This window comes from Dorea chungnamensis, from assembly GCF_039832125.1.
Taxonomy (GTDB): Bacteria; Bacillota; Clostridia; order Lachnospirales; family Lachnospiraceae; genus JAFBIX01.
On the sequence record NZ_JBDOHT010000003.1, the window covers coordinates 171,774 to 229,444 of the forward strand.

Annotated in this window: 56 protein-coding genes, 1 pseudogene and 1 riboswitch (2 of these 58 cut by a window edge); of the genes and pseudogenes, 49 read left to right on the forward strand and 8 right to left on the reverse strand. The window is 40.1% G+C overall.

Features of this window, described 5'->3' with window-relative positions; all coding sequences use genetic code 11:
* From ABE613_RS04135 to ABE613_RS04190, 12 genes are all read left to right on the forward strand, one after another.
* A protein-coding gene (locus ABE613_RS04135; RefSeq protein WP_328282621.1) for an amino acid ABC transporter ATP-binding protein crosses the window boundary here: on the forward strand, positions 1 to 410 show its 3' portion. 337 nt of this gene lie to the left of the window's left edge; the window shows 410 of its 747 coding nt (coding positions 338–747); the start codon falls outside the window, past its left edge; the stop codon is at positions 408 to 410.
* A 195-nt stretch (positions 411 to 605) separates the two neighbouring features.
* On the forward strand, positions 606 to 1,829 hold the full coding sequence (locus ABE613_RS04140) for a PucR family transcriptional regulator (RefSeq protein WP_347375749.1): 1,224 nt from the start codon (positions 606 to 608) through the stop codon (positions 1,827 to 1,829).
* 105 nt (positions 1,830 to 1,934) lie between these two features.
* Entirely contained in the window at positions 1,935 to 3,095 is a 1,161-nt protein-coding gene (locus ABE613_RS04145; RefSeq protein WP_347375750.1) for a double-cubane-cluster-containing anaerobic reductase, read from the forward strand.
* Between the two features lie 244 nt (positions 3,096 to 3,339).
* Positions 3,340 to 4,341, forward strand: coding sequence for a methionine ABC transporter ATP-binding protein (locus tag ABE613_RS04150; RefSeq protein ID WP_347375751.1), 1,002 nt, complete (start codon positions 3,340 to 3,342; stop codon positions 4,339 to 4,341).
* Complete coding sequence (locus ABE613_RS04155; RefSeq protein ID WP_235233243.1) at positions 4,341 to 5,009, forward strand: methionine ABC transporter permease; 669 nt, start codon at positions 4,341 to 4,343, stop codon at positions 5,007 to 5,009. Before ABE613_RS04150 ends, ABE613_RS04155 begins: the two co-directional genes overlap by 1 nt.
* A 74-nt stretch (positions 5,010 to 5,083) precedes the next feature.
* Positions 5,084 to 5,917, forward strand: a complete 834-nt coding sequence (locus tag ABE613_RS04160) for a MetQ/NlpA family ABC transporter substrate-binding protein (protein ID WP_235233242.1) — start codon at positions 5,084 to 5,086, stop codon at positions 5,915 to 5,917.
* A 111-nt stretch (positions 5,918 to 6,028) separates the two neighbouring features.
* Positions 6,029 to 6,946 (forward strand): AEC family transporter, encoded by a 918-nt coding sequence (locus ABE613_RS04165; RefSeq protein ID WP_347375752.1) that lies wholly within the window; start codon positions 6,029 to 6,031, stop codon positions 6,944 to 6,946.
* 12 nt (positions 6,947 to 6,958) lie between these two features.
* On the forward strand, positions 6,959 to 8,044 hold the full coding sequence (locus ABE613_RS04170) for a uroporphyrinogen decarboxylase family protein (RefSeq protein WP_347375753.1): 1,086 nt from the start codon (positions 6,959 to 6,961) through the stop codon (positions 8,042 to 8,044).
* Positions 8,045 to 8,112: 68 nt separating this feature from the next.
* A riboswitch (cobalamin riboswitch) is annotated at positions 8,113 to 8,288 on the forward strand.
* An 83-nt stretch (positions 8,289 to 8,371) separates the two neighbouring features.
* Positions 8,372 to 9,307: a CobW family GTP-binding protein gene (locus tag ABE613_RS04175; protein WP_347375754.1), complete on the forward strand. Its 936-nt coding sequence runs from the start codon at positions 8,372 to 8,374 to the stop codon at positions 9,305 to 9,307.
* Between the two features lie 17 nt (positions 9,308 to 9,324).
* Complete coding sequence (locus ABE613_RS04180; RefSeq protein WP_235233238.1) at positions 9,325 to 9,975, forward strand: cobalamin B12-binding domain-containing protein; 651 nt, start codon at positions 9,325 to 9,327, stop codon at positions 9,973 to 9,975.
* 14 nt (positions 9,976 to 9,989) lie between these two features.
* Positions 9,990 to 11,015, forward strand: a complete 1,026-nt coding sequence (locus ABE613_RS04185) for a uroporphyrinogen decarboxylase family protein (protein WP_235233237.1) — start codon at positions 9,990 to 9,992, stop codon at positions 11,013 to 11,015.
* Positions 11,016 to 11,025: 10 nt separating this feature from the next.
* Entirely contained in the window at positions 11,026 to 11,895 is an 870-nt protein-coding gene (locus ABE613_RS04190; protein WP_235233236.1) for a uroporphyrinogen decarboxylase family protein, read from the forward strand.
* A gap of 94 nt (positions 11,896 to 11,989) precedes the next feature.
* Here ABE613_RS04190 and ABE613_RS04195 read toward each other — a convergent pair whose 3' ends face one another.
* On the reverse strand, positions 11,990 to 12,601 hold the full coding sequence (locus tag ABE613_RS04195; protein ID WP_347375755.1) for a peptidylprolyl isomerase: 612 nt from the start codon (positions 12,599 to 12,601) through the stop codon (positions 11,990 to 11,992).
* Between the two features lie 189 nt (positions 12,602 to 12,790).
* Here ABE613_RS04195 and ABE613_RS04200 point away from each other — a divergent pair, with 189 nt between their 5' ends.
* From ABE613_RS04200 to ABE613_RS04265, 14 genes are all read left to right on the forward strand, one after another.
* Positions 12,791 to 13,840, forward strand: coding sequence for a uroporphyrinogen decarboxylase family protein (locus ABE613_RS04200; RefSeq protein WP_347375756.1), 1,050 nt, complete (start codon positions 12,791 to 12,793; stop codon positions 13,838 to 13,840).
* Positions 13,841 to 13,944: 104 nt separating this feature from the next.
* Positions 13,945 to 15,246: an ABC transporter substrate-binding protein gene (locus ABE613_RS04205; RefSeq protein WP_235233233.1), complete on the forward strand. Its 1,302-nt coding sequence runs from the start codon at positions 13,945 to 13,947 to the stop codon at positions 15,244 to 15,246.
* 49 nt (positions 15,247 to 15,295) lie between these two features.
* A complete protein-coding gene (locus ABE613_RS04210; protein ID WP_235233232.1) occupies positions 15,296 to 16,183 on the forward strand; it encodes a carbohydrate ABC transporter permease in 888 nt (295 codons plus the stop codon).
* Between the two features lie 10 nt (positions 16,184 to 16,193).
* Positions 16,194 to 17,015, forward strand: a complete 822-nt coding sequence (locus tag ABE613_RS04215) for a carbohydrate ABC transporter permease (protein WP_235233231.1) — start codon at positions 16,194 to 16,196, stop codon at positions 17,013 to 17,015.
* Between the two features lie 23 nt (positions 17,016 to 17,038).
* Positions 17,039 to 18,706, forward strand: coding sequence for a DUF4091 domain-containing protein (locus tag ABE613_RS04220; RefSeq protein ID WP_347375757.1), 1,668 nt, complete (start codon positions 17,039 to 17,041; stop codon positions 18,704 to 18,706).
* A 15-nt stretch (positions 18,707 to 18,721) separates the two neighbouring features.
* Positions 18,722 to 20,794: a molybdopterin-containing oxidoreductase family protein gene (locus tag ABE613_RS04225; RefSeq protein WP_347375758.1), complete on the forward strand. Its 2,073-nt coding sequence runs from the start codon at positions 18,722 to 18,724 to the stop codon at positions 20,792 to 20,794.
* Positions 20,791 to 21,207: a 4Fe-4S dicluster domain-containing protein gene (locus tag ABE613_RS04230; protein WP_347375759.1), complete on the forward strand. Its 417-nt coding sequence runs from the start codon at positions 20,791 to 20,793 to the stop codon at positions 21,205 to 21,207. Before ABE613_RS04225 ends, ABE613_RS04230 begins: the two co-directional genes overlap by 4 nt.
* Before the next feature lie 60 nt (positions 21,208 to 21,267).
* Positions 21,268 to 21,855, forward strand: coding sequence for a molybdenum cofactor guanylyltransferase (gene mobA, locus ABE613_RS04235; RefSeq protein ID WP_347375760.1), 588 nt, complete (start codon positions 21,268 to 21,270; stop codon positions 21,853 to 21,855).
* Complete coding sequence (locus ABE613_RS04240) at positions 21,848 to 23,053, forward strand: molybdopterin molybdotransferase MoeA (RefSeq protein WP_347375761.1); 1,206 nt, start codon at positions 21,848 to 21,850, stop codon at positions 23,051 to 23,053. Before mobA ends, ABE613_RS04240 begins: the two co-directional genes overlap by 8 nt.
* Complete coding sequence (mobB, locus tag ABE613_RS04245; protein WP_347375762.1) at positions 23,035 to 23,562, forward strand: molybdopterin-guanine dinucleotide biosynthesis protein B; 528 nt, start codon at positions 23,035 to 23,037, stop codon at positions 23,560 to 23,562. Before ABE613_RS04240 ends, mobB begins: the two co-directional genes overlap by 19 nt.
* Positions 23,543 to 24,016 (forward strand): cyclic pyranopterin monophosphate synthase MoaC, encoded by a 474-nt coding sequence (moaC, locus tag ABE613_RS04250; RefSeq protein WP_347375763.1) that lies wholly within the window; start codon positions 23,543 to 23,545, stop codon positions 24,014 to 24,016. Before mobB ends, moaC begins: the two co-directional genes overlap by 20 nt.
* Before the next feature lie 36 nt (positions 24,017 to 24,052).
* Complete coding sequence (locus ABE613_RS04255; RefSeq protein ID WP_235233223.1) at positions 24,053 to 24,985, forward strand: molybdopterin-binding protein; 933 nt, start codon at positions 24,053 to 24,055, stop codon at positions 24,983 to 24,985.
* Between the two features lie 14 nt (positions 24,986 to 24,999).
* Positions 25,000 to 26,745, forward strand: a complete 1,746-nt coding sequence (mutY, locus tag ABE613_RS04260; protein ID WP_347375764.1) for an A/G-specific adenine glycosylase — start codon at positions 25,000 to 25,002, stop codon at positions 26,743 to 26,745.
* Positions 26,746 to 26,851: 106 nt separating this feature from the next.
* Complete coding sequence (locus tag ABE613_RS04265) at positions 26,852 to 28,003, forward strand: double-cubane-cluster-containing anaerobic reductase (protein WP_347375765.1); 1,152 nt, start codon at positions 26,852 to 26,854, stop codon at positions 28,001 to 28,003.
* Between the two features lie 58 nt (positions 28,004 to 28,061).
* Here ABE613_RS04265 and ABE613_RS04270 read toward each other — a convergent pair whose 3' ends face one another.
* From ABE613_RS04270 to ABE613_RS04285, 4 genes are all read right to left on the reverse strand, one after another.
* A complete protein-coding gene (locus tag ABE613_RS04270; protein ID WP_347375766.1) occupies positions 28,062 to 28,730 on the reverse strand; it encodes a phosphatase PAP2 family protein in 669 nt (222 codons plus the stop codon).
* A 99-nt stretch (positions 28,731 to 28,829) separates the two neighbouring features.
* A complete protein-coding gene (locus ABE613_RS04275; protein WP_427742651.1) occupies positions 28,830 to 29,654 on the reverse strand; it encodes a glycerophosphodiester phosphodiesterase in 825 nt (274 codons plus the stop codon).
* 15 nt (positions 29,655 to 29,669) lie between these two features.
* Positions 29,670 to 30,590 carry a diacylglycerol/lipid kinase family protein gene (locus ABE613_RS04280; protein WP_235233219.1) on the reverse strand — a complete coding sequence of 307 codons (921 nt, stop codon included), beginning with the start codon at positions 30,588 to 30,590 and terminating at the stop codon, positions 29,670 to 29,672.
* Between the two features lie 193 nt (positions 30,591 to 30,783).
* Positions 30,784 to 31,386: a TetR/AcrR family transcriptional regulator gene (locus ABE613_RS04285; protein WP_347375767.1), complete on the reverse strand. Its 603-nt coding sequence runs from the start codon at positions 31,384 to 31,386 to the stop codon at positions 30,784 to 30,786.
* Between the two features lie 179 nt (positions 31,387 to 31,565).
* Here ABE613_RS04285 and ABE613_RS04290 point away from each other — a divergent pair, with 179 nt between their 5' ends.
* The 8 genes and pseudogenes from ABE613_RS04290 to ABE613_RS15150 all read left to right on the forward strand — a co-directional run.
* Positions 31,566 to 33,722: a Tex family protein gene (locus ABE613_RS04290; protein ID WP_347375768.1), complete on the forward strand. Its 2,157-nt coding sequence runs from the start codon at positions 31,566 to 31,568 to the stop codon at positions 33,720 to 33,722.
* Between the two features lie 27 nt (positions 33,723 to 33,749).
* A complete protein-coding gene (locus ABE613_RS04295) occupies positions 33,750 to 34,631 on the forward strand; it encodes a YitT family protein (protein ID WP_347375769.1) in 882 nt (293 codons plus the stop codon).
* A 50-nt stretch (positions 34,632 to 34,681) separates the two neighbouring features.
* On the forward strand, positions 34,682 to 36,430 hold the full coding sequence (locus ABE613_RS04300) for an ABC transporter ATP-binding protein (protein ID WP_347375770.1): 1,749 nt from the start codon (positions 34,682 to 34,684) through the stop codon (positions 36,428 to 36,430).
* A 3-nt stretch (positions 36,431 to 36,433) separates the two neighbouring features.
* Positions 36,434 to 38,338 (forward strand): ABC transporter ATP-binding protein, encoded by a 1,905-nt coding sequence (locus ABE613_RS04305; protein ID WP_347375771.1) that lies wholly within the window; start codon positions 36,434 to 36,436, stop codon positions 38,336 to 38,338.
* 90 nt (positions 38,339 to 38,428) lie between these two features.
* On the forward strand, positions 38,429 to 39,706 hold the full coding sequence (locus ABE613_RS04310; RefSeq protein WP_235233213.1) for an L-cysteine desulfidase family protein: 1,278 nt from the start codon (positions 38,429 to 38,431) through the stop codon (positions 39,704 to 39,706).
* Between the two features lie 613 nt (positions 39,707 to 40,319).
* Positions 40,320 to 41,318, forward strand: a complete 999-nt coding sequence (locus tag ABE613_RS04315; protein WP_347375772.1) for a helix-turn-helix transcriptional regulator — start codon at positions 40,320 to 40,322, stop codon at positions 41,316 to 41,318.
* A gap of 310 nt (positions 41,319 to 41,628) precedes the next feature.
* Positions 41,629 to 42,840, forward strand: coding sequence for an ATP-binding protein (locus tag ABE613_RS04320; protein WP_347375773.1), 1,212 nt, complete (start codon positions 41,629 to 41,631; stop codon positions 42,838 to 42,840).
* A gap of 8 nt (positions 42,841 to 42,848) precedes the next feature.
* A pseudogene (locus tag ABE613_RS15150) lies at positions 42,849 to 42,956 on the forward strand (site-specific integrase); the annotation flags it as partial.
* Here the strand turns inward: ABE613_RS15150 and ABE613_RS04325 are convergent.
* Both ABE613_RS04325 and ABE613_RS04330 read right to left on the reverse strand, forming a co-directional pair.
* Positions 42,927 to 43,253, reverse strand: coding sequence for a transposase (locus ABE613_RS04325; RefSeq protein WP_510182345.1), 327 nt, complete (start codon positions 43,251 to 43,253; stop codon positions 42,927 to 42,929). The pseudogene ABE613_RS15150 and the gene ABE613_RS04325 sit on opposite strands and share 30 nt — an antisense overlap.
* On the reverse strand, positions 43,195 to 43,563 hold the full coding sequence (locus tag ABE613_RS04330; RefSeq protein ID WP_347375775.1) for a hypothetical protein: 369 nt from the start codon (positions 43,561 to 43,563) through the stop codon (positions 43,195 to 43,197). The genes ABE613_RS04325 and ABE613_RS04330 overlap by 59 nt, the downstream gene beginning before the upstream one ends.
* A 275-nt stretch (positions 43,564 to 43,838) precedes the next feature.
* Between ABE613_RS04330 and ABE613_RS04335 the strand changes: the two genes are divergently transcribed.
* The 5 genes from ABE613_RS04335 (at position 43,839) to ABE613_RS04355 (ending at position 46,391) form a co-directional block, all read left to right on the forward strand.
* Positions 43,839 to 44,747, forward strand: coding sequence for an Abi family protein (locus ABE613_RS04335; protein WP_347375776.1), 909 nt, complete (start codon positions 43,839 to 43,841; stop codon positions 44,745 to 44,747).
* A 152-nt stretch (positions 44,748 to 44,899) separates the two neighbouring features.
* On the forward strand, positions 44,900 to 45,115 hold the full coding sequence (locus ABE613_RS04340; protein ID WP_235233208.1) for an AAA family ATPase: 216 nt from the start codon (positions 44,900 to 44,902) through the stop codon (positions 45,113 to 45,115).
* 219 nt (positions 45,116 to 45,334) lie between these two features.
* A complete protein-coding gene (locus ABE613_RS04345) occupies positions 45,335 to 45,922 on the forward strand; it encodes a type IV toxin-antitoxin system AbiEi family antitoxin domain-containing protein (protein ID WP_347375777.1) in 588 nt (195 codons plus the stop codon).
* Entirely contained in the window at positions 45,919 to 46,158 is a 240-nt protein-coding gene (locus ABE613_RS04350) for an Abortive infection protein AbiEii (RefSeq protein ID WP_235233206.1), read from the forward strand. Before ABE613_RS04345 ends, ABE613_RS04350 begins: the two co-directional genes overlap by 4 nt.
* Positions 46,159 to 46,178: 20 nt before the next feature.
* Complete coding sequence (locus ABE613_RS04355; protein WP_235233205.1) at positions 46,179 to 46,391, forward strand: nucleotidyl transferase AbiEii/AbiGii toxin family protein; 213 nt, start codon at positions 46,179 to 46,181, stop codon at positions 46,389 to 46,391.
* Between the two features lie 813 nt (positions 46,392 to 47,204).
* Here the strand turns inward: ABE613_RS04355 and ABE613_RS04360 are convergent.
* Complete coding sequence (locus ABE613_RS04360; protein ID WP_347375778.1) at positions 47,205 to 47,495, reverse strand: XRE family transcriptional regulator; 291 nt, start codon at positions 47,493 to 47,495, stop codon at positions 47,205 to 47,207.
* A gap of 135 nt (positions 47,496 to 47,630) precedes the next feature.
* Between ABE613_RS04360 and ABE613_RS04365 the strand changes: the two genes are divergently transcribed.
* The 10 genes from ABE613_RS04365 to hsdR all read left to right on the forward strand — a co-directional run.
* A complete protein-coding gene (locus ABE613_RS04365) occupies positions 47,631 to 48,827 on the forward strand; it encodes an AIPR family protein (protein WP_347375779.1) in 1,197 nt (398 codons plus the stop codon).
* 252 nt (positions 48,828 to 49,079) lie between these two features.
* On the forward strand, positions 49,080 to 51,008 hold the full coding sequence (locus ABE613_RS04370) for a hypothetical protein (RefSeq protein WP_347375780.1): 1,929 nt from the start codon (positions 49,080 to 49,082) through the stop codon (positions 51,006 to 51,008).
* Positions 50,995 to 51,873, forward strand: a complete 879-nt coding sequence (locus ABE613_RS04375) for a hypothetical protein (protein WP_347375781.1) — start codon at positions 50,995 to 50,997, stop codon at positions 51,871 to 51,873. Before ABE613_RS04370 ends, ABE613_RS04375 begins: the two co-directional genes overlap by 14 nt.
* Complete coding sequence (locus ABE613_RS04380; RefSeq protein ID WP_347375782.1) at positions 51,873 to 52,928, forward strand: DUF6339 family protein; 1,056 nt, start codon at positions 51,873 to 51,875, stop codon at positions 52,926 to 52,928. The genes ABE613_RS04375 and ABE613_RS04380 overlap by 1 nt, the downstream gene beginning before the upstream one ends.
* 149 nt (positions 52,929 to 53,077) lie before the next feature.
* Positions 53,078 to 53,326, forward strand: a complete 249-nt coding sequence (locus ABE613_RS04385; RefSeq protein WP_347375783.1) for a multidrug transporter — start codon at positions 53,078 to 53,080, stop codon at positions 53,324 to 53,326.
* A 19-nt stretch (positions 53,327 to 53,345) separates the two neighbouring features.
* Positions 53,346 to 54,233 (forward strand): hypothetical protein, encoded by an 888-nt coding sequence (locus ABE613_RS04390; RefSeq protein ID WP_347375784.1) that lies wholly within the window; start codon positions 53,346 to 53,348, stop codon positions 54,231 to 54,233.
* Positions 54,234 to 54,751: 518 nt separating this feature from the next.
* Positions 54,752 to 55,819: a PDDEXK nuclease domain-containing protein gene (locus tag ABE613_RS04395; RefSeq protein WP_347375806.1), complete on the forward strand. Its 1,068-nt coding sequence runs from the start codon at positions 54,752 to 54,754 to the stop codon at positions 55,817 to 55,819.
* On the forward strand, positions 55,816 to 56,712 hold the full coding sequence (locus ABE613_RS04400; RefSeq protein WP_347375785.1) for a Fic family protein: 897 nt from the start codon (positions 55,816 to 55,818) through the stop codon (positions 56,710 to 56,712). Before ABE613_RS04395 ends, ABE613_RS04400 begins: the two co-directional genes overlap by 4 nt.
* Before the next feature lie 98 nt (positions 56,713 to 56,810).
* On the forward strand, positions 56,811 to 57,572 hold the full coding sequence (locus tag ABE613_RS04405; protein ID WP_347375786.1) for a DUF4145 domain-containing protein: 762 nt from the start codon (positions 56,811 to 56,813) through the stop codon (positions 57,570 to 57,572).
* Between the two features lie 20 nt (positions 57,573 to 57,592).
* Positions 57,593 to 57,671, forward strand: partial view of a type I restriction-modification system endonuclease gene (hsdR, locus tag ABE613_RS04410; RefSeq protein ID WP_347375807.1) — the 5' end (the start) only. 2,417 nt of this gene lie beyond the right edge of the window; 79 of the gene's 2,496 nt are visible here — the first part of the coding sequence; it begins with the start codon at positions 57,593 to 57,595; the stop codon falls past the right edge of the window.

Genomic DNA, 57,671 nt, shown 5'->3' on the forward strand with positions numbered 1-57,671 from the left:
TTCTCGGACAGAAGACAGAAGATGCGCAGAAGCGGGCAATGGAACTGTTGGAATTGGTTGGGCTGCAGGAAAAAGCAAATGCTTATCCATCTCAATTATCAGGCGGACAGAAGCAGCGCATTGCGATTATCCGTTCCCTGGCAATGGATCCAGATGTTATGCTTTTTGATGAGCCGACATCAGCCCTTGATCCAGAGATGGTCGGTGAAGTTCTGGAGTTGATGAAGCAGCTTGCGAAAGATGGAATGACGATGGTGGTAGTGACCCATGAGATGGGATTTGCCAAAGAAGTCGCTTCCAGAGTTATTTTTATGGATGAAGGACAGATCAAAGAACAGGGAACTCCGAAAGAGTTCTTTGAACATCCGAAGGATCCGAGACTTCAGGAGTTCTTATCGAAGATATTGTAATAGAATATGATGTGTTAAAAGGATATCTTACAAAATGAGATATCCTTTTTTATATAAAATTGACTATTACTATAAGTGAACCCGAATATAGACATTAACGATTGGACAGAGATTTTTATCTTTAATATAATAAAATCAATATTTAAAAGTGTTTTTAGAATGGTAAATGATGTCGCAAAATGGGGGCATATATACATGAAAGAGAATTTTGACTTAAATGTCTGTTACAGAAAAGTATTTGAAATATTAAGTACAGAATGTAATATGCAAAAAGTAATCAACAGTATTGCAGATTATGCGGAAGTATCTTTTTTGGTAGTGGATATCGGAGGAAAAGTACTGGCTGCTTCTGACAAAAAACTGGATATAGGATGTCTGTCAGAACAAGAGATTGCTTACAAGGAATCTATGATTAAAATTATCTCTAAATGTATAGAATGTCAAAATAAGAATGAACAAAAAACATCTACTTATATAGAAGATGATGGAGAGTATAAAGTAGTTAATTCTATAGAAGTCAAAGGAAATACGGAAGGCTTTTGCATCGAAATGATTTCTTCAGATGCGGAGATGTCAGAAGATGAAAAAGAGATGATTTGTCAGGTAAATGACATCACCTGTCAGGCGTTGGGAATGGTGCTTGAACGTTATGGAACACAGGTCCATTATCATTCGTCTACCCTTAGGCGTATGATTGCAAGGAGCTTGTTTGAAGGAGAAACTGAAGAACGGTTGAGACTTAAGGGTATGCAGGAAATGTATGATGCATATGTAAAAGCACCATTTATTGTTGCTACTCTGGAATTAAAAAAAGATAGCATGATCCAGCTTCAGAAAGCCGGAAATCAGATAATGGATGTATATCACAATTCATTTGTATATATTAAGGAACGTACATTGTGTGTATTATTTTGCGATATTCATCTGGAAGAAACAGAAGGAATTATACGACATATTTTGGATGAAATCTGCGAGAAGTATGATATGCTCTGTGGATTTAGTGATGTATTTGAAAAAAGTGAACTGATTGATAAAAAAAGTTTTATGGCGTTAAGAGCACTTGAGATTGGGCGAAAAGTGGAACCGGATAAGAGACTATATATGGAATATGATTACTATATTCAGATCGTTTGTTCCTGTGCAGCGCCTTATATTGGGAAAGCGAGATATCTGGAAGATAAGCTTTTACAATTAAAATACGAGGATGAAGCGAAAGGGACTGAATTTTATAATACATTAAAAGAATATTTGCTTCATGGCAATAATGTAAGCATGACATCAAAGAAGTTATATATTCATCGGAATACGATGATCTATAGGCTTGGGAAAATTAATGAAATATTGGATGTAGATATTAATGATCCGGTAGTTTCCAGGCGTTTAATGCTCAGTATTATGCTTCAGGAGCAGAGCATGTGATTGTGCAGTTTGCATAATTGAGGTAACAATGTTTGTATGGAGAACAATTGGAATTTTGGGAAGCGTATGCTAAGATAAAAATGATAATGTGTGAGGAGAGTTAATATGAATATTATTAAAGAGCTTCCTGAGATTTTTGAAGAATTTGCAGAGCAAAAAAAACAGTCTTTTTTAACTATAAAGGAATTTAAAGAAAAGGGAACTCCTATAATAGGAGCGTATTGCTCTTACTTTCCGCGTGAAATAGCAATTGCTATGGGAGCTGTGCCGGTAGGATTATGCTCGTCATCCGAAGAAACGGTTCAGATTGCAGAGAGTATATTGCCGAAAAATATTTGCCCCTTAATTAAATCTAGCTATGGATATGCAATTTCTGACAGATGTCCATATTTTCATTTTTCTGATCTTGTTGTTGGAGAGACGACATGCGACGGAAAGAAAAAGATGTATGAGATGATGGCGGAATTTAAGGATGTCTTTGTGATGGAACTTCCCAATATTCAGTCTGAAAAAGGACTTGAGTTGTGGAAGCAGGAGATTATCCGCCTGAGACATTATTTGGAAGAAAAATTTCAAGTTGTTATTACGGAAGATGATATAAAGCATGCAATTCAGATTGAAAATCGACGAAGGATAGCGTTGAAACGCTTGTATGAAGTCATGAAATTGGATCCAGTTCCAATTATGGGGATGGAATTGCTTGATGTATTATATGGAAGCAAGTATAAGTTGAATCTGGAGAAAGTTCCAAAAGAATTGGACGCTTTGACGAATCAGATCCTGGAAGAGTATGAAGAGAAACCAAAGAAGGAACATCGTCCAAGAATACTGATAACAGGATGCCCAATTGGTGGAGATTCGAAAAAAGTCGTGAAAGCAATTGAGGATAACGGCGGTGTAGTGGTTGCTTTTGAAAATTGTACAGGTGCAAAAGTAATAGATAAATTAGTAGATGAGAATAATCCGGATGTATATGATGCGATCGCAAAAAAGTATTTTTATATTGGGTGTGCGATTATGACGCCAAATGATAATCGTATTGAGTTGTTAGGCCGGATGATCGATGACTTTAAAGTCGATGGAGTTGTGGAGATGATTTTGTCGGGATGTCATTCTGTTCAGATGGAATCAATTAGTGTTCGTAACTTTGTCAATGAAGAAAAGCATATTCCATATCTTGATATTGTTACGGATTATTCGCAAGGGGATATTGGACAGTTGAACACAAGGATGGCGGCATTTATTGAAATGCTCCGTATGAAATAATAATATAATAGATTTGGATGCTCACCATTTCGGTGAGCATTTTTTTCTTTGGGAAATTGTAGCTTATATAGATGATAAAAATAAATAGAAGAATATATAGATTATATAAATAATATAACCAAATATTAATGCGTAAAATTGTGCGCAATGCACAATAGAATGACAAAATATTGGAATTGTAGATGATGAAACTAAAGGCTTATTTCAATAAAATAGTAAGAGTGTTGTACAAGGAGGAAGAAAATTGATTGAAATAAAGAATTTAAAAAAAGTATGGGAAGATGATGGTAGCAGCGTTCTAGAAGATATTAATCTGACAATTGAAGATGGTGATATCTATGCTTTGGTTGGTCGAAGTGGAGCGGGAAAGTCGACATTGTTGCGCTGTATTAATGGACTGACTTCCTATCAGGAAGGAAGCCTTGTAGTAAATGGATGTGAGATTAATCAATTAAAAGAGAAAGAATTGAGAGAATTCCGCAGACATGTAGGAATGATATTTCAGCATTTCTCCTTGTTGGAAAGAGAAACGGTATATCAGAATATAGCGCTTCCGATGCAATGCTGGAAATATTCAAAAGAGGAAATTGATAAAAAAGTAAAAGAATTATTAGAATTAGTTGGATTGACGGATAAGATGAATGCAAAGCCTAGAAACTTAAGTGGAGGTCAGAAGCAAAGGGTTGCTATCGCAAGAGCTTTGACGATGGATCCGCAGATTCTCCTTTGTGATGAAGCAACATCAGCATTAGATCCGAAGACAACCAATTCTATACTGGATCTTTTGATGGAAATTAATCAGAAAATTGGAATTACGATTGTTATTGTTACACATCAGATGGAAGTGGTTAGAAAGGCATGCAATAAGGCTTGTATTTTGGAACATGGTAAGATTGCAGATGAAGGAACAGTAAAAGATATATTTATTAAACAGCCAAAGTCACTTCGCAGACTGTTGGGTGAAGAAAAAGTAAATTTGCCGAAGACTGGGCATAACCTTCAGATTGCACATATGGTGAATGATCTTCATGACGGAGAATTGTTTGGAAAGATGTCTTCTGATCTAGGATATGTATTTCCAATCCTGAACGGTAAAATCCAGGAATATCAAAATGAAAGTATGGGAATCTTCGTTATCAATGTGGATAATGAGCACTTTGGGAAAGTCACTGAGTATTTAGATAAGAAACAGATTAATTGGCGTGAATTAGAAGTCGTTGATGAGGAAGAGGAGGAAGAGGAATAATGTCATTAAAAAATTTTACATTTGCACAGATTTGTCAGATGATTATTGTCCCGGCATTTTTTGATACTTTGAAAATGCTTTTGATTTCAGGCTTTATATCAACAATTTTAGGGTTTGTATTTGGGGTTATCTTGATTGTGACTGAAAAAGGCGGATTATATGAAAATGTTGTAATCAACAGGATCCTAGATTTTATCGTGAATACAATACGCTCTTTCCCATTTATTATATTGATGGTTTCTATCATTCCATTTACAAGACTGATTGTGGGAAGTTCTATAGGAGATACAGCAGCACTGGTTCCGCTTACCGTTGCATGTACACCATTTATGGCAAGAATTTTTCAAAATAGCTTTAAAGAAGTTGATCCTGCGTTAATTGAAGCAGCTCAGTCATTTGGAGCTTCAAAATGGCAGATTGTTATAAAAGTAATGTTAAAAGAATCAGTACCATCTATTATTTCTGGATTGTGTCTTGCGATTATTAATTTGCTTGGAGCAACAGCCATGGCAGGAGCCGTTGGAGCGGGCGGATTAGGAGCAGTGGCGCTTACTTATGGATATCAGAATTTTAATCAGCAGATTATGTATTCGATTTGTGCAATATTAATTGTTCTGGTTGCAATTATACAATATTTTGGTGACTGGATTTATAAAAAGTTAAAATAAAGATAATGGAATAAAAACAGAATAATAACAGAATAATTCTGTTTTTAGATATATTAATATTTTAGGAGGTAATTATGAAAAAAAGATTATTAAGTGCCATTCTTGTTATAGCTATGGCAGGAGTAATGCTTGCAGGATGCGGAAGCAAAGAGTCTTCAAGTGAAGACACAGCTGCTGAATCTACAGAAAAGAAAGAAGTTGTGAAAATTGGAATTCGTGCTGATATGGTAAATCAGCTGGAAGCTGTAAGAGATGAGATTGAAGCTCTTGGATATACAGTGGAAGAAAGTGTGTTTGATGACAGCATTCAGCCAGATGTAGCACTTGCAGAAGGAAGCCTTGATATGAACTGGTATCAGCATGGCCCTTATCTGGAAAGTTACAATGCAGAAAATGGAACAGATCTTGTTATGATTGAACCAAAAACTTTCTATCCTTTATTTGCAATGTATTCTAATAAATGGGATTCTGTGGAAGAGCTTCCAGATGGAGCAACTATTGGTCTTTGTAATGACGCAACAAATCAGGCACGTGGTCTGAATATGCTTCAAGCGCAAGGATTAATTACATTGGATGATTCTGTTGAAGTTCCTACAATGTACGATGTGAAAGAAAATCCTCATAACTTTAAGTTTATTGAAGCTGAGATGTCTGTGCTTCCACAGTCATTGGGAGATGCTGATGCAATCTGCCTTGCAGCTGGTCATATGGTAAATGCAGGACTTTCTGCAGAAGGATATCTTTGCCAGTCCGATGATAATGATACTTATGCTGTTGGATTTGCTGTAAGAAAAGAAGATAAAGATGCTGAATGGGCAAAAGAGATTGCAGAAGTTGTTCAGTGTGATGACCTGGCTGAGTATTTTAAAACAGAAAAACAGGGAACACAGATTCCATGCTGGGAATAATGAATTTAAATGATGGTAGGAGGAAAGGGGCAGACAGTTATTGGCTGTCCTTTTCGTCTTCCCAGTTAAATACAGGTGTGTTTGCCTGGGAAGGTGAAAAGGAGGAAGGTTGTGGGATTAGCATCGATTACATTATATAAGACATTGGTTATGGTATTTCTCGCATTAGTGGGGGTATTCGGCTATAAAACAGGAATTGTAGATGAAGAGATTAACAAAAAATTGTCGGATCTTGTACTGACACTTTTTACACCGATTCTGTTATTTACATCATTTCAAAAAGATTTTACGAAGGAATTATCATCAGGATTATGTATTTCTGTTTTGCTGTCGGTGATTGCATTTGGAATTATATGGTGTATATGTAAGGCAGTTGTATGCAAACAGGAGAAAAATTATGCAGCAGTGGAACACATTGCGCTTATGTATTCTAACTGCGGGTTTATTGGAATTCCGATGGCACAGGCCATTTTTGGCGAAGATGGAGTTTTTTATATGACAGCATATGTGGCATTGGCAAATTTCCTTTTGTGGTCGCATGGAATTATTGTGATGTCTGGGAAAATGAATCTCAAATCAGTGAAAAAGGTATTCACATCACCTACGATTATTGCGATTGTATTGGGCGTAATTTGTTTTGTTATACAGATCAGGATGCCGAAGATTATTGAGGAACCGTTAGAAATGATTGCAAATATGAATACGCCGATGGCTATGATGGTAGCGGGAATTAATATTGCACAGGCAGACTTAAAGCATACATTTCAAAAAAAAAGGTTGTATTGGCTGAGTTTTGTAAAATTAATCATTATGCCGATGTTATTAATTGGACTATTGAAAATGTTTTCGGTGGAAGATACGGTTAAGACGGTTATTGTATTGGCGACTGCCTGCCCAGTGGGAGTGACAGGAAGCCTGTTCGCACTTCGTTACGGAAAAGATGCCATATATGCATCAGAATTATTTGCAATGTCGACGATTATATCAATTGTAACAGTGCCGCTTATGATGCTGTTTTGTGGCGCGTAGGGAGGAATAAAAATGGAATTGATCAAATTAGAAATGACCCCAAAGGAACGTACAATTGCTTATGCACAAGGAGAGGAAGTAGATAGAATCCCGACCTCTCTTAGCGCAAGTGAGACTGTGCCGCCCTTATATGGAATTCCTATTAGTAAATATTATTTTTCGGCAGATTTGATGGTAGAGGTAGAGAGCCGTCTGGCGGAAGATTTCCATGCAGATAATATGGGAATTGGATTAGGACTAAGAACACTGGTAGAGGCATTAGGGACGAAACTAGAGTATCCAAAGCAAAATGTGTCTTATATTTTAGAACCGGCATTAAAAAGCTTTTCAGATGTGGAGAACATGGAGTTGGTGAATGTGGAAAAAGACGGAAGATTCCCCATTATTATTGAAGCGTTTGAACGGCTACAGGAAAGATTCGGATCAGAACGGGTTCTTGGCAGCGGTCTTGCAGGTCCACTTACAACAGCTGCCAGTCTGATTGGAACAGAAACGTTCTTAAAAGCAACAGTGAAAAATAAAGAAGGTGCACATCGACTTCTTCAATATAGCACAGATTGTATTGTGAAGTGCTGCAGAGATATGAATCAGAAACTGGGAATTAAGTTTATGTTATCAGAGCCAATGGCTTCTCGGGATCTTTTAAGTAAAAGACAGTTTAATGAATTCTTTGTGCCTTATCTGAAACAGGCTGTTAAAAGATTGAACGAATTTCAGGGAGCAACGTCTATTCATATTTGTGGACATACAAAAGACCGGTGGCAGGAAGTGGTTGATGCCGGTGTTTCAGGATTCTGGGTAGATAATTGTGAGAGCTTGAAAGAATTGAAAGAGGGTTATGGCAACAGAATTGCTATCAGCGGTAATCTAATGCCGGTAGATGTACTGAGAAATGGGACGGTTAAAGATATTGAAGAACATGTAAAAAAATGTATTGCAGATGCAGGCGATAATCCTTGTGGATATAATCTGTGCCCTGGATGTACAACCCCGGTAGGAACGCCGAAAGAGAATATGATTGCATTCATGAATGCGGCAGCAATCTACGGAAGAGGGGCGAAAAAAGGCTGTATGCCAAAAGGAATGATAGAAATATAATTCATAGGAATTGTCTATAAAACTATTGGAATTATCAATTGGGATGAAAAGATATTTTATGCTACCATATGAGTAGTAACATATATAGTGATGCATAGGCATTGAAAAGGAAATCTGGTGAGAGTCCAGAACAGCCCGCTCTACTGTATGACAGACGATAACCTGAATACCACTCTGGGATAGAGGAAGGCAGGATTAGAGGGAGAAGTTAAGTCAGGAGACCTGCTATATATGAACGAGCTTATCGGTGGGGAGAAAGCGGTGTGTTTACGCTGCTTTTTCTGCACCGTTTTTTTCTGCTATAAAGCATGTCTTAGGGGTGAGTGAATGGAAGTACAGATTGTATCAGGTTTTTTGGGAGCTGGAAAGACAACTTTTTTAAATAAATATCTACCACTTCTGAAGGGAAAAACGGTAGTCATAGAGAATGAGTTTGGGGATGTGGGACTTGATGGAGAATTGATTCAGGAGGATCTTCCGGTTAAAGAATTGTATGCAGGATGTATCTGCTGCAGTCTGGCGCTGGATTTCCAAAAAGGGATTAAAGAACTTGCAGAGCAGTTCCATCCGGATCGGATTGTTATTGAACCTTCTGGTGTGGGAAGACTTACAGATGTTGTAAAGGCCTGTGGCCGGGCAAAAGAAAAGGAAGGAATAGATCTTAGAATTACCAAATTGATTGTAATATTAGATATTACGGAGTTTGAAGATTATATAGATGGTTTCGGTGCGTTTTACCTGGATCAGATTCAAAATGCAGGACTTATATTATTGAGTAATCTGGAACAGGTGTCAAAAGAGGAAAAGAATCGATTGATTTCGGAGATAAGAGAGGTAAATCCCGATGCTGTTATATATGAAGATGACTGGCGTAAGATGGAAGGCGCAGCATTGTTAGAGCTTTTGGATATGACAGAAGATTATGAAAATAATCCGGAAGATGATATGGAAGAGATCATGATGTCGCCGGCTTTCGCAGATAAGATATTTTCCAGTATGTCAATAGAAAATGCCAGAGAAATGACTGCTCATGAATTAGAGAAGGCGTTGTATGGATTAAAGGATAAAAAATATGGAAAAGTCCTGCGTGCCAAAGGAATTGTAAAAGCAGGGGATGGAAGAGTGTTGCATTTTGATTTTACACCATCCATTGTGGAAGTGGCAGATATCTCGGATAACGGCAAAGGAACGAAAGTGGATAAGATTATTATTATAGGATGTAATCTGGATGAAACAGCGATTAGGGAGCTGTTTTCTATATAATGCAAGGAGGAAGCAAGATGCAGGCAAAGGAAGAGTTGTTGCAGAAGTTATCGGACTGTGTGTTTGATATGGAGGATGAGGAAGTTGTAGACGTGGTCAAAGAGTATATTGAATGCGGTTATGATCCACAGGAAGGTATGTTGGAAGGACTGGTTGATGGAATGAAGAGAGCCAGTGCCATGTATGAAGAAGGAGAATACTTTGTGCCGGAGCTGATTGTATGTTCTGATGCAATGTATGCCGGAATCGAAGAGTTCCAGAAATATCTGCCAGACACAGAAGACACAAGTATTGGTAAAGTGTTAATCGGTGTTGTAGAAGGAGATACTCATGACATTGGGAAGAATCTTGTGAGAATCATGATGGAGACCGGAGGATTCGATGTACATGATCTGGGACGAGATGTGCCTTTGGATGCATTCGTGGACTATATCAGAGATAATGATGTAGATATCTTATGTATGTCTTCGTTAATGACTACAACAATGCCGGGCATGGCTACAGTTATTGAGAAATTAAAAGAGGCAGGACTTCGTGATAAGGTCAAGATTATGGTCGGCGGAGCACCGGTATCTCCGGCGTTCGCAGAACGTATTGGTGCAGACGGATATACCAGAAGTGCGATTGAAGCAGTTGAGTTTGCAAAGAAGTTGGTCGGAGCAGCATAAGGAGGAAGAATACTATGATGGGAAAAAGAGAAGCGGTAAAGGCAATTTTGGAAGGAAAAGGCGCCGATAGGATTCCCGTAATTATGAATGCATTTTCACTTCCGGTTGCCCGCTATGGATATACAATGCCAGAGGCATTGATGGATCCAGAGAAGCTTACAAAATGTATGGTCGGTACCAGACGTGAACTTGGATATGATGGTTTGTGTGCTGGTGCATATAGTGGAATTGCCCGGATGATGGGTGGCCATCTTCCGAACAGTGAAGGTAAGATTGTCGGAGATGGGGATGATGTCGTACATTCATTAGAAGATATCAAAAAATTGCGTCCCTTTAAAGCTGAAGAGTGTATGGGATTAAAAGGGATATTAAAGACTATTGAGTTGATGCGAAAAGAAGAACCAGACGAGCCTATATTTGTAATCGTACATACACCGACGGCGGTAGCATTTACCTTAATGGGAGCAAAACCGGCATTTAAAGCGATGGTAAAGAATCCGGAATTGTTCCGTGCAATTTCTGATTATGTAGAAGATGCAGTCGTTGAGTCCTGTAAAGTACTTACGGATGCCGGGGTTGATTTCCTGTGGTTCCCGACACCGAATTTTGGTGGCTACTGTATTTCAAGAAGATCCTATGAAAAATGTATTTCGGAAAGTAATATTCGTGCATTAAAGAGAATCAAAGACGATGGAGCACCAATCGTGCTGCATACTTGTGGATTATATGATGACAGATTTGATCTGGTGTTAAATGAGTCTGGAGATGCTTGGCATATTTCTGATACCAGTACTAAGAAAATCAAAGAAGAATATGGAGATAAGGTAGCATTAATGGGAAGCATCCCTTGTGTCTCTGTTCTTCTGGAAGGAACAGAAGAAGAAGTGTACCAGTTCTCTTATAAAGAATGTATGGATGCTGCAAAGGATGGGCGGTTTATTTTGAGCGGAGACTGCGACGTACCGCCGTCAACGCCGGATGAGAACATGAGGGCAGCAATCAGAGCTGCAAAGGATGCAGAAAAAGTATTGTTCGGATAGGAGAATTATTATGGGAGACATCAAAGATTTTCACTGTACCTATGATAATTCAGTAGGAATCAGTGGAGAAGTAACCGATGGACTTGACCTTACGTTCCCGGATGCATATATGCACTGGGATACAATGGCAAAACTGTCAAAAGCATTGAAGGAGCATGATAACGCTTCTTTCTGTGAACTGCCATTTTGCCACACCGTTGAGGCAGAAGCAATGGGCGGCATCATTAATTATGGAAATGAGACGACCGGACCACGGGCAAAAGAATATATCTGTACTGCAGTAGAAGAACTGCTGGAACTACCGGAAATTGATTTTTCTCAGGGAAGAATCCATGAGGTTCTGCTTGCTTGTAAAGCACTCCGCGACCAAGGGGAACATATAGTTCTCCAGATATCTGGACCATTTACGATTCTGAATGTTTTGATTGATGCAAAATATGTGTTCAAAGGATGGCGCAAAAAGCCGGAGATTATGAAAGAAGTGTTCTGGAAATTCGGTAATCAGATATTAAAATTCATGGAAGAGGCGAAAAAGTATGATGTAGACCTCATTAGTTATGCAGATTCTTCCGGTGGTGTAAATATTCTGGGGCCGAAGATGGCGGAACAGGTCGTAGAAGAATTTACTTATGAATTTCTGAAAAAAGCAGAAGCACTTGCGGATGATAAGACCTTAATCTTGTTGTGCCCGAAGACAACATTTGCGCTGCTCGGAATGGATAAGGCAGAGTTGGTTGACCGGAAGTTGACTGGGCCGATGTCATATGGAGCGGCCTGCATTGAGATGACCGGTCAGATAAAATTCGCGGGCCAGATGTGTATTAAAAATGTGGGATATCATATGGATAATGGTATCTTTAAAGAAGTGAAATTGAAGTAGAGTAGGTTTAAGGGTGTGAAAGGCTGTCTGGAATCAGGTAAAGAAATGAACGTTCCATTGACAGCCTTTTTGTTATTATCAAATATAGATGCTTTTATTCATGAGAGTTCGTATCGCTGTGACGTTCCCAGAACTGTGCCCATGAAGGAGTCATGACACCTTCGTTTATGCGAATCGGATCTGGATAAGTGATGCCTTTTAGATCTAATTCTACATGGTCGATGATCTCTGGTTCTACAGGAGTATTCACTATAAGACCAGGAATCGGGAAATCGTCAACCGGACGGATTGCGACGTGCTCCAGGCGGAGAATTTCTTCTATTCCAGATATCACTTTCCCGAAGACTGGATAGTGTCCTTTGTGTTCCGGACAAGGACGTAAGGGGAAGAAGAATTCACAGCCTGCCTGACCAAGATCATCATATCCGCCCATGCATACGCATCCGACCTCGGAGTCCAGAGGTGTGAGTTCTGGATGAAGTTCATATTCAAAAGGAATCAGATATTGCCCTTCTTTTTTTCGAAATCCGGTATAACTGATGTCGACCCAGTGTCCGGGAACGATCCGTTCGATTGGGTGGCCGTCAAAGACACCATGGCTGGCAGCATAGATAAAGCTGGATACTGTATTCGGTGCAGTCTCAGGTAAGAGTTCAATGACGATGCGAGATTGGTTTGCCATATATATCGTAGCAGTCGGATTCATAAGTTTATCTCCTTTTTCGTAAATTTTATGGGATTAAGGATTTTCGTCCCTGATATTAATATTATAAAATGTGAAGGTAAATAATGCAAATCAAGACTGTATATTTGCCAATTGCGAATATGTCTAAAATCATCTAGAATAAAGAAGATTGAAGATACAGATCAATATAAATGAAAAGGCGGAGATGAAATGAGAGCGGTAAAACATAGAGCGGATCAGATGACGCCATTGGAAAGAGCGGAAGCAATCGCAGCCGGAAGAGATTGTGACAGAGTTCCCTGTGTTCCTTTTATGGGTGAACTGAAGTGCAGTCTTGCAGGAATTACAGTCTGGGATTTCTGGCATGATCCACAGAAGATGGCAGATGCCGAGGTTATTGCGTTTAACAGATATGGGTATGACCGGATTACGATCGGACCAAATACCAGGGGAATCACGGAAGCGTTGGGAGGGAGATTTGTATATCCGGAAAAGGGACTTCCTTATGCAGATGAGCCTTTTTTGAAGTCATATGATCAATTGGATGATATAGATCCCATAGATGCAAAGAAGAATCCGAGAATCCAGACATTTGCGAAGGAAGCAGATATTCTGCAGAAAGAGGCAGCAGATATTGTGCCGATTGAAGCCAGTATAGGCGGACCATTTACGATTGCATCGAATCTGCGGGGAGTGGAATTGCTTCTTCGTGATTGCCGGAAATGTTCAGAACAGATTGAACGGTTAATGAGAATAATTACCGATAGTCAGAAAAGCTGTATAGACGTGGCTGCCGAATATGGGATGGGAATTGCAATGGCTGATCCAGTTGCCAATCCGGCATTGATCGGACCACGAATGTATGAGAAATTCATCTATCCGTATACGAAAGAATTAACGGATTATGCGTTGAAAAAGACTGGAAGAAAAGTGTCACTTCACATGTGCGGTTCGACATACAGTATCTGGAAATACCTGCGGCAATATGAGTTAAATGAATTGAGTCTGGATAATATTATTGATCTGGAGAGGGCTGTAGAAGAGTTGGGAGAATATATCCCAATTGCAGGAAATGTTGACCCGGGGGGGATTGTGATGAACGGAAGCAAAAAAGAGATATTCCAGGCAGTAGAGCATTGTGTGAATATTGGAAAGCTTGCGAAGAAAGGATTTCATCTGGCAACAGGATGTGATATCCCGGAGACTACGGCGCCGGAACAGGTGGATTATTTTATGGAAGCGGCAAGAAATCATATATAGATTTTTTGAATAAATAAACCCATTCATTGAGATAATGAATTTGCGTATGTCTACCCAAAATGCTAGGATTATATTGTATTAACTATACAAGGGAGGATATGTAAATGAAGAAAAAACTAATAAGCGCATTGTTGGTTGTTTCCATGATTGCGACATTATGTGCAGGCTGTGGAAATAACGGCGGAGATTCAAGTGAGTCAGATTCTGCCGAAAAGACTTTGGAAGTATGGGTTCCGCCACTTGATGATGATACTGAGAATAATTGGGGCGGTCTGATGGGAGACTGGGAAGAAGAGAATGACTGCAAAGTCAACATCACAGTTGTTCCATGGGAAAAATATGAAGAGACTTATACAACTGCTCTGAATGCCGGAGAAGGACCGGATGTTGGTTATATGTATAACGAGATGTTCCCTACATATATTGATGCAGGTGCTGTAGAAGATATGTCTGATTATGTAACAGATGAAGATAAAGAAGAGTATAAGTATCTGAGTAATGGATATATGATGGACGGACAATATGGATGGCCATTAGTTACAGGTGTTCCGTTTGTGTTATACTATAATGAAGATATTCTTGCAGAATTGGGCGAAAGCGCTCCGGAGACATGGGAAGATTTTGCACGTATCTGTGAGAAGGCAACACAGGATACAGATGGAGATGGAGAGATTGATCAGTTTGGACTGGCTTGCGGTATGAATACCAGCGATGTCGGCGCAATGCAGATCCTAAATGCATATTATTACTGGGCATTGTGGCAGAATGGCGGACAGATTTACAATGATGATCTGAAATCTGTTTCATTTGCAGACGATGCAGGTGTAGAGGCTATGACTTGGCTGAAAGATATGACTCAGTATATGAATCCAGACTTCATGTCTTATTCTTGGGCAGATGCATTCAGCACAATCTTTGGAGAAGGAAAATCTGCTTTTGGTATCTATCGTTCTTCTCAGACAGATGGAACAACATTTGCAGAGACTTATCCGGAACTGAATTGGGATTTTGTAACATCCCTTAAAAATGTCGATTTTGGTACCTTTGGTGCTACAGATTGTCTGACATTGATGTCTGCTGCTGATGACAAGGACCTTGCAATGGATTTCATCAAGTATGTAACTGGTTCTGATTTTATGGAACAGTATCATGCAAAATGCCCGGGTGCTGCACTTACAGAGAGTGAGCCATATGTTGGTGATGAAAAGATGGCTAAGATCTACAATGAAGATAAAGATAAGTGGCACGGACTTCAGGTTGGTCCATGTGGTGTTGATATCCTGACACAGTTATCTGCTGATTTCCAGGGAATTATGTCTGGTGAATTAACAGTAGAAGACGGACTAAGTGAAGCAGAAGAATATGCGAATGGTCTGCTGGATGAATATTGGGCAGATAAAGAATAATTGACAGAAATGCCCGCTTGAATGCGGGCATTTCTTTTGAAAGGGAACTATGGAGAAAAAGAAAAGAAGTATAAAAAAGATAGAACCATATTGTTATATCTTGCCGATTGCATTAATTTTGATCACATTCGTAATTGGTTCGGTAATAGTATCCATTGTACTTGGATTTACCAAATACAACATTATGAGTGAACCGGTATTTCGTGGATTCGAAAATTATGCGAAATTAATGTCGGACAGCAAATTCATAAAAGCATTGAAGAATACAATTAAGTTAATGGTTATGATTGTACCGTTACAGACGATATTGAGTATTGTGGTGGCAACATTTCTGGTGGCGAATCGAAAAAAGTTTCTTGGAAAGCTTGCTAATAGTATTATATTTATTCCGGTGCTTTGTTCTAACGCTGTTGTTGGTGTAGTATGGAGAGAATTGTTGAATGGAAAACTTCCAATCATAGAGAAGTTTTTTGGATTATTCGGAATAAAACCTTCGATGTTGCTGGGAGATGCCAAGACGGCATTGACAGTCGTTGCAATGGTGGCGGTGTGGAAGACGTTAGGATATTATGTTGTTATATATTCTTCCGGATTATTAGGAATATCCGACAGCTTTTATGAGGCAGCAAAAGTAGATGGTGCAAGCAAAACGAAGAGCTTTTTCATGATTACGCTCCCTATGCTGAAGCCGACCATCATCATGGGTGTATTTTTATCCATAACCAGTTCCCTGCAGTGCTTTGACTTGATCTTTACATTAACTGGAGGAGGACCAAACAATGCATCGACAACGCTGGTTGTATATGCGTACTCGAAATGCTTTAGTTCGGGTTCGGCAGGATATGCGATGGCGATATCGAATGTTTTGTTTATTGTAATTTTGATTGTGGCATTACTACAGCGTGGTATGATAAAGAGAGAAGCTTCAGAGATATAGCGAGGGAAATATGGAATTAGTAAAAAAAGGATTAAAAAATATAATATCAGACGCACTTTTGATCGTAATTATTATTGTAAGCATATTTCCGTTTGTATATATGTTCATGATGTCTTTTAAATCTACGATCAATGCCTATGATTTTGATTTTTCGCTGGATAAGTTATCATTAATACAGTACCAGAAGATATTCGCAATGAATAACTTTGAAAGGTATATTTTTAACAGTGTGTTTGTAGCGGTTGCCGGAGTGATTCTGACCGTTACAGTATGCTCATTGGCAGGATATGCATTTGCAAAAATGAATTTTAAGGGGAATGATAAGATATTCCTGTTTTTGGTTTTGACATTAGTTGTTCCGTCAGAAGTTATCATTGTCCCCTTGTTTTTGATTACAAAGGGCCTGGGATGGTTGAATACATATAGGGCATTAATCTTGCCGCTTCCTACGGCATTTGGTGTATTTATCATGCGTCAGGCAATTCTGGATGTCCCGGCTGATTTGATTGATGCTGCAAAGATTGACGGGTGTGGCAATCTGAAAATATTCTTTAAAGTGGTCCTGCCGTTAGTAAAGTCTTCAGTTCTTGCGCTGGCGATTTTTACGTTTGTGGGAGCATGGAACAATTTCCTGTGGCCATTGGTTGCATCTACAAAGCAGGAGATGAAGACTTTGCCGTTGGCATTAAGTATGATGAAGACTCAGTTTAATACAGACGTAGGTCTTACGATGGCATGTGCAGTTGTGAACTTTCTGCCGCCATTTATATTCTATCTGTTTATGCAGAGTAAGTTCAAAGAAGGTATCACTTTAAGTGGTATGAAAGGATAGTAAATGAAACGAGGGGAAAAGAGATGCACAGACAAACAGAAATCAAATATGAAATGAAATTACTTAGTTCTTTAGTGAAGGTCTTTCAGGACGAGACTCCGGTATATCGTCCAGAATGCCAGGTGTTAAGTGCACTCTGGGGTGAGACGGTATCTTTCCAGGCCGCCTATACGGGAGATTTCTTTATGAGAGAACGACTGGAAGTTCAAGTTGTGTCACCAATTGCAGAGCATGTGCGTGTGAGAACCGTAGAACAGGTTCCGGTCGGACGTGCGACCAATGGAATTGTAGATGATAATTATCTGAAGACAACCTCTGGCTTGTATCCGGATCTTCTAAGAGACCTGAAAGATGGTAAAGCAATCGTATGTTCCAATCAATGGAGAAGCCTCTGGGTAGATGTCGAGGTGACAGAAGAGATAGAAGCCGGAGAATATGAGATAGAAGTTCAGCTTGTAAAAGAAGGAAAAGTAGTATGCTCCGTTGTGCAAAAACTGACGGTATATGCTGTCACTCTGCCAAAGCAGACCATTATGCATACAGAATGGATGCATGCCGACTGCCTGGCGGATTATTATCAAGTAGAAGTGTTCTCGGAAGAGCATTGGCAGATTTTGGAGAATTATTTTCATGAGTATGTAAAACGTGGCTGTAACATGATGCTGACGCCCCTTTTTACCTCTCCTCTGGATACTGCGATCGGACTTGAGCGTACAACGACTCAGTTGATCGAGGTAGAAGTAAAAGATGGAGAATATTATTTCGGCTTTGATAAGATGAAGCGTTGGATTGATCTGTGCAAGAAGTGTGGAATCGAGTATTTTGAGATGTCACATTTATTCTCCCAGTGGGGAGCAAAGTATGCACCGAAAGTTGTTGCTATGGTAGATGGCAGGGAAGAGAAGATCTTCGGCTGGCATACACCGGCAGTGGGGGAATATACCCGATTCCTGGAGAGTTTTCTGCCACAACTGATCGCAAAGCTTCGGGAATGGGAGATTGCAGATGTGACGTATTTCCATATCTCAGATGAACCTCGAGAAGAAGATCTGGAAAGCTATAAGGCAGCAAAGGAATCTCTTGGAAATATGCTGGATGGATTCCATACATTTGATGCACTGTCCAGTCATGAATTCTACCGACATGGATTGATTGATAAGCCAATTCCCGGAAATAACGAGATTGAAGAATTCCTGGAGCATGGACTTACAGATATGTGGATCTATTATTGCACCGGACAGTTCTATGAAGTCAGCAACCGGTTTATGTCCATGCCGTCTGCAAGGAACCGGATCTATGGCCTGCAGCTTTATAAGTATGATATTATCGGAATCCTGCACTGGGGTTATAACTTCTACAATAGTCAGTTCTCGATTGAACATATCAATCCATATGAAGTGACAGATGCAGATAATGCATTTCCGGCAGGAGATCCATTTCTGGTATATCCTGGCGCAGATGGTTTCCCAGAAGAATCCATCCGTATGATGGTTCATTATGAGGCTCTTACAGACTTAAGGGCGTTAGAATTGCTGGAATCTCTGACCAGTAAGGAACACGTCATGGAAGTGATAGAAGGGGAATTGGCAGAGCCGTTGACTTTTAAGAAATATCCGAAATCAGATATGTATCTGATTACCTTGCGTAACCGGATAAACCGTGAGATTGCAAAATATACGAGTAAAAAGTAGGAAAGCAGGCGAGATATGTCCGAGATGAAAGTTGTAAAAACAAGTTGTTCTACCTGCGGTAGCTGTTGTGAAGTGGATACCTATGTTGAAGATGGAAAATTGGTATCCGTAGAAGGTGCACGTAATACTCCCATGCAGTCTGGCGGCATGTGCGCCAAAGGGGCTGCAGCTAAGCAATATGTATATAACAAAGACCGCATCTTATACCCGATGAAGCGTGTAGGGAAAAAAGGAGAGGGAAAGTTCGAACGTATATCCTGGGAGGAAGCGTATGAAATGATTGCCGAGAATCTCCTGCGGATCCGTAAGGAATCCGGACCAGAATCGGTTGTATTCTATGCAGGATATCCGAAATGGTACCGGCCAGCGTTATTGCGTCTGGCAAATGCATTTGGCTCTCCTAATTATTGCACGGAATCCAGTACCTGCTTCCAGGCAGCAGCCCTCGCATGGCGTTCACTGTACGGGAACGGAATCTGTGGACCGGATATGAAGAATGCGAAGACACTTTTGGTCTGGAGTTCGAATCTATGCCATTCTAATACGCCTATGAGTGGGACTTATCAAGGGCTGAAAAAAAGAGGGGCTAAAATTATTGTAGTGGATCCCAGACATTCTGTGACGGCTCATGATGCAGATATTCACCTGCAGCTTATTCCGGGAACGGATGGCGCGTTGGCCCTTTCCATGGCACAAGTCATCATAGAAGAGGGATTGTATGATAAGGAATTCGTAGAGAATTATGTCTATGGATTTGAAGAATATAGGGAGTATGTACAGAACTTTGTCCCGGAAGAGGCTGAGAAGATTACCGGAGTTCCGGCAGCTCAGGTTCGTCTGGCAGCAAGAACTTATGCCGGAAATGGTCCGGCAAGTGTGATGTTTTCTGCCTCGCCCATCGTGCATCATATAAACGGAGTGCAGAACTACCGTGCGGTATTTTCGCTGATTGCGATTACCGGTAATTATGACGTGGAAGGCGGAAATCGGACACAGCCGGGCCCCTCTTCTTTGGCAAATGAATTTGGCAGGGTCAGACGCTTCGATGGAATCGAAGCAATCGGGCAGAAGGAGTTCCCTGTGTGGTTCGACCTGTCCTGTGATGAAGCACAGTGTACAAAGCTTGCGGATTACATATTGGAAGAGAAACCGTATCCAATCAAAGCGGTATTTGCGATGGGACTGAACCATCGTATGTGGCCGCAGCCGGAACATCTTCAGCGGGCGCTCGAGAAGCTGGATTTCTATGTGAATGTGGAATTATTTATGTCAGAGTCTTCGAATGCCGCGGATCTGGTACTTCCGGCATGTACTTCTTACGAGAGAGAAGAAGTGCACGTTGGAAAAGGAGGAAGATTCTATCTTTCGAATCGGGCCATTGAACCAGTCGGCGAAGCGAAAAATGACATTGAGATCATTATAGATCTGTTGAAGAAAATGGGATTAAAGGATGAAGCCCTGGAGAATGGATATGAGGCATATATGCAGCATATTCTCGAGCCATCCGGCCTTACGCTGGAAGAATTGAAGAATCATCCGCAGGGAATGCAGGGAAAGAATCTGTTCCCGCCAGTGGTGAAGACCTATGAATCAGCACCTCTTCATACCCCGTCCGGAAAAGTGGAGCTGAAGTCGCTGGTATTGGAGAGATACCGGGAAAGTCATGGCTATGAAGGGCTTCCGGTATACCATGATTATCGGGCGGAAACGAAGATAGACAGGAATCAATATCCATTGATTTTAAGCACGGGCAACCGCAAACCACAATTTTTCCATGCAAGAGTCTATCGAATGGCATGGCTTTCGAATATAGAGAAAGCAACACTGGTAGAGATCCATCCTGAGGATGGGGAAAAATATCATATTAAGGACGGAGCAACTGTAAAAGTAGTATCGCCATCTGGAGAGATGGTTGGAATTGCTGCCTATACGATTGCAGGAAAGCCGGGAGTGGTCAATATCTATCATGGCAATCCAAAGGGAGATGCCAATGAATTGATTGGGAAAGATTATCTCGATCCAATATCAGGCTTCCCGGGATACAGAAGTTATTTTTGCAGGATTGAGAGAGTGGAAGAAGAGTCATGAAGATGAGATTGAATCAGGAAAAATGTATTGGCTGCTATGCTTGTTATGTGGCATGTATTGCAGAACATAATACGCCGGAGGCAGAGGACGCTTATAGTTATAGAACAATTAAGACGAGTGTAAAAGATGGATTGCAGAAGAAAGTCTGCGTGGGATGTATTCAGTGTGGAGCGTGTATGATAGCCTGTCCTTCTGGTGCAATTTATCGAGAGGAAGAATATGATATTGTACTTGTCGATCAGGAGAAATGTATTGGCTGCAGGACTTGTGAATCTGTCTGCCCGAATCAGGCGATACGATACAATGCACATGGCAAGATGGAGAAATGCGACGGCTGTATCGAGCGGCTTCGGCAGGGAAGAGAGCCGGCTTGCGTCAGGGTATGCTGTGCAAAAGCTCTGACAATAGAATAAAGGCCCCAGGAGTTCCGTAAGCGGAACTCCTTATTATTTACAGAGATGGAGGTGATAAAGATGCAGGCTGATGGGTTGATTCTTGCAGGCGGAAAGAGCAGCAGAATGAATGGAATTCATAAAGGAAATCTCATGTATCGGCAAGAGTCCTTTGTAGATCGTCTGGTTAATGAATTTAAGAAAGAGGCCCGGAATATCTGGATTTCTTATGGGAATCAAGTCCATAAAGAATATAAAGGCTGTAAGATTGTGCTAGACAAGTATATGGGGTGTGGTTCGATAGGGGGTCTTCATGCAGGACTTCAAAACAGCAGAAATAAGATTATAATGACGGCGCCTTGTGATATGCCATTGATTGAGATGAAACTATATTATTTTCTGGAACAGTTTCTGAAGCCTCAAAGCTTTGGCGTTGTTCCGTTAACAGAAGGAAAGATGCAACCATTAGCAGCTCTTTATCGGAAAGAGGCGGCAAAGATACTGGAACAACAGATTCAGATTGGGAATTATCGTGTAAAAGATGCGGTAAAACGTATGCCCGTCTATTTTGTAGAAGTATCACAATACCCGGATATAAGAAAGATGCTTCTGAATATTAATACACTTGCGGAATATCGAATGTTGACAAGAGGAGAAGAGTATGAATAGATTAAGTTTGCAGCAGGCACAGGAACTTCTGCTTGAGAGAGTGGAGCAGATTAAGGAGACTGAAAAGATCGTCTTGTGGGATGTCACTGGAAGAGTTCTGGCGGAAGATATCACAGCGACGAGGAATCAGCCGCCGTTTCCACGTTCTCCTTTGGATGGCTATGCAGTCCGAAGTGAAGATCTAAAGGAAGCGACCAGAGAGCATCCGGTATATCTTAAAGTGTTGGAAGAAGTGACTGCAGGGCATGTGGCAAGAGAGTATGTGTCAGAGAACACGGCTGTTCGGATTATGACAGGGGCTTTGATTCCAGAGGGAGCAGATTGTATTGTAGGACAGGAAGATACCGATTATGGTGAAGATGTGGTCGCAGTTTATCAGGAAATCCGTCCTTATGAAAATTATTGCATGGAAGGAGAAGACTATAAAGCAGGGCAGAAACTTTTGTCAGAAGGGACAATGCTTGGCGCGGTAGAAGCAGGAGTTCTGGCAAGCCTTGGCATGGAGCAGATACCCGTTTACAGAAAAGTAAAAGTTGCATTGCTTACGACTGGGGATGAGATCCTGCTCCCGGGTGAAGAATTATCTCCTGGGAAAATCTATGATTCCAATCTCTATACTTTGGGAACCCGATTGTTGTCCTGGGGAATGGAAGTCACCTGCAGGGAGCGTGTAGGAGATGCCCCCAGACTTGCGGCAAAGAAGATAGAACAGGCAGCAGAGAGAGCGGATATTATCATCACAACAGGTGGAGTATCTGTCGGGAAAAAGGATATTATGCATGAAGTATTGGAAATACTGTCTTGTGAGAAGCTATTCTGGAGAATTGCCATCAAGCCGGGAATGCCGACATTATGTGCGCAGTATCATGGTAAATTATTGATATGCCTGTCTGGAAATCCGTATGGTGCAGCAGCGAATCTCGAACTTCTGGTCCGTCCGGTACTGGCAAAGATGTCTGGAAGGACTGATCTGCAGCTGAAACGAGTACATGCAGTTGCTGAAAATGAATTTCCAAAGAAAAGTAGCGTGACAAGATATGTACGTGCGCATTATAATAATGGATATGTAAGGATTGCGGACGGATCGAATGCCTCTGGAATCTTAAGTTCCATGTGTGGATGTAATTGTATGATTGAGATTCCGGCAGGAACCGAGCGATTGAATAAAGGAGATCGAGTATGGGTCGTGATGTTATAGAAAAAAGGCCGATGATTATTGCGGTGTGCGGAGTGAAGAACTCTGGGAAGACTACACTGCTTGTGAAGCTGGTGGAAGAGCTGACAAGACGGAAGATCAAGACCGCCGTTATAAAGCATGACGGGCATGATTTCATAAGTGATGTTCCGGGAACAGACAGCTACCGTTTTCATCAGGCCGGTGCCTATGGAACTGCTGTGTTTTCTGATTATCGGATATCCGTACATAAGGAAGGCTGTGGGGAACAGGAACAAGAATTGATCCGTCAATTCCCAGAAGCCGAAGTAATCTTGATGGAAGGTTTAAAAAACAGCAGCTATCCTAAGATGGAAGTTATTCGAAAAGAGATATCCCATGATCCGGTATCGAATCCAGCAGGGCGCTTTCTGATCGTAACAGATTGGGGGCCGGAGGAATATGCAGAACCAACGGCAGGATTCGAAGAGATTGATCTGATATTAGAAAAGATGATAGACATGGGGGAAAAAGATGGAACTGACACATTTTGATAAAAAAGGAAATGCCATTATGGTAGATGTAACGGAGAAGAATGTGACGGATCGAGAGGCGGTCGCAAGTGGAAGAATCAAGGTAAGTCCGGAAGCATATGCAGCGATTGTTAGTGGAACTGCCAAAAAAGGAGACGTATTAGGAGTTGCCAGAGTTGCAGGAATCATGGCAACAAAGCAGACATCGAATCTGATTCCGTTATGCCATGTGCTCCCGATTACAAAGTCCGAGATTGACTTTCATATGCTAAGAGACAGCTATGAGGTGGAGGCTGTCTGTACGGTAAGAGTATCAGGAAAGACAGGGGTTGAGATGGAGGCATTGACAGGAGTCAGTGTGGCGCTTCTGACAATCTATGATATGTGCAAAGCGATTGATAAACGTATGGAAATCGGGGACATTCATCTGTGTAAGAAGACAGGAGGCAAGAGTGGTGACATCCATATCTTATAATAAAGCAGAGGAATGTCTGAGATTAGGAGGAGAGGCATGGGAATCGTAAGAGCGGTCTGCATCAGCGACCGAAGAGGAATTCAAAAAGTAAATGTGGAAACTGCACAGTTTGAAGAGGGATTTGGAATCTGTGGGGATGCCCATGGGGGCAATTGGCATAGACAGGTAAGTCTGCTTTCCGCAGAGAAGATAGATGAATTTAATCAAAGAGGGGCGGATGTAGAATCTGGTGCGTTTGGAGAGAATCTGGTGGTCGAAGGATTTGATTTTAGAGAATTACCGGTAGGAACTACCTTCCAGTGTAATGATGTGATACTGGAGATGACCCAGATTGGAAAGGAATGCCATACGCATTGTCAGATCTATCAGAAGATGGGAGAGTGTATCATGCCGACGCAGGGAGTGTTCGCCCAAGTAATTCGTGGCGGTACCATCTCTGTCGGAGACGAGATGAAGATCATAGAAAGGGCGGACACACGTTACACAGTGGCAGTTGTTACGTTGAGTGACAAGGGTGCGCAGGGAGAGCGTGAGGATACGAGCGGGCCTCTGATCTGTGAGATGGTAGAAGATGCCGGATACCGCGTGGTGGAACGACTGCTTCTTCCAGATGAGCAGAAACAGATTGAGCAGGAATTAATTCGGCTGGCAGATGGAAGACAGGTGAACCTGATATTGACCACCGGAGGGACAGGTTTCTCCGAGAGGGACAGGACACCAGAGGCTACTATGGCAGTGGCGACTAGAAATGCACCTGGAATCGCAGATGCAATCCGTATGTATTCTTTGTCGATTACTGGAAGAGCAATGCTGGGAAGAGGAGCATCCGTCATTCGGAATAAGACGGTGATTGTGAATCTCCCGGGAAGTAAAAAGGCAGTCAGAGAGAGCCTGGAATATATCTTGCCACATCTGAAGCATGGGATACAGATTCTATTGGGCGATACTTCAGATTGTGGAGGGAAGTAAGGAGTAGAGTACAGATGATATATGATCGTATGGTACCAGGGACGTTCTTAGAACGTCCCAATCGTTTTATTGCATATGTAGAAATAGAAGGAAGGAAAGAGACGGTCCATGTGAAGAATACCGGACGCTGTGCGGAGTTACTTCAGACAGGGGTAAGAGTATATTTACAGGAATCAGAGAATCCTGGCCGGAAGACGAAATGGGATCTGATCGCGGTAGAGAAAGGCAGCCGGATGGTCAATATGGATTCCCAGATTCCGAATAAGGTAGTAAAAGAATGGCTGGAAGCAGATCATTTGTTTGAAAATATTACCAGAATACAGCCGGAGTTTACGTATGGCAATTCTCGGTTCGATTTGTATGTCGAGGCAGATGGAAAACGGATTTTTATAGAAGTAAAGGGCGTGACGCTGGAGCAAGATGGTGTTGTACGTTTTCCGGATGCGCCGAGTGACCGGGCGGTGAAACATGTGGAAGAGTTGAAGGCGGCAGTCAAAGAAGGATACGAAGCTTACGTGTTCTTCGTGATTCAGATGAAGGATGTCCGGTATTTTACGCCGAATATGGACACACATCCGGCGTTTGGAGAGGCGCTTCGAGATGCCGCCAGGGCAGGAGTACATGTGTTGGCATATGACTGTGAGGTCTCCAGTGACCGAATTGCTATTGCGGATAAAGTTCCGGTAGTATTAGAAGATCCTGCGTTATATGAGATGGTATCTCCAATTGTCACATGGTTTCAGAAGAATAAGCGTGATCTTCCCTGGAGAAATCATCCGGATGCTTACCGCGTGTGGGTATCAGAGATTATGCTTCAGCAGACGCGGGTTGAGGCAGTAAAGCCTTATTATGAACGCTTTTTAAGAGAACTGCCAACGGTGAAGGATCTGGCTGAAGCAAAAGAAGATCAGTTATTAAAACTCTGGGAAGGACTGGGCTACTATAATCGTGTGAGAAATATGCAGAAGGCTGCACAGCAGATTATGATAGACTATCAGGGACAGTTCCCAGACACCTTTGAAGAGATTCGTTCTCTGAAAGGTATTGGAAATTATACGGCAGGTGCTATCAGTGCATTTGCCTTTGGACTTTCAAAACCCGCAGTAGATGGCAATGTATTGAGAGTCATTTCCCGACTGATGGGCAGCAGAGAAGATATTATGAAGCAAAGCGTACGAAGTAAGATAGAAGAGAAACTGGAACATGTGATTCCAGAGGGGGCAGCCAGCGATTTTGATCAGGGATTGATTGAACTGGGTGCACTTGTCTGTGTGCCTAATGGGGAACCAAAATGTACCGAATGCCCAGTCGCACATCTATGTGAGGCAAGAAAACAGGGGATGATAGCGGAGATTCCGGTAAAAAGCAAAGGAAAGGCACGTAAGATGGAAGACAAGACAGTACTTATATTCAAGGACGGAGAAAAGCTTGCCATTCAAAAAAGACCTTCCAAAGGTCTCCTCGCCGGACTCTATGAATTCCCGAACCAAGAAGGTCACCTGACGATGGAGGAAGTGACGGCCTACAGTAAAAAGATTGGTCTCATGCCAGTTCGGATAAAGAAGCTGGAAGATGCAAAGCATATTTTCAGTCATATAGAATGGCATATGTCAGGATATGAGATTGTTGTAGATGAGTTAGAGAAAACCAATGAGAAAGCATTTTTATTTATTCATCCAGAAGAGATAGAGAAGAAATATTCCATTCCATCTGCATTTGAAGCATATACCCGTTATGCGGGCATAAAAAAAGATATATAGAAAACAACTATATATAAATGCTGTTATCAATATTTTCGATTTTAGCTTGTTTTGTGGAAGTGGTATGATAATAGTAGTTTTGAGTGATGATTAAGGAGGAAATGTAATGGAAGTTATCAAAGATTTACCAGAGGTATTCGAAGAATTTGCAGAACAGAGAAAGAATTCTTTTCTGGCAGTAAAGAACTTAAAAGATCAGGGAGTTCCGGTAGTAGGAGCTTATTGCACGTATTTTCCACAAGAGATTGCAATGGCTATGGGGGCTGCTACTGTAGGCTTATGCTCCACTTCAGATGAGACAATTCCTGATGCAGAGAAGGATCTGCCGAAGAATCTATGTCCATTGATCAAGTCTAGCTATGGATTTGCCAAGACGGATAAATGTCCTTTCTTCCATTTTTCAGATGTTGTAGTCGGAGAGACAACCTGTGACGGTAAGAAGAAGATGTATGAGTATATGTCTGAGTTCAAGGATATATTTATTATGGAGTTGCCGAATACTCAAAGTGAAGAATCATTAAAATTATGGAAGAGTGAGATTATTCGTTTCAAAGAATACTTGGAGAAAAAATTCGATGTTACAATTACGGAGGATGATGTAAGAGAGGCCATTAAAGTCAATAACGAAGTCCGCAGATCTCTGAAGCGACTGTATGAAGTGATGAGACATGATCCGGCTCCAATCACGGGACATGACCTGTTTAAAGTATTGTACGGAAGTGGATTCAAGTTTGACAGAAAAGCAATTCCGGCAGAGACAGATGCTTTGGTTGAAAAGATTGAAAAAGAGTATGCAGAAGGAAAGATGCTGGAGAAAAAACCACGTATCGTCATTACAGGATGCCCAATCGGTGGAGCTACAGAAAAGGTTATCCGTGCAGTGGAAGATAATGGCGGTGTCGTTGTTGCTTTTGAGAACTGCAGCGGTGCAAAATCTATTGATAAACTGGTAGACGAAGAGAACCCAGATGTATATGATGCATTGGCAAGACGTTATCTGAATATTGGATGTTCTGTTATGACTCCAAATCCGAACCGTCTGGATCTTCTCGGAAGACTGATTGACGAGTACAAAGCTGACGGCGTTGTGGAGATGACACTTCAGGCTTGTCATACATACAATGTGGAGACCCTGGCAATCCGCAGATTTGTCAATGAAAAGAAGGGAATTCCTTATATCAATGTAGAGACAGACTATTCCCAGGCAGACATTGGTCAGCTGAATACAAGAATTGCAGCATTTATCGAGATGCTCTAAGATATGAAAAATGCCAGCTGCTGCATGATGCAGGGCTGGCATTTTATTATACATATATTTAGATCGGCTGATGAGAAAGCTTTGGTACTTTCCTTTCCTGTGTCGCATATACAAATGGATATATAATGCATGCCATCGCGATGGCAGCGATTACATCCGTTACAGAATGCTGCTTCAAGAATACTGTTGACAGAATGATCAGAACAGCAAGGATATAAGCAGCCCATTGAATCGGACGATGCTTCTTCAAACGTTCATCATAAGCAATTGCAATACATGCGCCAATGGAGTTGAATACATGGATGCTTGGCAGTACATTCGTTGAAGTATCTTTTGAGTAGACATATTTTACAAGATCAACAAAGATGTTATCTCTTGCAAATGTAGTCGGACGCAAGTGCTGACCATTTGGAAATACTGTGCAGATAATCAGGAAAAGCGTCATACCGGTAATTAAAAATGCGGCAAAGCGATAGAATCCTTTTTTATCTGTAAAAAACAGGTATGTGGCAGTTGCAATAATAAACATGAACCATAACAGGTATGGAACGACAAAATATTCTACAAAAGGAATATAGTCATCCAATGGTGAATGAATCCAAAAGTAATCGACTCCGGTTCTATTTTCCAAATACAAAAACCAAGGCATATAGATGAATGCATATAAAAGTACCCATGCATGACTATATTTCTTGGCTGTTTTTTTTATCCTCTCTATGGCTTTCATAAACATGACCCCTTTGTAAGCCTCTTAACATATCATATTCCTGGTTCAACAGGGATTATAACATGAAAAAATTGAATCAACAACCTTGTTCACGGTTTGTTAATAATTTTCACATGGTTTTTCGAAAATCTGAATGTCAAAATGCTGTTTTCCGCGGCTTAACATCTTTGGTGTTCGAAGTGTCCATACGGCAATCGGAATATGAAAGAGATTCTTTAGTATCCATACATTGGCGACCGGAAGATCACTGAGCTTATAAGAGATGAAGTCCGGGCGGCCGAGAAAGTTAGCGAGCAGATGCTTTACCACAAAACGGAAGAACCAGAATTCTTCCTGGTTGTCAGCGGTCAGATTAGAAGAAAGCTGGCCTCTTAAAACCTGTGGTGCGTGAAGTCGGAACCATCGAATTCCCATAGTGTTAAAAGATTGAATGAGATATCTTCCGTGATACCCTTGTAATTGACGGAGCGTTTCTTCGCAGATCTGCATGGAAGAGGTAGGAATCTTCAATTCAATCAGCAAAGGGACTTTTCCATCTACAAGAGATAGTACATCTCTGAAGAGAGGGATTGTCTCTGAAGTTCCCAGAAGGTGACAGGATTTTAGCTCATGTGAAGTTAGATTTTCAATGGTATCCGGACGGCTGCACATCCTTTTTAGTGTATCGTCATGGAATACAACAAGTTCTCCGTCTTTGGTCAGATGAAGGTCAAGCTCGATTCCGTATCCATTTGCCAGTGCAGCTCGAAATGCCATCATGGAATTCTCCGGAATCCCCTTTTCCTTGCAATGATATCCGCGGTGAGCGAACATCGTATGTCGATAGTGAGTCATATCTTTCTTTCGTGAAAGGCGGGGACATATTGCATAGATATAAAGAAGTATGAATACAACAAATAATAAAACAATAAGCCCAATCATCATAAAGTCCTCCGTAACTTAAGGTGCACTGATCAGCCGTATTTTTTCGGGTTCCAGATAAGCCTGAATATGTTTCCGCTGAAAGACAGGTTCTCCGTCCGTGTGGATAGGAAGTGAGACTTCACTTACGATGTCAATCTTTCGGCAGGAATCAATATGTATACCTTTGAAATGTGTATGCCAACCCTTGAAAGCCGTAGGAAGTAAAGCGAGTATCTTTAACTTTGGCATGTCTGATACAACGATAATATCCAGCAGATCATCATTTGGACGGGCTTTTGGACAGAATTTAAAACCGCCGCCCTCGTAAGCCAGATTCATGGCTGTGGCAAAATATACCTTCTCAAATTCAATTTTCCGTTCGTCATCCAGTGTGATCGTCATTTTTTTTGGTGATATTGTAAGGATTCTGTGAAGTGCAACTCCGGCATAGGTTAGTTTGCCAAGTTTGAGTTTGTTCAATAGTATTTTTAATTTGGACACCATGACTTCATGGCAGACTCCGGCGTCAAATCCAATCCCGGTGCTTACTGCAAAGCGTCGTTTCTTGTCTTCGTATTCGAGAACTCCGATGTTGAGTGGTGTATAGTGTGAGGGGGCAAGAATATTTTCTAAAGCCCTGGCAGGATCGGTTGGAAGATTCAGACCGCGGGCAAAGTCGTTACTAGAGCCGATTGGTATGTAGCCAAGAGTAACCTTTGCCAGATCGACGATTCCAGAGATTACTTCGTTAATCGTTCCATCGCCTCCAAGTACAATAATCGTATGCGGTTCGTGATCAGCGGTAATCTGGCGGACAATCTTGGTAGCATGGTGCTGATATTTGGTGAAAAAAACTTCGTATAATATGTTCTTTTCTTTTAAGACGAGTTCAATGCTTTTCCACATCTGAATTCCCAAGCCAGAACGGGCATTGGGATTGGTTATGAACGTATACATAATGGTTCTCCTATAGATATTATCAATAAGTAAAAAGCTCATATTAAAATAAGCAATTGGCATTATTTGAAGGGTAGCGTTATAATACAGTTACAAGATATTATTGTTAAATGGTTTCACTACCATATTCCCTTCTAGAAAATCCTTTAAGTCCGCTTGCTTGAAGGATTTTTTTTGCATAGAATGAAAGATATTAAAATAATCCATTCAGATAAGTTTCAAGAGAACGTTTCATATTTCCCTCAAAATCTGTATCCCCACTTTTCAGACACCACTCAAATACATTGCCGATTACGATCATACGGATATCGGTGGTGATATCTTCCAGCGCCAGAGAAGGATGGATGATATTCGCATCTATTACTTTTTGCAGATAGTTTGATACCGTAATGATTGGATAGGGCCGCTCTGTTCGAATCAAAGGATTGAGTGACTGGTTCTTGGGGGTATAGTAATTGGACATAAATTCTACACCAAGTTCTTGACAATAATGAACGTAGTTTAAATATACATAGATAATGGTCTGTTTTGCTTCTTCGGCATTTTCCGGAAGATCCAGAAGATCTGGATTAATGCTTGGTTGTTCTTCGATATAATAAGATAACAGGTCATCCTTAGTCTTGAAATGGTGATAAAAGCTTCCGTTTGATACGCCAGCCTCTTCGCAGATGTTTTTGATAGATAACTGATCGTATCCTTTTTTCTGCAGGATATGCTTGGCGGCACGAAAGATCTTGTCCTTGGTTTCTTTGGATTTTAACTGTTGTTTGGATAGTTCTTGTGTTGCTTGCTGCATGTTTATACTCCCTCTGGAAATAATTATTTTGCTTTTGTCATTATAGCATGGGAGATATGAATTTTCAAGAAAACAGAGTGAACTCGGTATTGCGTATGCCATTGCGGTTTCCAGGGAATTCCGCTATAATAATTACTAATGCGCATATGAGATTTAAATGCAGCGGAAAGGGTTACAGTATGGATATTAATCAGAAGATTACAGAAGAATTAAATGTAAAGAGATGGCAGGTAGATGCTGCAGTCAAATTGATTGATGAAGGCAATACCATTCCATTTATTGCCAGATATAGAAAAGAGGCTACGGGAACACTGGATGATGAGCAGCTTCGTAAATTATACGAAAGATTGAATTATCTGCGTAATCTGGAAGAGAAAAAAGAACAGGTATTATCCAGTATTGAAGAACAAGGAAAATTAACAGAAGAGCTGAAGAAGCAGATTCTGGCAGCTGAGACATTGGTCGTAGTAGAAGACTTGTATCGCCCGTATCGTCCGAAGAGAAGAACGAGGGCGACGATTGCTAAGGAAAAAGGATTGGAACCTCTGGCGGCGGTGATCACTCTTCAGAAGATGAGCCGACCGGTGGAAGAAGAGGCAAAAGCATATGTGAATCCTGAAAAAGAGGTCAATACTGTTGCAGAAGCGATTGCGGGAGCAAGAGATATCATTGCAGAGAGTATCTCTGATGAAGCGGATTACCGAAGCTGGATTCGTAAGATTACGATGCAGAAAGGCCGCCTCATCTCAACAGCGAAGGATGAGAAGGCTGAATCTGTCTATGAGATGTATTATGACTTTGAAGAGCCGGTGAATCGATTGGCAGGTCATCGTGTGCTGGCATTGAATCGTGGAGAGAAGGAGAAGTTCCTGACGGTGAAGATTGAAGCTCCCGAGGAAGATATTATTCGATATCTCGAGAAGAAGACGATTCATGGAGACAATGCTTATACAACTTTGGTCTTAAAAGAAGCAATAGAAGACAGTTACAAACGTCTGATTGCACCTGCAATTGAACGGGAGATCCGCAATGATCTTACGGAAAAGGCAGAAGATGGAGCAATCGAAGTGTTCAAGAAGAACCTGGAACAGCTTCTGATGCAGCCACCGATCGTAGGGCAGACTGTTCTTGGATGGGACCCGGCTTTTCGTACCGGCTGTAAGCTCGCGGTGGTAGATCCGACCGGTAAGGTCATTGGGACAACGGTCATCTATCCAACGGCGCCAACGACACCACAGAAGATACAGGCATCCAAGGATCTGTTAAAGAAGATTATCAAGAAATATAACATTACGCTTATCTCAGTGGGAAATGGTACGGCTTCCCGGGAATCAGAGATGTTCATCGTAGAATTATTAAAAGAGATTCCAGAGAAGGTTCAATATGTAATTGTTAACGAAGCTGGAGCATCCGTATACTCTGCCAGCAAGCTGGCGTCGGAGGAATTCCCGAAGTTCGATGTGGGACAGAGAAGTGCGACATCCATCGCCAGACGACTTCAGGATCCTCTGGCAGAACTGGTGAAGATTGATCCAAAATCCATCGGTGTAGGACAGTATCAGCATGACATGAATCAGAAAAAACTTAGTGAAGCGTTGTCCGGTGTAGTAGAAGATTGTGTTAACAGAGTCGGCGTGGATTTGAATACAGCGTCGGCACCACTTTTGGCATATATTTCCGGTATCTCAGGAACCATAGCTAAGAATATCGTAACCTACCGCGAGGAAAATGGACGTTTCACTGACCGGAAGCAGCTTTTGAAGGTTGCTAAGCTTGGACCAAAAGCTTTTGAGCAATGTGCCGGTTTCATGCGGATCCAGGGAGGGGACAACCCGTTAGATGGCACCAGTGTACATCCAGAATCTTATGAGGCGGCAGAAAAGCTGTTGAAAAAGCAGGGATTTGCAGTAGAAGACATCAGCGGTGGAAAGCTTGTGGGCTTGTCACTGACAATCAAAGACTACAAGAAACTTGCAAAGGAATTGGGAGTTGGCGAGATTACTCTGCGGGATATTGTAAAGGAACTGGAAAAACCAGCGCGAGATCCGCGTGATGAGATGCCAAAACCGATTCTTCGGACAGATGTCCTGGAGATGAAAGATCTGACGGAAGGTATGGTGTTAAAAGGAACTGTCAGAAATGTAATTGACTTTGGTGTGTTTGTGGACATCGGAGTCCATCAGGATGGACTGGTGCATATTTCCGAGATCACGGATAAAAAATATATCAAGCATCCACTGGAAGTAGTGAGTGTGGGAGATATTGTAGATGTTAAGGTGCTGAGTGTAGATCTGAAGAAGAAGAGGATTCAGCTGACAATGAAAGGTATTTCATAGATTTTCGAAAGAGAGGTTGATGAAATCATGAAAAATTGGAAGAAAAGCTTGTTCACTCTGGCAGGAGTACTGATAGGAAATGTAATTCTTGCGTTGGCAGTTGGGGCGTTTATTGTGCCGCACGGAATTATCATGGGCGGTGCGACCGGTATCGGTCTTACCATTACTCATTATATACCTGTCAATTTGTCAGTAATCGTATTTATTATTAATGCAGTTCTGTTTATATTGGGTACTTTTGTGTTGGGAAAAAAGTTCGCGCTTACGACCATCATCAGTACCATTGTGTATCCGGTATTCTTGTCGATTGTGCAGGCAATCCCGGGAATTGACACTTTGACTGACAATATTATGCTGGCAACGATCTATGCAGGTGCGTTGCTGGGAATAGGAATCGGACTTGTAGTACGTGTGGGAGCATCTACTGGAGGAACAGATATCCTTGCGTTGGTATTGAATAAATGGTTCCACGTATCGATTGCAGTTATGATGTATGTGGTGGATTTTATCGTCTTGGGATTCCAGGTGCTCTTTTCAAATTCTGAGCAGATTTTGTATGGTATTCTTGCACTTGTTCTCACGACGTTGGTTATGAACCGTGTCATACTGATGGGACAGTCTCAGATTCAACTCTTTGCTATCACTGAGAAATACGAAGAGGTTAAGGAAAGAATGTTGAAAGAGATTGATGCCGGAGTAACCATGGTTCATATAGAGACTGGTTATGGGGAAAAACAACAGAAAGGTGTGCTGTGTGTTATCCCGAACCGAAAATTATATTCTGTAAATCAGATGGTCCAGGCTGTTGATCCAAAGGCGTTTATTACGATTACCCAGATTAACGAGGTACGTGGACGGGGATTTACAATGGAAAAAGTACGTTACGGAGAGGAAGAAGAGACTCAATAAGCATATACTTGATGAACAGACAGAAGAAGCAGGCAGAAAGGAGGAGCCCGATGGTACGGACTTTATTAAAAGAAGTAAAAGAGTATAAATTTGTATCTATCATCACCCCGTTATTTATGATCTTGGAAGTTCTGATGGAGATGCTGATTCCATTTTTAATGGCTTCGATTATTGATGATGGTGTCAATGCGGGAAATATCCAGCATATTTATAAAGTCGGCGGAATTATGATCGTGGCAGCAGTGGTTGGCCTTTTTGCCGGAATGGCAGGCGGAAAATTCGGTGCAAAGGCTTCTGCCGGATTTGCGAAAAATCTAAGAGAAGCTATGTTTAACCATATTCAGACATTTTCATTTTCAAATATTGATAAATACAGTACTGCTGGTCTTGTTACACGTCTGACAACGGATGTGACGAATATCCAGAATGCTTATCAGATGGTACTTAGGATGTTTACCAGAGCTCCGGCCAGCCTGATCTGTGCGATGATTATGGCATTTCGCATCAATGCGCGACTTTCAAATATTTATCTGATTGCGGTACTTTTGTTGGGAACAATTCTTGTGCTGATCATGAGCCATGTTACACGTTATTTTCAACAGGCATTTCCAAAATATGATGAACTGAATGCATCTGTACAGGAAAATGTCTCTGCGGTCCGTGTTGTTAAGGCGTATGTCAGAGAAGAACAAGAGACGAATAAGTTCAAAAAAGCCAGTGAGAATATCTATCGGATCTTCGTAAAAGCAGAATGTAACCTGGTGTATAATGCACCATTAATGCAGTTGACAGTCTATTCCTGTATCCTTCTGATCAGCTGGATCGGTGCAAAGATGATTGTGGCGACTACTCTGACAACGGGAGAACTTATGAGTCTTCTCGCGTATTGCATGAACATATTGATGAGTCTGATGATGATGTCCATGGTATTTGTCATGGTATCCATGAGTACAGCCAGTATTCGTCGTATCTCAGAAGTCCTGAATGAAACCAGTGATCTTAAGAACCCTGAGAATCCATTGTTGGAAGTGGAAGATGGAAGTATTGAGTTTTCACATGTGTATTTTTCTTATAAAAAGGACAGTGAGGAACCTGTCCTGAAGGATATTAATCTGAAGATTCGCTCTGGTGAGACAATAGGAATTATCGGAGGAACCGGAAGTGCCAAGACCAGCCTTGTGAATCTGGTAAGCCGTCTCTATGATGTGACGGAAGGAGAGATCCTGGTAGGAGGACACAATGTTAAAGATTACGATATGGAAGCATTGCGTAATCAGGTATCCGTAGTGCTGCAGAATAATGTGTTATTCTCTGGTTCGATTCTGGATAACCTGCGATGGGGTGATAAAGAAGCAACGGAAGAAGAGTGCCGGAATGCCTGCGTGCTTGCCTGTGCGGATGAATTTATTCAGAGATTCCCGGATGGATATCAGACGCATATTGAACAGGGAGGAAGTAATGTGTCTGGTGGGCAGAAGCAGCGTCTGTGTATCGCCAGAGCACTTCTTAAGAAACCGAAGATATTGATCTTGGATGACAGTACCAGCGCGGTGGATACAGCTACGGATGCCAAGATCCGCAGGGCGTTCCGGGAAGAGATTCCGGATACGACGAAGCTGATTATTGCGCAGAGGATCTCCAGTGTGCAGGATGCAGACCGCATTATTGTTATGGAGGAAGGAAAGATCAATGGATTTGGAACGCATGAAGAATTAGTTGCGAATAATGAGATCTACCGAGAGGTCTATGAATCACAGACCCAAGGCGGCGGAGACTTCGATGAAAAGGCAGGTGAGTAGCAGATGGCAGGTCCAATGGGAAGAGCACCGCGAGGTGTCAAATCGAACGTAAAAAATCCGGGGAAATTATTCAAAAGGTTGATGAGCTATGTATTCCGCAATTATAAATACCATTGTGCTGCAGTTCTGATACTCATATTCCTTGGTGTCATTGCAAATGTGCAGGGAACTATGTTCATGAAGAATCTGATCGATGATTATATTACGCCATTTTTGCTGACAGATCAGCCAAATTTTGCGCCGCTTGCCAAAGCAATCGGAAGAGTTGCATGCTTTTATGCAGTCGGCATTATCTCAACCTATCTGTATAATCGGATCATGGTCAATGTAACTCAGGGTACATTGCGGGATATGAGGGATGACCTTTTTGAACATATGCAGAAGCTGCCGATCAAATACTTCGATACGCATTCACATGGTGATATCATGTCTGTATATACAAATGATATTGACACTTTGCGTCAGATGATCAGTCAGAGTATACCGCAGGTTATCAACAGTGGATTTACGATTATCAGTGTATTTGTCAGCATGCTGATCTTGAATATTCCGTTGACAATCGTAACACTGATTATGGTCGGAATTATGATTACCTGTTCCAAAGCCGCTGCCGGAAGGAGTGGAAAGTACTTCCTGGAGCAGCAGCGTAATCTTGGAGCAGTGAATGGACACATTGAAGAGATGATGAATGGGCAGAAAGTAGTCAAAGTGTTCTGTCATGAAGAAGAAAGCAAAGAAGAATTTAAAGAATTAAATGACAGACTCTTTCATAGCGCTGATAAGGCTAATACATTTGCCAATATTCTGGGTCCGATTAATGCACAGATTGGAAATGTCAGTTATGTAGTCTGTGCCATTGTGGGTGGTATACTTGCACTCAATAAAGTAGGCGGCTTTACGCTGGGGGGTCTGGCAAGTTTTCTGACCTTTAATAAGAGCTTTAGTATGCCGATCAACCAGGTAAGCCAGCAGTTAAATGCAATCGTAATGGCCATGGCGGGAGCAGAACGAATCTTCAAGCTGATGGATGAGGAACCGGAAGTGGATAATGGTTACGTAACACTGGTCAATGTAAAAGAGAAGAATGGGACATTGGTGGAGTGCCCGGAGCGAACCGGAAAATGGGCATGGAAACATATTCACCAGGCAGATGGAAGTATAGATTATGTCGAAGTCAAAGGCCATGTGGTCTTCAATGGAGTTGATTTTGGATACAATGATGATAAGATTGTACTTCATGATGTAAAATTGTATGCAGAACCGGGGCAGAAGATTGCATTCGTTGGATCTACCGGAGCTGGTAAGACAACGATTACCAATCTGATCAATCGTTTTTATGATATTCAGGATGGGAAGATCCGTTATGATGGAATTAATATAAATAAGATAAAAAAAGCGGATTTACGGCATTCTCTCGGTATTGTTCTGCAGGATACGCATTTATTTACCGGGACGGTAAAAGATAATATCCGTTTTGGAAGACTGGATGCTACAGATGAAGAGGTTGTGGCAGCGGCCAGATTAGCCAATGCGGATGGATTTATCCGTAGGTTGCCGGAAGGATACGATACCGTGCTGACGGGGGATGGCGCGAATTTAAGTCAGGGACAGCGACAGCTTCTGGCAATTGCCCGTGCAGCAATTGCAGATCCACCGGTATTAATTCTGGATGAGGCGACCAGTTCCATTGATACCCGAACTGAGCGAATCGTACAAGATGGTATGGATAAACTGATGCATGGAAGAACAACCTTCGTCATTGCTCACAGATTATCTACTGTACGTAATTCCGACTGTATCATGGTGCTGGAACAGGGAAGAATCATTGAGCGGGGGACACATGATCAGCTGATTGAAGAAAAAGGAAGATATTATCAGTTGTATACTGGAAATTCCATCAGTGCATAATTGCACAACTATTGCAACGAAGTTGAAACTTTCTTATAATAAAAATAGAGTTAAAGTTCGTGATAACAAAAAGATAAAGGAGTGACAATTGTGCAGAAAACAGATGAAAAATATCAGGCATATGTTCAGATATTGAAGGAAGAACTGGTTCCGGCAATGGGGTGCACGGAGCCAATTGCACTTGCCTATGCAGCGGCAAAAGCAAGAGAAGTATTGGGATGCATTCCTGATAAAGTAAAAATTGGTGCAAGTGGAAGTATCATTAAGAATGTGAAGAGTGTAATCGTTCCGAACACGAATCATCTGAAAGGAATTCCGGCAGCAGCAACCGCCGGAATCATCGCCGGAAGACCGGAGAAAGAGTTGGAAGTTATTGCAGAAGTATCGGAAGACCAGATTCAGCAGATGATCTCATTTCTGCAGGAAACATCGATTGAAGTAGAACATATTGACAATGGAATTACCTTTGATATTGTGGTTACAGTCTGCAAAGACGATAACTATGCAAAAGTCAGAATTGCCAACTATCATACGAATATCGTGCTTATTGAAAAGAATGGAGAAGAGATTTTGTCTGTCCCGGTAGAAGGCGAAAGTGAAGAGGGTCTGACAGACAGAAGCTGCCTGGATATGGAAAGTATCTGGGACTTCATTAACACCGTAGATATAGAAGACATCCGGGAAGTGATTGGACGGCAGATAGAGTACAATACGGCAATTGCAGAAGAAGGATTACGAGGTGATTATGGCGCCAATATCGGGACCGTACTGTTAAAGACTTACGGAGATGATGTGAGAACCCGTGCAAAAGCAATGGCAGCCGCTGGCTCCGATGCACGTATGAATGGATGTGAACTTCCCGTTATTATCAATGCCGGAAGCGGGAATCAGGGCATGACCTGTTCACTGCCGGTTCTGGAATATGCCAAAGACCGAGGGGCAGACGAAGATAAGACCTATCGTGCACTGGCATTATCCAATTTGGTGGCAATTCATCAGAAGACCGGAATTGGAAGACTGTCTGCGTATTGTGGAGCTGTCAGCGCGGGTGCGGCAGCAGGCGCAGGAATCGCATATCTCTGCGGCGGCGGTTATCAGGAGATCATCCACACCGTTGTTAATGCACTGGCAATCGTATCCGGTATGGTCTGCGATGGAGCAAAGGCTTCCTGTGCGGCCAAGATTGCAGCATCCGTTGATGCCGGAATCCTTGGATACAATATGTTCCTTAACGGTCAGCAATTCTACGCCGGAGATGGTATCGTGACCAAAGGTGTTGAGGCTACTATCAGTAATATCGGACGCCTCGGCAAAGAAGGAATGCGAGAGACGAACGAAGAGATCATCAAGATGATGATTGGAGAATAGAGATTAATCATAAAAGACGGAGGAATTATTGTTTCCTCCGTCTTTTATCTCTTCAATTCTTCTTGAATCTTTTTCCGTTGTCTGCGTTCGTGGGCAAGCTCTTCCTGAATCATTTTTTCAACTGTATCAGTTTATCAGATTTTTCTCATATAAGTCAAAGAGAAAATTTAAATTTTAACAATAAATATTTGATAGTTGGGGGATCGTATAAGTCCAGATTTCGACCCTTTTAATTTGCTAAACTAATGATAACGAAGAAAAGCAAACGAGTTTATCATATGAATGGAGGTCGGAAATCAATGAAGGGATATGCTACACAGGCTGGTTACATGGGATATGTAGAAGGAAGATATATGTTATTTGCAAGCGAAGAAGAGTACAGAGAATTCATGGAAGATTAGAGATTCTGAGAGGAAGATGAAGGTAAATCTGGTCAAAGAGTCTGATAACGAGGCAGATAAGGAAGCAATTAAAGTAGAACTTCCGGGGTTTGGTATAACTGCAATAAGTCCTGAAGATGGGACTTATTACACCCACATTCCTTTGTATTCGTGATACAATAGATTTATCAGAAATGAAGTTATCAGTTTGAATATAAAGGAGGATGCATTTTATGGCAGAAGGGAATAATCAGAAATTAAAGATTCTATATCTTTTGAAGATATTGATGGAGAAAACAGATGAGACCCATAGAATCACCATGCTGGAAATTATTGAATCATTAAAGGCATACAATGTGAGCGCAGAACGTAAAAGCCTATACAATGATCTTGAAAATCTGCGGATTTTTGGAGTGGATGTTATCGGGGAGAAGGAAAATAAGACCTATTATTACTATATCGGAAATCGACAGTTCGAGCTGGCAGAATTAAAGCTTCTGGTGGATTCTGTACAATCGGCAAAATTTATCACTGCGAAGAAGTCCAATGAACTGATCAAAAAAATTGAGGGACTTGCCAGTCAATATGAAGCCTCTCAGCTTCATCGCCAGGTCTATGTAACAGAACGGGTCAAGACGATTAATGAAGGAATCTATTATAACGTGGATCAGATTCATCAGGCAATTGCAGCCAATGTGCAGATTACATTTCAATACTTTAACTGGAACGTGGATAAGGAGCAGGTTCTTCGAAAAGATGGGGCTTTATATCAGGTTAGCCCTTGGGCACTGTCCTGGGATGATGATAATTATTATCTTGTGGTATTCGACAGTCAGGAAGATAAAATCAAGCATTTCCGAGTAGATAAGATGCTCCACATCGAATTAACCAAAGAGAAACGAGAAGGAAGCAAGCGGTTCGAACAATTTGACATCGGCGCTTATTCAAGAAAATTATTTGGAATGTTCGATGGTGAAGAAGAGACTGTCCAGATTGAATGCGAAAACTATCTGGCCGGCGTTATGATCGACCGATTCGGAAAAGAAGTCATGATGCGGAAAGAAGATGAAGATCACTTCGTTGTAAGCGTCCGAGTAGCCGTCAGCAGACAATTCCTCTCTTGGGTTATGTCCCTGGGTGAAGGAGCGAAGATCGTGGGGCCGGAGAAAGTGGTCGGGCAAGTGAAAGAAGAGATTCAGAGATTGATGCGGCAGTATGGGAGTGAAGAATGAAAGAGAACCAGTATTTATAATGGTTTCAGCCATCTGAGCAGATGAATTTCCCATTTACTGTGGTAGGTGGGAGTTTTTCTATTATTTTAGATATGGTTATTTTGGGCTACAATATAGTAAGAGAAATGATTTGGATTTTAGCCAAGTATAATTTACTAAAGTACAGTTGACTAAATTGCGAGTACAAAACTAATAATATATTTTAAATCGAATTAAATTATTCATTTTGCAATAGTTTCTGGTTATAACCGCAAAACTTATTGAAAATATGGGTTAATTGCGGTAATATAATGATATGGAGGTGGTAGATATGATTAACAGACCGCTTTATACAGAGAAAATCATGGTTTACACAGACACGCCATTTGTAAAAGTACTCACTGGTGTTCGCCGTTGTGGAAAATCCACAATATTGAAAATGATTATGGAAAAGCTGCAGAATGAAAGAGGAATCTCGGAAGACCAAATTGTATCCATGCGATTTGATTCCATGGAATATGAGGATATGACTGCAAAGCAGATGTTTGAAGCTGTGAAAGCAAAGTTTAGTGAAAACAAAAAGACCTACCTCTTTCTTGATGAAGTACAGGAAATTGAAGGGTGGGAAAAGGTTGTGAATTCGTTGGCCAGTGATTACGATGTGGATCTGTATGTAACTGGATCCAACTCTCGTATGATGTCTTCGGAAATTTCAACTTATCTTACGGGACGATATGTTTCTTTTCGTATTTTCCCTCTTTCCTTTGAAGAGTATCTGACTTTCCGGAAAGAGTATACAGAAGTAAAAGATGTTCATGCGGAACTTGCAGATTATATTCGTCTTGGAGGCTTCCCGGCAACACATCTGCGTGATTATTCACAGGATGAGGTTTATACTATCGTTCGCGATATTTACAATTCGACAATCTTTTCTGATATTGTAAGGAAAAACCAGATTCGTAAAGTTGATCAGTTGGAGCGAGTGGTTAAATACACATTTTCTAATGTGGGAAATTCTTTTTCTGCAAAATCCATTTCAGACTATTTGAAATCAGAGCATAGAAAGATAGATAATGAGACTGTATACAGTTATTTGGAAAAACTGGAAAAGGCATATCTACTACATCGTTGCTCCAGATATGATCTGCAGGGGAAAGAGATTCTGAAGACACAGGAAAAATTTTATCTTGCAGATACTGCGCTTCGATATAGTGTTCTGGGGTATCATCCGGACAGCGTTGCTTCCAGTTTGGAAAATGTTGTCTATCTAGAACTTTGCAGGCGAGGATACGAGGTTAATATAGGTAAGACAGCAGATGGTGAGGTTGATTTTGTCGCGCAGCGTCAAGGTGAAAAACTGTATGTGCAGGTTACTCAGGAAATACGATCTGAGAAAACCGAGCGAAGAGAGTATGATCGTCTACTTGAAATAAAAGATAACTATCCGAAATACGTTCTTCGAACTGACGAATTTGCCGGAGGTAATTATGAAGGCATTAAGAGTATGCATGTTGCGGATTTCCTTTTGAGTAGGGAATACTAATGTGGATGATACCAGAAGTGACACCTCATGTATGCCACCATACTTACTGCAGCAACATGGCAAAGACAGGAATCAATCCAAAGTCATTACAGTATCTGATGTTCCGTAATTCCATAGACAAGGACGAGATAAATATCTTTCCTGGAAGCAGTGATCTGCACTTTTACATGGGAAAGATAAGCATCATGTATTTTGCCTTTGTAAAACAGAGGAAGTTTTACCTTGCCTTTCCTGCGGTTACGCAGCTCCGTAGCAAATACCCACTTATTGTGATATAGGAACTTACGCTTTGCAGTCAGACGAATGATATAATCCTGCCCCATGGAATCCAGCTTCAGGAACATCTTGTTATCATCATAACCTCGATCCATGACAAAGGTTGCTTTTTCGAATAAAGCAGCTGCACGTTCCATTGCAGAGAACGTGATATCGTTGATGGCTGGGACACCATTTTCTGACCAGCGTCAGATAAGTCTTAAGAGCAGCTTTCGGAGTCCCTTTTGCAAGGTGTCTGGAAAGGCGGTCAACGATGTTAATCTTTCTGGAAGGCTCATGTAATTGATCAACGATATCGGTAAGCAGACAGCTTCCGGAAGCAAGGATACCGTAATTCATGTCAGCAATAAACTTTCTTTCCGGTTTTGGAAGGTTTCTGGAAATTTTATTGGAAAAAGATAAAATTTCCCGTTTCATTTGATACGTATTTGATGTAAAATTAACCACAGGGAATCCTCCTTCTTTTTGTTTAGTACGGTTATTTTGTGGTGATTTAATTTTACATCAAAAAGGAACAGGATTCCTTATATTTTGGGCATTTTTTTAAAGTTGTGGATAGACAATGCCGTAGAGCGGGCTTCAGGTAGATAAGACTGCGGAAACTCAAGAAAAAGGAATCTTGACAGTCACAATAAAAGTTGTATAATGATAGTAACAGAACCCACCACGCCTCTGATTTTCATGCGCAACCCGGTGGGACTTTTTCATTTATGGGGTGTTTTATGTATCAATATCCAAAACAAATATTAACAATAGCACATCAGGTACAATCATATATTGATGCAGGAATGGTAATTACTTCTCGTGCGGACGTAGAAAAGGCATTAAAGTCAGTTGGGTTTTATCGTTTGCGTGGATACTCTTTCCACTTATATGATAATGTTACAAAGAAGTATGTTCCAGGAACAAAGTTTGAAGATATTTTAAAGTTGTATCAGTTTGATCAGGAATTATCTGCTTTGATTTTTTCAATGATTTCTAAGATTGAGGTGGCTTTGAGAGTACAATTAGTGGAATCGTTACTTATACACGGAGAACCACTTATTTTGCAGGATTCATCGATTTTTAAAGAGAAAAAACTGTATTGGCAGAATATGTCTACAGTAGCGTCAGAAATTGCTCGTTCTAATGATGTGTTTATCAAACATAATTTTGATAATCATGATGGAGAGGTGCCTGTATGGGCAGCTGTTGAAGTTCTTTCTTTTGGTACGTTATCGAAGATAATTAAGAATTTGAAAACCGGTGCTGGAAGCTCATATTCTATATTGGCAGCTAATTATCAGTATAAATCGAAAAAAGGAAATTTGGTAAATCCATCACAGAAAATGCTTGCTTCATGGATACAGGGTGTTTCAGTATTGCGCAATATGTGTGCTCATAATTCCAGAATTTACAACCGCACAATACATACGACACCGGAAATTCTGGATGCAGATAAAGTTACACCACCACCGGCACATAACGGTTTGTATCAAATCTTACTGGCGATGAAGTATCTGCGTTCATCCGATGAGGAGTGGACAGTATTTGTGAATGCCTTTGATAAGCTGATTCAAAATAATATTGGTGTAATCAGTCTTACAGCGATGAATCTTCCGACAGATTGGAAAGCACATCTAAGTGTATAAACGCAGTAGAACTGCATAAAATAGTAAAGCAGACCTAACCAAGCATTTTATGCTCAAACCGGTTAGGCTTTCGGCGAAGTGTTACGATAAGCACTTCGCCATTTTTTATAGTATACTATTCTGGAAGAATTAAGTTGATTCAGGAGAAGCCTATGAAAATTTCACGATTAATCATAAAAAATTATAGAAATCTGAAAGATGTAGATATTTGTCTGGGAGAGACTGTTGTTTTTATAGGTGAAAACAATAGCGGAAAAAGTAATCTGTTACGAGCAGTGACTTTACCATTTCTAACAGATGAATCAAGTTTCTCAGGAAAGAGCCTATCTTGGATAGATATAAATGATGCTGCGAAGGAAAAATATTAGGGGCTATCAAAATCTCTACAGACCTATCTTCTATAGAACGGCGGGTGAGTGCTGCGTGTGCAGTCGCGAAATGAAAGATGGGGTAGCTCACTGAAAATCCATTGACAAAGCGTGAAATAATTACTATAATTTTAATTAAATTCGGCAAAGTAATAAAGTGCCGAAAATTATTTAAATAATTATCACGAATTTGGATATACTGGAATTGAGGTGAGAAAGATGACAAAGACGGCACAGATTTCCAATGACCAAATGATTTTTTCGGTTCAAGAGCTGAAAGATAAAGGGTTTTCATATTATAAAATCAATCAGATGGTTGACCAGGGGATCCTGATAAAACTGAATAAAAAGTATTATGAAAATGCAAATTTTGATGGTGAGGGATCAGATTTCTACTATGCCTATGCATTTGTACCAGACGGAGTAGTTTGTCTGCTGAGTGCAGCCGTGTATTATAAACTGTCTACTTATCGCCCGGATGCCATTGATGTAGCAATTCCGAGAAAAGCAAAGGTATCAACACTACCGGATTGGCCGGAACTGAATGTACGCTATTTTACAGATGACCGGTTTGGTATTGGCATCGAGACCGTAGAAGATGGAAATAACAGATTTCGTATTTACGATATCGAGAAAACTGTTGTTGATATTGTTTTCTACAGGGAAAAAATTGGAATTGAGGAAACAAAGGAAGTTCTTACAACTTATCTGCATCGGAGTGACTGTAATCTGAATAGGCTAATCAGATATGCAGAGATGCTCAAATGTGGAGAGGTAATGAAAATGTATCTGGAGGTGCTGGTATGAAAAATGCTGTATCCGTAAAGGACAGATTAAAGAAACTGGCGATAGAAGATGGAAAGACTATGCAGGATAAGTTGGTCACATATGGTTTGGAGAGAACAATATATAGATTATCTGTTTCAAATTATGTGGAGAGATTTACACTAAAGGGTGGTATTTTTTTGTATGCACTATTTGATGGAGAGTATGCTCGTGCAACAATGGATACCTGGACAGAACCAAGGTTCCGGTATCAATAGATATTGGTTTTGGTGATGTGGTGTATCCAGAAAGAATGAAAATGGAGTTCCCGGTTCTGCTGGATATGGAAGTTCCGGAGGTATATGCCTATTCGATTTATTCCGTCATAGCAGAAAAGTTTGAGGCTTTTGTTTCTTTGGGCCTTGCAAATGGTAGATATAAGGATTTCTATGATATCTATGTTTTGGCTGACAGATATGATCTTAATGGTGTAGAATTGAAGATTTATTAGAATAAGTGTGAATGAGATTATATGCGAGAATAGATTGTACCCACTTCCCTTTTCTATCGTTAAAAGGTTCAAAAATCGCGGTAGTCTGCCTCCCTTTACAGACTACTATACTTGGTCTAGAACTGCCGTATTTTGCCATTTTTGCTACAGTTTCCGGAAAACTGTAAGTCTTGAAGAAAACCAAAAAAGTGCGTAAAATAGGACAAAACGAGGCATCTCAGGAGGAAAAATATAATGATAAAAGTACTATTCATCTGCCACGGCAAAGCGTCGCCAAAGTGGTAGAGAACCAGTATTTACAATGGTTTCAGCCATCTTATGAGATGAATTTCCCACACTTTTCCCACAATAATGAGCCACTGGCATAGCACGAATAATTTCCCACTTACTTTGTGTAAGTGGGATTTTTTGTGAGAAGTTGAAGGCGGTCAGAAATGACCGGGTTCAGATTATGTCATATCAAAGGTACGATCATAGATTTTCCATGCCGTGTCTGGAGAATTTTTTCCATTATATTAGGGAGGCTGTTCTCTGGAGACTAAAAAGTAAGGATATATTTTAAATCGAAAAAAATTAATAAGTGAAATAGTTTTTGAGGTTATAACCGCAAAATATTATGAAGATACGATTTCAAAACAAATGTTTGAAGCTGCTAAAGTAAAGCCTAGGGAAAACAAAAACACCGACTTTTTCCTTCTGAGTTGGAAAATCTTGGAATAAGCTGTTGATACAGGTTTCTAATGGATTCGGACATGAGATGTAGTGAAAGAGAAGTATTTAGGAGATAATCCGAAATTAAAGGCATGGATTGAGTTATTTATACTTTTGATAAGTTTGAATGATTTCCTCAAAGAAATCAACAGGGTTTTCTTCTAAAGCAGTTGCAAGAACGATGAGTTTTTCAATACTAATCCAATTTTTCCCGAGCTCAAGATTAGCAAGGTGGCGAGGTGAAATCCATGGTTCTCCGCCAAAGAGTTCTTCACTTCTTCGATCTATAAAACTTTCGCGTGATTTATATGCATATCCTAAAGCCTTTCTTTTTTTGGTAATCAATTCCCCAATTTTTACTAGTCCGGGATCATATTTCTGTCGCTCTGCCATTTTATCACCTCTTTATAAATATGCACCATGGTGCATTGATATATTTTACCATAAGGAATATACTTAGATCAAGATCTGAAATTTAGTTCAAGGCAAAAGCTTTCGAGCAGAAAATTAAAATGGAGGTATCAGATTATGAACACACAGTTGAAATTTAAAGTAAACGCATTGAGAACACTTGCTTCCCCTTATAAAAGGAGTGAAAAAGAAGAAGCAACATTTGAAACAATTTATTACCTGTTGGTTAATATGAAGGATCTGCCAGAGAACGTTCCTTTAGATGTTAATCCTCGAGTACCTAAAATGGGAACAAATGTTGCGAAGAGACTTATCAACGCTGTAGTTGAGCCAGAAACAGATTTTTATATTAATAATCGAGGTATTGTTATTTCTGCAAAATCATTAAGTTTTAATAGTGCAGATTCAGAGGTGACAATTGATATTGGTAATCAGGATGATGAGAATGACAGATATAATTATGGCATTCTTGATGGTGGTCATACTTATACAGCAATAATGCAGAATAGAGATAGAATTCCAGAAGATATTGAAAAATATGTTCGTATGGAAGTTATCACTAATGTTATTAATATTACAAGATTATCAGATGCGAGAAACACATCTGTTCAAGTTTCAGATATAGCATTGTTTAACCTCGAAGATAGTTTTGAGGATATTAGAAATGCTATTAAAAATGAATCTTATGCTGACAAGATTGCATATAAAGATAACGAAAATAAGCCGATTAATATATCAGAATTACTTCGTTTAATGTATGCATTTGATGTAGTTAAATATCCTGATGATAGCATGGCTCCAATTCAGAGTTATTCAGGTAAAGCGCAGGTGTTTAAAAGATACAAGGATGCATTTGATACTCCTTTTTATAAATCATTAACAAAACAGTTGCCGGTTCTTGTGAGTTTATATGATTTAATCGAAAGAGAGTTGTCTTTGAAATATAATGAGTACAAGAAAAAACTTGGAGTTGCTATTCCGAGATTTGGAAGCGTAAAAGGTGTTGAAAATATTGAGAAGGGAACAAAAACAAATTTCCTTCAGAAGAAAACCACATATTCTATATCTAGCGGTTATATTTATCCTATATTTGGTGCATTTCGTTCGTTGTTAAGATTTGATGAAGAAACAGGTGAGGTTTCTTGGCTGTTTGATCCTTTGGAAATATGGGAAGAGGTTGGAACAAGTATTGCACAGAATACGTTTGAAAGCAGTAACAATCCTCAGCTTGCAGGAAAAGATAAGCAGCTATGGTTGTCAAATTACAGAATTGTTGAAACTCAGAGTTTGAGAAAACTCCTTAACAAACGATAATAGACTGTTGGAGGATCGATTGTATGAGAATAATAAAATTACTAATGCATCAAAATTATACATAACGTCTCGCACGATTTTCTTCCCATTATGTTTTGGGTGGTAATCAGACTGGTGCGAGAATTAGAATTCATTCGGCATTTGGAGGTGGAGATTCCTTACCACAGGTGTCAGGTGATGAGGAAGGCCGTTGAACTGAATGCGATAATTACATTGAATCAACAATAGAAAAATATAGAAAGGGACAGTAAGATGATTAGTTGGAATTTTCCGGGCAATCAGGATGGACAAGTAAAAGGTGTTGCCGATGCAGGAATTGAAAATTTTAATGGAACTGAGCTTTCATCTCTGGCACGAGAAAATTGTCAGAACTCTTTGGATGCTGCGTTGGATGATAATGATCCAGATGTTCTGGTTGAATTTGAAAGATATTTTGTGTCTACAGATCAGATTCCGGGTATTGTGGAATATCGAGATATTTTGAAAAAATGTAAGACATTTTGGGATAGATCGAAGAGTGAAAAAGCTAAACTTTTTTTGAAAGATGCAATCAAAGAGGCGGAAAAGAGGAATACTTTTGTGTTGAGAATTAGTGATTACAATACAACGGGACTTTCAGATCCGTATGCACAATCAGAAGATCCTTTTAATTTTAGTTTCGATGGATGGAATGCACTGATAAAAATTGATGGCGGTGCGAACAAAGGTGATGACAAAGCAGGTGCATTTGGCATTGGAAAAAGTGCTCCATTTAGTAATTCGCATTATAGATTGGTGTTTTACAGAACATACAATCAGAAATATGAGCGTGCAGCACAGGGCATTTCAAGATTAATGTCATATCAAGATGGTGCATTAATGACTAGTGGTATTGGTTATTACGGAGAAGCAAAAGGAAATAATCCGGTAGAGGTAATACCAGAACTTGATAGCATAAATAGAAGATCCGAAGTAGGGACGGATGTCTTTATTTATGGATTTAAGTCAGCAAGCGAGTGGGAAACAGAAATTACTGTAGCGTTATTGGAAAGTTTTCTTATGTCATTTTTTAATGGGCAGCTTCGGGTAAAGGTACAGGGAAGAGAAATCAATAAAAAATCATTACCAGGATATATGGAACGCGTTCATAGAGAACGCCCGGGTGCGACCAAAGGAACTTATGGTAATTATCTTGCATTGATGCGAACGGAGGGAGTTCATACATATTCACAGGATTTTCATGGTATGGGTACATTGGAATTGAGACTGTTGGTCGACCCGAATGAAAAACTGGACAGAAAAGTTTTGATTGTGAGGAAAGCCGGAATGAAATTATTCCGTCTTGGAAATATATCCAAGTTGGTTCCCTTTACAGGAATTCTTGAATTAAAGGGAAAAGATTTGAACAGTTATTTCCGTGCTATGGAAACGGTTGCTCATGATAATTGGGAACCTGGAAGACATTCAAATCCGAAGCAGGCTAAAGCATATTATGAGGAAATTAAGGAGTGGATTAGAACCATTGTGGCAGAACTTGCTGAACATACAAGCGATGATGAAATGGATGTTGAGGGTTTAGGCGGTGTTCTTCAAAAAGAGCCGGAGGCAGTAGAAACTGGAGCTTCAGACAATAAACGAGAAAATATTAATGATCATCTAGGAAACATTGATGTATTGGAGCGTCCAACTAAGACTCCATCAAAAGGATTCTTTTATGGAAAAGGGGATGAAGGCAGCAGTCAATCTACAACCACAAGTGGAACACTTGGAAAGACAGGCGAAGCCGGACTTAGAATTCTGAAAGGAAAAAGAAAGCGAAAAAAATTAGATGCACATCGGGGGATACCAGATCCGAGTGGGAAAGATGTTGTTGTTCAGAAGAAACCGGGTGGAGAAACTAGTTGTTCCCTTAAAAATGTGCGCATTATAAAGAAGGGTACAGGAATATATTCACTTAATTTTGAAATACCACATGATGTGGAGTATGGAAGAATTGAACTGGTCACTGTAGGAGAAAATGGAAAGTCTAATAGGCTTCGTATAACAGATGTTAAGCCGACATCTGGATGTGAAACGGCAAAATTAAATGGAGACTTTATAGAAACTGCGAATATGACATCTTTTGGGAAAGTGAAGATTATTGTAACTCTTGCGGATTCACATGATTATGCTATGGAGGTAAATGTATATGAACATAACTAATAGATTGTTTACCTATCCAGTATTAAGTGATGAAAAGGACGATTATAAAGATTCCTTTTTTAATGTTGATTACGAACAGACGATGCAAGGAGTCAACAGCCTAAAGTTGAGTTTTGATATCGCCATGAATTGCCGTGACCTGGAGCAGCTAATCATAGATGGAAAGGCTGATTATGTCATTCATTTGGAATGTTCGACAACAGCATATAGAGAAGTTCTGCATTCTGTATCAAAGCATATTGAACATGTTATACCAATTGGAAGAATTAACGGATCATTTGATGCAGTGGCATTTATTATTCTTAAAAAGAATATTACAGGTTTTTTCTGTACAGATTGGGTAGATGATTTCAGCGATACTACATTTAATTTATTTGCTGGATCTATTCTGGCTTATCAGAATCTTAGCAGTTTGGATGTAACAAAAGATTATGAGGAGTTTACAAATGCAGGTTCGATTTTCTCTGTTTATAAAAGAATCACGGAAGGTGATTGCCCAGCTGAAATAAATCTTGATTCAACTAAAATTAGGATTGGTTTGGGAACTAAAGATTATGATATATACGCAATGTATTCTGGGAAGACAGAATTACAGTCGCTGTTTCACTCGATGTTAATATTACCTGCATTGGTTTATGTATTTGAAGAATTAAGACAGGAAGGCGGAGAAGAAACTTATCATAACAAAGAATGGTTTTTAGCCTTGGAAAAGTCTTATGCAAAGAGGGGAATAACTTTCATGGAAGAGGTGCTTAATCCTGAGAAAACTTCTTATCAGTTGGCGCAAGAGGCAATGGAACTGCCCTTGAGTAAAGCATTCGACCAGATTCCAATATTCTTTGATACCACAGAGGAGGACTCGTAATGAAACTGTACATAATGAAGCGAGAAGCACTCGAAACGCTTAAAGCTAATTTGCCAGTCGTTTATGGAAAATACTATACAGAAAAAACAAATCAATGGATTTCCGATATTTGTGGAGAAGATCCTTTTATCGAATTTAGGGATGTTACAGAATTTAAATTGGCTGATTTGAATTCTGATTTGACACCTGGAGAAATAGATCTTAATAATTGCAAGATTCTTTATGAGAAACTGCAGTTTTTGAGCGAATCGCAAGCCAGTGATGAACGTCTATGGGCAGGTTTGGCTCACACCACATTTTACGAGTATATGCGTAAACGGTGGGGGTATGGATACGGGAAAAAGCCGAAGAGTGCTGAAAAAGAAGCGGGTGCTATCCAGACCAGATTTTTTTACAGATATACTGGAAGAAGTGGATTTTACAGAAATACGTTATCAAAATGCTGGTGGGTGGGACATAATACTTATGATCCTAATAATAATCAAAATCACTTCGAAAGTCTGGATATTATTGGAAGTAATGATTTGAACTCTAAAATTAATGAGTTCTTTTATAACTTTACTTTTTCTTCAAATCCAGATGTTATGGCTGCCATTATAGAAGCACTACGACAATTTAAAGAGGAAGGTCGTCATGTACTGGTGCGTGATCATATAAGACCTGCAATGTCATATTTAAATGCAGTTGGAGGATCAGTGGTTATTGATTGTCTGGAAAGGGAGGAAATCACTCGAATATTCTCTGATGCCGTAGATGCAATTATGCAAGGTGATGTTCCTACGTTAAATCTTGAAGGAAATATATCTGTAGAAGAAGAGGACATTGATTATTCTGATGATGAAAATACAGATGCTGTTGATACATCAGATGTTCCTGAGGTGACATTAGGATGTAAGGTTGTAATTCGAAATACAGATAAGGAAACTAAAACATATAAATATGACATGGTAAATGGAATGATGCCTAAAGCGCTTGAAGTGTTTACAGGATGTAAAGTTGGAGATGTAATTGAAATGAAGGGAAAAGAATGGAGGATTGAGGATGTAATATTCTGAATCAAAAAAGAAAAATTTGGCTTGGTGATTGAAGGTTTCTGCGTCAAATGCGGAGAAAAAATTGCGAGGTGCTGCGACTGATGAATAGATTTTCAGAGAGAGATTGGAAGTTATTCCGAAATAAAATTTCTGATTGGCAGGAAGCTTATATGGAAAAATTGAACAAAGAATACATAGCGTTGTTGAGTGGAGAAGGAAATGCATCGGACAAATTCTGGAAATTGGAGAAACGGATTCGGGAGGATAAGAAAGACTGCGGTGTGCAGTGTGAGATGAGCAGATCAAATCAGTTTTACATCATGTTGTCATTGTTGAATGAAGGAGCAATTACTTTTGATGATTTGGAAGACTTCAGCAATGATTTGAAAGATACAATGAAACATTTTGCAGGTAAATGATTAATAGGCGGTGGTCTTCATGACTAAAATGATTATGTTAAGGAATCACAATGACGATATGCAGGATAAATTAAACAAATTCTGGACAAGCCTTTCTGCTTGGATGGATCAACAAGAAGTTATTGAAAAATATTTTCGGGTTGAGTATACGGAGTATGACAATGGATGGAACGGAGGAACTTTTTACCTGAATATTGATTATGAACAAGAATATAAAATTCAATATGGAGAATCTTACCCAGAATTTGCAATAGGAAATTGTAGTATAAATATAGATGAAATCAAAGATTTTGTTGAAATAATGTATGAGCGATGGATAAGAGCAGATATGCATTATTCATTTACGGTCGAGATAAATAAGAGGTTTGATAAATTTCAATTACCATATAAGTTATCTTCTGGATCTTTGATAGGAAAAGGATATAAAACTACAGAATCAATAGAAGTAATCCTTGATCATAGAATGTTTGAAAGAAAGATTGCTTATTCTGAGGAAATGATAATGAGCAATGAAATGTTGGATAAAAAATGTGCACTTGATTATATAGTAGATGCATTACAATATTTTATTTCTGTTCAGAAACCAGATGGTGTAGACAAGAAATATGCAACTGCAGCCAGGGGTATATGTTCGAATCAAGACTCAAAGATATATGCAGTTGTAAAGGCTGAAATTAGTGAAGTGATGAAAATGTCAAATGAGTATTTTGATATCAGGCATAATGAGTATCTGAATAAAGCTAAAGAGAAGAGGGAGGCTTTAGAAGATCTGCAATTTATAGAGTATTTATATAATCGTGTTTATGCGTTGCTGTATTTATTACGATTAAAGGTAAATAAGGCAGACTTAATTAGCGGCAATCCTGAAGAGCAGAAAAATTTTGAAAAAAGTAAAAATTTTTCTTAGACCTATCTTGACATACGTTGATGAAGCTCAAAGATTACACCAATATAAGAATATTTTATGGAGTTTAAATAATCTTTTTGCCTGTATCCCTTATAATTCTATGTAGTAATATCTTCTGAATAATGTGTTATAATCTATCCGATAATTATGCTTCACAGTAATTAAGGAGAATGAAAAGATGGTTAAGGTACTTTTTACCTGCCATGGAAGGTAACGAACTAAGTGCTGGAAATGCTTGAAAACAATACGACACTTTTACGACAGAAAAATCCAAGCTATGATAAACAGGTTGTGGAAGAAGAGAAGAAGCAGAAATTACTATCTGGAATAAAAGAATGTATGTGTGACTGAAAAGCCGGATTTCGTGTTGTTGTGAGATCTGGCTTTCGTTATGTGAAATATAAAAAGCGGCAAAAACACATGTGGATACGATGGAAATGGACTGTATTTGTTGCCGATGATGTGATATACTCTATATTATAAAGTAGGTAAATCAGTAGCTTTGCGGAGGGACGATGATGGATAAAAAAGAATTGAAACCAATCAACCATGATTTTTTGAAACATGTTTCAGCTATTTTGGAAAATGCCCGAAAGAATGCAAAGACGGCTGTTAATCTTTCTATGGTTTATGCCTATTATGAAATCGGAAGAATGATTGTAGAAGAAGAGCAGCAAGGAGAAAATCGTGCCACTTATGGAAAACGACTTTTACAGGAGTTGTCAAAATTTTTGACAGATAAATTCGGTAAAGGCTTTTCTGTGACTAATCTGAAACAGATGCGTCAGTTTTATATGATTTATTCAACAGACCAAATTGGTCAGACAGTGTCTGACCAATTCGAGAATCTTCCATCAGTAGATACTGGCAGAAAGTTTTTTTTGAGTTGGTCACATTATTTGAAATTAATGCGAATCAGCAATGTAGATGAGCGACATTTTTACGAAATCGAATCCGTAAAAAATGATTGGAGCCTCAGTGAATTGAAAAGACAGTATGATAGTTCCCTTTATGAGCGATTGGCTCTAAGTACGGACAAAGATAAAGTGTATCGTCTTGCATTGGAAGGACATCAACCAGAAACTGCAAAAGAGGCAGTGAAGGATCCATATGTTCTCGAATTTCTGGGACTTCCGGAATTGCCTGAATATTCTGAGAGCGAACTGGAAAACAGAATCATTGATCATTTGCAGCAATTTCTTCTGGAGCTTGGTACCGGATTTGCTTTTATCGGTAGACAGGTACGGTTTACCTTTGATGAGGAGCACTTCATGGTTGATCTCGTGTTTTATAATCGGTTACTTCGTTGTTTTGTTCTGTTTGATTTAAAAATTGGAGAACTGAAGCATCAGGATATTGGTCAGATGCAGATGTATGTGCATTACTATGATCGTAAGGTTAAACTGCCGGAAGAAAATCCTACGATTGGTATTATTCTTTGTAAAGACAAAAATAATGCTGTGGTCGAAATGACTTTACCAGAAGAAAACTCACAGATTTTTGCAAGCAAATATGAAACTGTTTTGCCGAGTAAAGAAGATTTGCAGAAACTATTGGAAGAACAAATGATGGAGGAGAGCAAATGAGAACCCTTTCGGTTGCAGAAACAGCAAAAAAATGGAATATCTCAGAACGCAGTGTGAGAAATTACTGCGCTCACGGTCGTGTCCCAGGCACTTTCCTGACTGGTAAGACCTGGAATATTCCAGCAGATGCGGAAAAACCGGAACGCTCTAATAAGCGAAAGGAACAGCTGGTTACTTTATTGGACATTTTGCGGCAAGAAAAAGCAAATCAGTATTCCGGTGGAATTTATAATAAAACGCAGATAGAGCTGACTTATCACTCCAATCATATTGAAGGCTGCCGCTTGACCTATGATCAGACGCAATCTATGTTTGAAACCAATACCATTGGGGTGGAAAAGGAAGTTCTTAATGTGGATGATGTAGTGGAGACGGCAAATCATTTTCGGTGCGTTGATCTGGTGATTGATAATGCAAAAACGGCACTGACTGAAAAGTTTATCAAAGAACTGCACTTGATTCTGAAAAACGGAACTAGTGATTCCAGAAAAGAATGGTTTGTGGTTGGTGATTATAAAAAAATGCCGAACGAGGTTGACGATATGGATACAGCACTTCCAGAAGAAGTTGCCGATAAGATGAAAGTGTTATTGGCGGAATATAATTCCATGGAAGAAAAGACATTAGAGAATATTTTGGATTTCCATGTAAAATTTGAAAAAATTCATCCGTTTCAGGATGGAAACGGTCGTGTGGGCAGATTGATTATATTTAAGGAATGTCTGAAACATAATATCGTTCCGTTCATCATTGAGGATAATCTGAAAATGTTCTATTATCGTGGATTGAAAGAATGGAACAATGAAAAAGGTTATCTGACAGATACCTGTCTGATTGCGCAGGATAAATATAAAGCATATTTAGATTATTTTAGGATTGAATATCATAAGTAAACAGATACCAATTCGAATAGAATTTTAATTTTTACCAATGATGTTCCGATAATATTTTATTATCAGAACATATGATAAACGAGAGGGGGACGTATTAAATGGCTTCCAATTTTAAATTTTTAGAAACAGAATTTCCGGTTTTGGCGAATTTTGGTAATTTAGCAGAGCAGTATTGTTACACAGATCCGAACTCGTGCCTGATGAAACTGGGAATGATTGGAGAAACAATCGTAAATCTGATGTTTACATACGATAAGATTCCTGTTCCTTATGATAACTCTGCAGTGAATCGAATCAATGTATTATCTTCGGAAGGCCTCTTAACAAGAGATTTAACTGACATTTTGCATGCACTTCGTAAAGTAAGAAATAAAGCTGTTCATGAAAATTATTCAGAAGCATCAGATTGTCCTGTTTTCTTACAGATGACATATAGTTTGGTTGAATGGTTTATGCAGACATATGGTGACTGGAATTATCAGCATCGGGATTTTGTTATGCCTGTAAAGGAAGAAAAGAAAACAGAGAAGATTGTTGTTTTCAATAAAGCTCAGGAAGAAGAAAAAGAGGAAGAGCTTACAAAAGCTGCAATTGCATGTGCTGAACAGGCGGAACAGGTTGATAAGAAAGTTCGTCTGAAACAGGCAAATAAAATGGCAAGTCAACGTCAAAAGTCTGAGGCTGAAACTCGCTATATGATTGATGAGCAGCTGCGCCAGGTTGGCTGGGAAGCCAATACGCAGGAAATCCGCTATTCAAAAGGTGCAAGACCTGCAAAAGGTCATAACATGGCGATTGCTGAATGGCCAACAGATTCTACTGTTAGCAAAAAGGCTATGCAGATTATGCACTGTTTGTAGGAACAAAGCTTGTTGGTATTATCGAAGCGAAAGCTGAACATAAAGATATTCCATCTGTAATTGATTATCAGGGTAAAGATTATCCGAGAAATATTCGCA

Bases quoted from the DNA above. Each gene is read 5' to 3' on its own strand.
- ABE613_RS04345 (WP_347375777.1), top strand. From the start codon at position 45,335: ATGACAAAGACGGCACAGATTTCCAATGACCAAATGATTTTTTCGGTT.
- mobB (WP_347375762.1), top strand. From the start codon at position 23,035: ATGGGTCGTGATGTTATAGAAAAAAGGCCGATGATTATTGCGGTGTGC.
- ABE613_RS04395 (WP_347375806.1), top strand. From the start codon at position 54,752: ATGGATAAAAAAGAATTGAAACCAATCAACCATGATTTTTTGAAACAT.
- ABE613_RS04275 (WP_427742651.1), bottom strand. From the start codon at position 29,654: ATGATGATTGGGCTTATTGTTTTATTATTTGTTGTATTCATACTTCTT.
- ABE613_RS04375 (WP_347375781.1), top strand. From the start codon at position 50,995: ATGAACATAACTAATAGATTGTTTACCTATCCAGTATTAAGTGATGAA.
- ABE613_RS04290 (WP_347375768.1), top strand. From the start codon at position 31,566: ATGGATATTAATCAGAAGATTACAGAAGAATTAAATGTAAAGAGATGG.
- ABE613_RS04155 (WP_235233243.1), top strand. From the start codon at position 4,341: ATGTCATTAAAAAATTTTACATTTGCACAGATTTGTCAGATGATTATT.
- ABE613_RS04385 (WP_347375783.1), top strand. From the start codon at position 53,078: ATGGAAAAATTGAACAAAGAATACATAGCGTTGTTGAGTGGAGAAGGA.
- ABE613_RS04315 (WP_347375772.1), top strand. From the start codon at position 40,320: ATGGCAGAAGGGAATAATCAGAAATTAAAGATTCTATATCTTTTGAAG.
- ABE613_RS04225 (WP_347375758.1), top strand. From the start codon at position 18,722: ATGTCCGAGATGAAAGTTGTAAAAACAAGTTGTTCTACCTGCGGTAGC.
- ABE613_RS04265 (WP_347375765.1), top strand. From the start codon at position 26,852: ATGGAAGTTATCAAAGATTTACCAGAGGTATTCGAAGAATTTGCAGAA.
- ABE613_RS04200 (WP_347375756.1), top strand. From the start codon at position 12,791: ATGAGAGCGGTAAAACATAGAGCGGATCAGATGACGCCATTGGAAAGA.
- ABE613_RS04170 (WP_347375753.1), top strand. From the start codon at position 6,959: ATGGAATTGATCAAATTAGAAATGACCCCAAAGGAACGTACAATTGCT.
- ABE613_RS04405 (WP_347375786.1), top strand. From the start codon at position 56,811: ATGGCTTCCAATTTTAAATTTTTAGAAACAGAATTTCCGGTTTTGGCG.
- ABE613_RS04360 (WP_347375778.1), bottom strand. From the start codon at position 47,495: ATGGCAGAGCGACAGAAATATGATCCCGGACTAGTAAAAATTGGGGAA.
- ABE613_RS04205 (WP_235233233.1), top strand. From the start codon at position 13,945: ATGAAGAAAAAACTAATAAGCGCATTGTTGGTTGTTTCCATGATTGCG.
- ABE613_RS04305 (WP_347375771.1), top strand. From the start codon at position 36,434: ATGGCAGGTCCAATGGGAAGAGCACCGCGAGGTGTCAAATCGAACGTA.
- ABE613_RS04320 (WP_347375773.1), top strand. From the start codon at position 41,629: ATGATTAACAGACCGCTTTATACAGAGAAAATCATGGTTTACACAGAC.
- ABE613_RS04255 (WP_235233223.1), top strand. From the start codon at position 24,053: ATGGGAATCGTAAGAGCGGTCTGCATCAGCGACCGAAGAGGAATTCAA.
- ABE613_RS04270 (WP_347375766.1), bottom strand. From the start codon at position 28,730: ATGAAAGCCATAGAGAGGATAAAAAAAACAGCCAAGAAATATAGTCAT.
- ABE613_RS04380 (WP_347375782.1), top strand. From the start codon at position 51,873: ATGAAACTGTACATAATGAAGCGAGAAGCACTCGAAACGCTTAAAGCT.
- ABE613_RS04295 (WP_347375769.1), top strand. From the start codon at position 33,750: ATGAAAAATTGGAAGAAAAGCTTGTTCACTCTGGCAGGAGTACTGATA.
- ABE613_RS04175 (WP_347375754.1), top strand. From the start codon at position 8,372: ATGGAAGTACAGATTGTATCAGGTTTTTTGGGAGCTGGAAAGACAACT.
- ABE613_RS04195 (WP_347375755.1), bottom strand. From the start codon at position 12,601: ATGAATCCGACTGCTACGATATATATGGCAAACCAATCTCGCATCGTC.
- ABE613_RS04280 (WP_235233219.1), bottom strand. From the start codon at position 30,590: ATGTATACGTTCATAACCAATCCCAATGCCCGTTCTGGCTTGGGAATT.
- ABE613_RS04215 (WP_235233231.1), top strand. From the start codon at position 16,194: ATGGAATTAGTAAAAAAAGGATTAAAAAATATAATATCAGACGCACTT.
- ABE613_RS04325 (WP_510182345.1), bottom strand. From the start codon at position 43,253: ATGGAACGTGCAGCTGCTTTATTCGAAAAAGCAACCTTTGTCATGGAT.
- mutY (WP_347375764.1), top strand. From the start codon at position 25,000: ATGATATATGATCGTATGGTACCAGGGACGTTCTTAGAACGTCCCAAT.
- ABE613_RS04190 (WP_235233236.1), top strand. From the start codon at position 11,026: ATGGGAGACATCAAAGATTTTCACTGTACCTATGATAATTCAGTAGGA.
- ABE613_RS04140 (WP_347375749.1), top strand. From the start codon at position 606: ATGAAAGAGAATTTTGACTTAAATGTCTGTTACAGAAAAGTATTTGAA.
- ABE613_RS04240 (WP_347375761.1), top strand. From the start codon at position 21,848: ATGAATAGATTAAGTTTGCAGCAGGCACAGGAACTTCTGCTTGAGAGA.
- ABE613_RS04145 (WP_347375750.1), top strand. From the start codon at position 1,935: ATGAATATTATTAAAGAGCTTCCTGAGATTTTTGAAGAATTTGCAGAG.
- ABE613_RS04400 (WP_347375785.1), top strand. From the start codon at position 55,816: ATGAGAACCCTTTCGGTTGCAGAAACAGCAAAAAAATGGAATATCTCA.
- ABE613_RS04180 (WP_235233238.1), top strand. From the start codon at position 9,325: ATGCAGGCAAAGGAAGAGTTGTTGCAGAAGTTATCGGACTGTGTGTTT.
- ABE613_RS04340 (WP_235233208.1), top strand. From the start codon at position 44,900: ATGAAAATTTCACGATTAATCATAAAAAATTATAGAAATCTGAAAGAT.
- ABE613_RS04185 (WP_235233237.1), top strand. From the start codon at position 9,990: ATGATGGGAAAAAGAGAAGCGGTAAAGGCAATTTTGGAAGGAAAAGGC.
- ABE613_RS04230 (WP_347375759.1), top strand. From the start codon at position 20,791: ATGAAGATGAGATTGAATCAGGAAAAATGTATTGGCTGCTATGCTTGT.
- ABE613_RS04210 (WP_235233232.1), top strand. From the start codon at position 15,296: ATGGAGAAAAAGAAAAGAAGTATAAAAAAGATAGAACCATATTGTTAT.
- ABE613_RS04160 (WP_235233242.1), top strand. From the start codon at position 5,084: ATGAAAAAAAGATTATTAAGTGCCATTCTTGTTATAGCTATGGCAGGA.
- ABE613_RS04350 (WP_235233206.1), top strand. From the start codon at position 45,919: ATGAAAAATGCTGTATCCGTAAAGGACAGATTAAAGAAACTGGCGATA.
- mobA (WP_347375760.1), top strand. From the start codon at position 21,268: ATGCAGGCTGATGGGTTGATTCTTGCAGGCGGAAAGAGCAGCAGAATG.
- ABE613_RS04220 (WP_347375757.1), top strand. From the start codon at position 17,039: ATGCACAGACAAACAGAAATCAAATATGAAATGAAATTACTTAGTTCT.
- ABE613_RS04300 (WP_347375770.1), top strand. From the start codon at position 34,682: ATGGTACGGACTTTATTAAAAGAAGTAAAAGAGTATAAATTTGTATCT.
- ABE613_RS04335 (WP_347375776.1), top strand. From the start codon at position 43,839: ATGTATCAATATCCAAAACAAATATTAACAATAGCACATCAGGTACAA.
- ABE613_RS04285 (WP_347375767.1), bottom strand. From the start codon at position 31,386: ATGCAGCAAGCAACACAAGAACTATCCAAACAACAGTTAAAATCCAAA.
- moaC (WP_347375763.1), top strand. From the start codon at position 23,543: ATGGAACTGACACATTTTGATAAAAAAGGAAATGCCATTATGGTAGAT.
- ABE613_RS04390 (WP_347375784.1), top strand. From the start codon at position 53,346: ATGACTAAAATGATTATGTTAAGGAATCACAATGACGATATGCAGGAT.
- ABE613_RS04365 (WP_347375779.1), top strand. From the start codon at position 47,631: ATGAACACACAGTTGAAATTTAAAGTAAACGCATTGAGAACACTTGCT.
- ABE613_RS04370 (WP_347375780.1), top strand. From the start codon at position 49,080: ATGATTAGTTGGAATTTTCCGGGCAATCAGGATGGACAAGTAAAAGGT.